This is a genomic window from Clostridium fessum, from assembly GCF_027698965.1.
Lineage (GTDB): Bacteria > Bacillota > Clostridia > Lachnospirales > Lachnospiraceae > Otoolea > Otoolea fessa.
Genome location: NZ_JAQEQF010000006.1, coordinates 115344 through 173014, shown reverse-complemented (window position 1 = coordinate 173014; position 57671 = coordinate 115344). Strand labels below are relative to the sequence as shown.

At 50.3% G+C, this 57671-nt stretch carries 56 protein-coding genes, 1 tRNA gene and 1 riboswitch (1 of these 58 only partly in view); of the genes, 7 read left to right on the top strand and 50 right to left on the bottom strand.

What is annotated here, in order from left to right; all coding sequences use genetic code 11:
* Positions 1-7 precede the first annotated feature (7 nt).
* A tRNA-Met gene (locus PG862_RS09575) sits at positions 8-81 on the top strand.
* A gap of 236 nt (positions 82-317) precedes the next feature.
* Positions 318-983, top strand: coding sequence for a phosphatase PAP2 family protein (locus tag PG862_RS09570; protein ID WP_270707235.1), 666 nt, complete (start codon positions 318-320; stop codon positions 981-983).
* 288 nt (positions 984-1271) lie between these two features.
* On the opposite strand, the gene PG862_RS09565 is transcribed toward PG862_RS09570, so the two are convergent.
* The 14 genes from PG862_RS09565 to PG862_RS09500 all read right to left on the bottom strand — a co-directional run bounded on the left by PG862_RS09565 (position 1272) and on the right by PG862_RS09500 (position 13226).
* Positions 1272-2291, bottom strand: coding sequence for a glycosyltransferase family 2 protein (locus tag PG862_RS09565; RefSeq protein ID WP_107000480.1), 1020 nt, complete (start codon positions 2289-2291; stop codon positions 1272-1274).
* A gap of 14 nt (positions 2292-2305) precedes the next feature.
* Positions 2306-2899 carry a hypothetical protein gene (locus tag PG862_RS09560; protein ID WP_022359370.1) on the bottom strand — a complete coding sequence of 198 codons (594 nt, stop codon included), beginning with the start codon at positions 2897-2899 and terminating at the stop codon, positions 2306-2308.
* 171 nt (positions 2900-3070) lie between these two features.
* Complete coding sequence (locus PG862_RS09555; RefSeq protein WP_270707233.1) at positions 3071-4351, bottom strand: D-alanyl-D-alanine carboxypeptidase family protein; 1281 nt, start codon at positions 4349-4351, stop codon at positions 3071-3073.
* A gap of 69 nt (positions 4352-4420) precedes the next feature.
* Positions 4421-6493 (bottom strand): aminopeptidase, encoded by a 2073-nt coding sequence (locus PG862_RS09550; protein ID WP_270707231.1) that lies wholly within the window; start codon positions 6491-6493, stop codon positions 4421-4423.
* 127 nt (positions 6494-6620) lie between these two features.
* Positions 6621-6947: a hypothetical protein gene (locus tag PG862_RS09545; RefSeq protein ID WP_107000483.1), complete on the bottom strand. Its 327-nt coding sequence runs from the start codon at positions 6945-6947 to the stop codon at positions 6621-6623.
* Positions 6928-7395, bottom strand: coding sequence for a VanZ family protein (locus tag PG862_RS09540; RefSeq protein WP_107000974.1), 468 nt, complete (start codon positions 7393-7395; stop codon positions 6928-6930). The genes PG862_RS09545 and PG862_RS09540 overlap by 20 nt, the downstream gene beginning before the upstream one ends.
* 106 nt (positions 7396-7501) lie before the next feature.
* Positions 7502-7651, bottom strand: coding sequence for a hypothetical protein (locus tag PG862_RS09535; protein WP_022359365.1), 150 nt, complete (start codon positions 7649-7651; stop codon positions 7502-7504).
* A 74-nt stretch (positions 7652-7725) separates the two neighbouring features.
* The gene (gene pyrE, locus PG862_RS09530; protein ID WP_107000484.1) at positions 7726-8400 is read right to left on the bottom strand and encodes an orotate phosphoribosyltransferase; all 675 of its coding nucleotides are present in this window, start codon (positions 8398-8400) and stop codon (positions 7726-7728) included.
* A 14-nt stretch (positions 8401-8414) separates the two neighbouring features.
* Positions 8415-9320, bottom strand: a complete 906-nt coding sequence (locus tag PG862_RS09525) for a dihydroorotate dehydrogenase (RefSeq protein WP_118293471.1) — start codon at positions 9318-9320, stop codon at positions 8415-8417.
* Entirely contained in the window at positions 9317-10081 is a 765-nt protein-coding gene (locus tag PG862_RS09520) for a dihydroorotate dehydrogenase electron transfer subunit (RefSeq protein WP_118293472.1), read from the bottom strand. Before PG862_RS09520 ends, PG862_RS09525 begins: the two co-directional genes overlap by 4 nt.
* A gap of 10 nt (positions 10082-10091) precedes the next feature.
* Positions 10092-11009: an orotidine-5'-phosphate decarboxylase gene (gene pyrF / locus PG862_RS09515; RefSeq protein ID WP_022359361.1), complete on the bottom strand. Its 918-nt coding sequence runs from the start codon at positions 11007-11009 to the stop codon at positions 10092-10094.
* Positions 11010-11285: 276 nt separating this feature from the next.
* Complete coding sequence (locus PG862_RS09510) at positions 11286-12050, bottom strand: nitroreductase family protein (protein ID WP_333489839.1); 765 nt, start codon at positions 12048-12050, stop codon at positions 11286-11288.
* Positions 12051-12171: 121 nt separating this feature from the next.
* Positions 12172-12864 (bottom strand): LrgB family protein, encoded by a 693-nt coding sequence (locus PG862_RS09505; RefSeq protein WP_107000487.1) that lies wholly within the window; start codon positions 12862-12864, stop codon positions 12172-12174.
* Positions 12861-13226, bottom strand: a complete 366-nt coding sequence (locus PG862_RS09500; protein WP_107000488.1) for a CidA/LrgA family protein — start codon at positions 13224-13226, stop codon at positions 12861-12863. The genes PG862_RS09505 and PG862_RS09500 overlap by 4 nt, the downstream gene beginning before the upstream one ends.
* A gap of 280 nt (positions 13227-13506) precedes the next feature.
* Here PG862_RS09500 and PG862_RS09495 point away from each other — a divergent pair, with 280 nt between their 5' ends.
* Positions 13507-14388: a GNAT family N-acetyltransferase gene (locus PG862_RS09495; RefSeq protein WP_022359357.1), complete on the top strand. Its 882-nt coding sequence runs from the start codon at positions 13507-13509 to the stop codon at positions 14386-14388.
* 129 nt (positions 14389-14517) lie between these two features.
* Here the strand turns inward: PG862_RS09495 and PG862_RS09490 are convergent, their stop codons facing one another.
* The 10 genes from PG862_RS09490 to PG862_RS09445 form a co-directional block, all read right to left on the bottom strand.
* Entirely contained in the window at positions 14518-15231 is a 714-nt protein-coding gene (locus PG862_RS09490) for a GTP pyrophosphokinase (protein ID WP_107000490.1), read from the bottom strand.
* A gap of 37 nt (positions 15232-15268) precedes the next feature.
* The gene (locus PG862_RS09485; RefSeq protein WP_118293474.1) at positions 15269-16096 is read right to left on the bottom strand and encodes an Mrp/NBP35 family ATP-binding protein; all 828 of its coding nucleotides are present in this window, start codon (positions 16094-16096) and stop codon (positions 15269-15271) included.
* Between the two features lie 312 nt (positions 16097-16408).
* A complete protein-coding gene (locus PG862_RS09480) occupies positions 16409-16993 on the bottom strand; it encodes a biotin transporter BioY (protein WP_118293491.1) in 585 nt (194 codons plus the stop codon).
* Between the two features lie 127 nt (positions 16994-17120).
* Positions 17121-17684 carry a folate family ECF transporter S component gene (locus tag PG862_RS09475; RefSeq protein WP_022359353.1) on the bottom strand — a complete coding sequence of 188 codons (564 nt, stop codon included), beginning with the start codon at positions 17682-17684 and terminating at the stop codon, positions 17121-17123.
* 63 nt (positions 17685-17747) lie between these two features.
* Positions 17748-17852, bottom strand: a riboswitch (THF riboswitch).
* 88 nt (positions 17853-17940) lie between these two features.
* A complete protein-coding gene (locus tag PG862_RS09470) occupies positions 17941-18375 on the bottom strand; it encodes an acyl-CoA thioesterase (RefSeq protein ID WP_107000491.1) in 435 nt (144 codons plus the stop codon).
* A 128-nt stretch (positions 18376-18503) separates the two neighbouring features.
* Positions 18504-18779 (bottom strand): HPr family phosphocarrier protein, encoded by a 276-nt coding sequence (locus PG862_RS09465; RefSeq protein ID WP_022359351.1) that lies wholly within the window; start codon positions 18777-18779, stop codon positions 18504-18506.
* Between the two features lie 73 nt (positions 18780-18852).
* Entirely contained in the window at positions 18853-21330 is a 2478-nt protein-coding gene (locus PG862_RS09460; protein WP_270707223.1) for a homocysteine S-methyltransferase family protein, read from the bottom strand.
* Positions 21331-21361: 31 nt separating this feature from the next.
* A complete protein-coding gene (locus PG862_RS09455; protein ID WP_107000493.1) occupies positions 21362-22015 on the bottom strand; it encodes a vitamin B12 dependent-methionine synthase activation domain-containing protein in 654 nt (217 codons plus the stop codon).
* Entirely contained in the window at positions 22015-22875 is an 861-nt protein-coding gene (gene metF / locus PG862_RS09450) for a methylenetetrahydrofolate reductase [NAD(P)H] (RefSeq protein ID WP_022359348.1), read from the bottom strand. Before metF ends, PG862_RS09455 begins: the two co-directional genes overlap by 1 nt.
* A gap of 166 nt (positions 22876-23041) precedes the next feature.
* Complete coding sequence (locus PG862_RS09445) at positions 23042-23512, bottom strand: hypothetical protein (RefSeq protein WP_118293476.1); 471 nt, start codon at positions 23510-23512, stop codon at positions 23042-23044.
* A 236-nt stretch (positions 23513-23748) separates the two neighbouring features.
* Here PG862_RS09445 and PG862_RS09440 point away from each other — a divergent pair, with 236 nt between their 5' ends.
* Positions 23749-24771, top strand: a complete 1023-nt coding sequence (locus tag PG862_RS09440; RefSeq protein ID WP_022359346.1) for a PTS transporter subunit IIC — start codon at positions 23749-23751, stop codon at positions 24769-24771.
* Between the two features lie 106 nt (positions 24772-24877).
* On the opposite strand, the gene PG862_RS09435 is transcribed toward PG862_RS09440, so the two are convergent.
* The 3 genes from PG862_RS09435 to PG862_RS09425 form a co-directional block, all read right to left on the bottom strand.
* On the bottom strand, positions 24878-25732 hold the full coding sequence (locus PG862_RS09435) for a RelA/SpoT domain-containing protein (protein ID WP_333493377.1): 855 nt from the start codon (positions 25730-25732) through the stop codon (positions 24878-24880).
* Positions 25733-25742: 10 nt separating this feature from the next.
* A complete protein-coding gene (gene galT / locus PG862_RS09430) occupies positions 25743-27248 on the bottom strand; it encodes a UDP-glucose--hexose-1-phosphate uridylyltransferase (RefSeq protein WP_118293477.1) in 1506 nt (501 codons plus the stop codon).
* A 313-nt stretch (positions 27249-27561) separates the two neighbouring features.
* The gene (locus PG862_RS09425) at positions 27562-28095 is read right to left on the bottom strand and encodes a Gx transporter family protein (RefSeq protein ID WP_107000497.1); all 534 of its coding nucleotides are present in this window, start codon (positions 28093-28095) and stop codon (positions 27562-27564) included.
* A gap of 287 nt (positions 28096-28382) precedes the next feature.
* Here PG862_RS09425 and PG862_RS09420 point away from each other — a divergent pair, with 287 nt between their 5' ends.
* Both PG862_RS09420 and PG862_RS09415 read left to right on the top strand, forming a co-directional pair.
* Positions 28383-29408 carry an FAD:protein FMN transferase gene (locus tag PG862_RS09420; RefSeq protein ID WP_107000498.1) on the top strand — a complete coding sequence of 342 codons (1026 nt, stop codon included), beginning with the start codon at positions 28383-28385 and terminating at the stop codon, positions 29406-29408.
* Positions 29389-29733, top strand: coding sequence for a NusG domain II-containing protein (locus PG862_RS09415; RefSeq protein WP_181357182.1), 345 nt, complete (start codon positions 29389-29391; stop codon positions 29731-29733). Before PG862_RS09420 ends, PG862_RS09415 begins: the two co-directional genes overlap by 20 nt.
* Before the next feature lie 72 nt (positions 29734-29805).
* On the opposite strand, the gene PG862_RS09410 is transcribed toward PG862_RS09415, so the two are convergent.
* The 21 genes from PG862_RS09410 to PG862_RS09310 form a co-directional block, all read right to left on the bottom strand.
* On the bottom strand, positions 29806-30801 hold the full coding sequence (locus tag PG862_RS09410; protein WP_107000500.1) for an aldo/keto reductase: 996 nt from the start codon (positions 30799-30801) through the stop codon (positions 29806-29808).
* A 15-nt stretch (positions 30802-30816) separates the two neighbouring features.
* Complete coding sequence (locus PG862_RS09405) at positions 30817-31677, bottom strand: SseB family protein (RefSeq protein WP_022359338.1); 861 nt, start codon at positions 31675-31677, stop codon at positions 30817-30819.
* 16 nt (positions 31678-31693) lie between these two features.
* Positions 31694-32323: a DUF3877 family protein gene (locus tag PG862_RS09400; protein ID WP_181986221.1), complete on the bottom strand. Its 630-nt coding sequence runs from the start codon at positions 32321-32323 to the stop codon at positions 31694-31696.
* Between the two features lie 134 nt (positions 32324-32457).
* On the bottom strand, positions 32458-32955 hold the full coding sequence (locus PG862_RS09395) for a YfcE family phosphodiesterase (protein WP_117796169.1): 498 nt from the start codon (positions 32953-32955) through the stop codon (positions 32458-32460).
* Positions 32955-33554 carry an RdgB/HAM1 family non-canonical purine NTP pyrophosphatase gene (gene rdgB / locus PG862_RS09390; RefSeq protein WP_117796170.1) on the bottom strand — a complete coding sequence of 200 codons (600 nt, stop codon included), beginning with the start codon at positions 33552-33554 and terminating at the stop codon, positions 32955-32957. Before rdgB ends, PG862_RS09395 begins: the two co-directional genes overlap by 1 nt.
* A gap of 109 nt (positions 33555-33663) precedes the next feature.
* A complete protein-coding gene (locus tag PG862_RS09385) occupies positions 33664-35379 on the bottom strand; it encodes a lectin like domain-containing protein (RefSeq protein WP_117796171.1) in 1716 nt (571 codons plus the stop codon).
* Positions 35369-36535, bottom strand: coding sequence for a THUMP domain-containing class I SAM-dependent RNA methyltransferase (locus PG862_RS09380; protein ID WP_107000505.1), 1167 nt, complete (start codon positions 36533-36535; stop codon positions 35369-35371). Before PG862_RS09380 ends, PG862_RS09385 begins: the two co-directional genes overlap by 11 nt.
* A 141-nt stretch (positions 36536-36676) precedes the next feature.
* The gene (locus PG862_RS09375) at positions 36677-36988 is read right to left on the bottom strand and encodes a rhodanese-like domain-containing protein (RefSeq protein WP_022359332.1); all 312 of its coding nucleotides are present in this window, start codon (positions 36986-36988) and stop codon (positions 36677-36679) included.
* A 226-nt stretch (positions 36989-37214) separates the two neighbouring features.
* Positions 37215-37415: a hypothetical protein gene (locus tag PG862_RS09370; RefSeq protein ID WP_107000506.1), complete on the bottom strand. Its 201-nt coding sequence runs from the start codon at positions 37413-37415 to the stop codon at positions 37215-37217.
* Between the two features lie 264 nt (positions 37416-37679).
* Positions 37680-38399 carry a C40 family peptidase gene (locus PG862_RS09365; RefSeq protein ID WP_022359330.1) on the bottom strand — a complete coding sequence of 240 codons (720 nt, stop codon included), beginning with the start codon at positions 38397-38399 and terminating at the stop codon, positions 37680-37682.
* 384 nt (positions 38400-38783) lie between these two features.
* Positions 38784-40553: a sensor histidine kinase gene (locus tag PG862_RS09360; RefSeq protein WP_118293479.1), complete on the bottom strand. Its 1770-nt coding sequence runs from the start codon at positions 40551-40553 to the stop codon at positions 38784-38786.
* Entirely contained in the window at positions 40550-41227 is a 678-nt protein-coding gene (locus tag PG862_RS09355) for a response regulator transcription factor (protein WP_022359328.1), read from the bottom strand. The genes PG862_RS09360 and PG862_RS09355 overlap by 4 nt, the downstream gene beginning before the upstream one ends.
* 358 nt (positions 41228-41585) lie before the next feature.
* Entirely contained in the window at positions 41586-43394 is a 1809-nt protein-coding gene (aspS, locus tag PG862_RS09350; RefSeq protein ID WP_107000508.1) for an aspartate--tRNA ligase, read from the bottom strand.
* A gap of 53 nt (positions 43395-43447) precedes the next feature.
* Positions 43448-44710 (bottom strand): histidine--tRNA ligase, encoded by a 1263-nt coding sequence (gene hisS, locus PG862_RS09345; RefSeq protein WP_107000509.1) that lies wholly within the window; start codon positions 44708-44710, stop codon positions 43448-43450.
* A gap of 43 nt (positions 44711-44753) precedes the next feature.
* Complete coding sequence (gene hemZ / locus PG862_RS09340) at positions 44754-46205, bottom strand: coproporphyrinogen dehydrogenase HemZ (protein WP_107000510.1); 1452 nt, start codon at positions 46203-46205, stop codon at positions 44754-44756.
* Positions 46202-46846: an MBL fold metallo-hydrolase gene (locus PG862_RS09335; RefSeq protein ID WP_022359324.1), complete on the bottom strand. Its 645-nt coding sequence runs from the start codon at positions 46844-46846 to the stop codon at positions 46202-46204. The genes hemZ and PG862_RS09335 overlap by 4 nt, the downstream gene beginning before the upstream one ends.
* 68 nt (positions 46847-46914) lie before the next feature.
* On the bottom strand, positions 46915-49200 hold the full coding sequence (locus PG862_RS09330) for a RelA/SpoT family protein (protein WP_270707215.1): 2286 nt from the start codon (positions 49198-49200) through the stop codon (positions 46915-46917).
* Positions 49201-49477: 277 nt separating this feature from the next.
* Entirely contained in the window at positions 49478-50002 is a 525-nt protein-coding gene (locus PG862_RS09325) for an adenine phosphoribosyltransferase (protein WP_107000977.1), read from the bottom strand.
* Positions 50003-50084: 82 nt separating this feature from the next.
* A complete protein-coding gene (locus tag PG862_RS09320; RefSeq protein WP_107000511.1) occupies positions 50085-52889 on the bottom strand; it encodes a YfhO family protein in 2805 nt (934 codons plus the stop codon).
* Positions 52890-52994: 105 nt separating this feature from the next.
* Complete coding sequence (locus tag PG862_RS09315; protein WP_107000978.1) at positions 52995-53432, bottom strand: GtrA family protein; 438 nt, start codon at positions 53430-53432, stop codon at positions 52995-52997.
* A 149-nt stretch (positions 53433-53581) separates the two neighbouring features.
* Positions 53582-54868: an aminotransferase class I/II-fold pyridoxal phosphate-dependent enzyme gene (locus PG862_RS09310; protein ID WP_022358449.1), complete on the bottom strand. Its 1287-nt coding sequence runs from the start codon at positions 54866-54868 to the stop codon at positions 53582-53584.
* Positions 54869-55164: 296 nt separating this feature from the next.
* Between PG862_RS09310 and PG862_RS09305 the strand changes: the two genes are divergently transcribed.
* Positions 55165-56058, top strand: a complete 894-nt coding sequence (locus PG862_RS09305) for a polysaccharide deacetylase family protein (protein ID WP_270707213.1) — start codon at positions 55165-55167, stop codon at positions 56056-56058.
* 2 nt (positions 56059-56060) lie between these two features.
* Here PG862_RS09305 and PG862_RS09300 read toward each other — a convergent pair whose 3' ends face one another.
* Both PG862_RS09300 and PG862_RS09295 read right to left on the bottom strand, forming a co-directional pair.
* Positions 56061-57161 (bottom strand): zinc ribbon domain-containing protein, encoded by a 1101-nt coding sequence (locus PG862_RS09300; RefSeq protein WP_107000513.1) that lies wholly within the window; start codon positions 57159-57161, stop codon positions 56061-56063.
* Between the two features lie 107 nt (positions 57162-57268).
* On the bottom strand, positions 57269-57671 hold the end of the coding sequence (locus PG862_RS09295; RefSeq protein WP_270707212.1) for a TrmH family RNA methyltransferase. Its footprint extends 431 nt past the window's final position; the window shows 403 of its 834 coding nt (coding positions 432-834); its start codon lies off the right edge, out of view; it ends in the stop codon at positions 57269-57271.

The following is a 57671-nucleotide window of genomic DNA, read 5'->3' as shown; positions in this document are numbered from 1 at the left end:
TTAATATGGCGAGATAGCTCAGTTGGCTAGAGCACGCGGTTCATACCCGCGGTGTCGAGGGTTCGAATCCCCCTCTCGCTATTGATGAAGCAGCTTGCAGTTGAGCAAGCTGTTTTTATTTTACTTAAAGTCCCTGTCCATCCATAAAATTTTTGTTTAACAAATTTCACATTCCATAACCTTTTTCTTAATATTTATAACAATCCCTATTTAGCCTTGAAGTTGGCGGGTGAGTGTGCTATAATCAGACGAACTTGGAGAGATGTTAAAATAATGTTAATTTATTTATGATAAAAAGAAAATCGAGGTTGATTGATATGAAACATTTTCTGAAGGAACTCCTGAAGAAATACGGGCATATATGGATTCTGGGATACGGATTTATCTATCTTCCGTGGTTTATGCATCTGGAAAAAACCGTGACCTCCAATTACCATATCATGCACTCATCGCTGGATGATATGATTCCGTTTAATGAATACTTCGTCATCCCATATTTACTGTGGTTCGCCTACGTGACCGCTGCGATTGCATACCTGTTCTTCAAGAACAAGGAAGAATATTACCGGTTATGTGCATTTTTATTTACCGGCATGACGCTGTCACTCTTAATCTGCACCCTGTTCCCGAATGGAACTGACCTGCGGACCGCCGTAGACCCGGACAAGAACCTCTGTTCCCGTCTGGTCTATATGCTCCACCAGGCTGACACGAACACGAATGTATTTCCAAGCATCCACGTGTACAATTCCATCGGAACCCACATCGCGGTCATGAAGAGTGAGTCTCTGAAAAAGCACAAAGTAATCCGGATTCTTTCCGGTATCCTGATGGCCGCTATCTGCATGGCAACTGTCTCGCTGAAGCAGCACTCGATTCTGGATGTCGCAGGCGCGATTCTTTTAAGCGCAGCTATCTATCCGTTAGTATATGCGGGAAGCACGCAGGAAGAGACAGAGAACGAACCGGAATATATTCGATAAAGGATTTCTCAAGACAAGTAAACATAAGCTGGCGCCAAAGTATGACAGGTGCCAGCTTTTTATCTGCGATAAATCCCCCTGCCGCAGCCATTACGAAAACTAGGTCTCTAACATTCATCACGTGGTAATCCCTTATCGAATCATATCTAAGTGATTGACATAGAATCAGAAAATCCGACCATCTGGAAACACTCGACTTTCCAGACGATCGGATCTTTTAATTTCACTTTTATGATAGATTTGATTTCGTTTTCTAATCCATATTATTTCAATTTTTATAATGAATTTCTAGTTAAACCCATAAAACTTCTGCGAAATCTTATAGCAGGCGATCGACACCTTCCGTCCGCCTTTTCCCGGCAGGTTTACGCCCTGTCCGAGGAAGCCCCAGCGCAGGCGCATATACAGCGTGAAATTCTGCTGTTTCAGATACTGCCACAGTTCTTTTTTCTTCTTCAGATTCTCCTCTGTCTCCGAGCGAATCGCCAGAATTGAAGTAACTGTCATCATGATCTCCAGATAGCGGACCATGTAGTGGCGCAGCTTTGGATTCTTGATCTTGGTCACATCGTAATATCCCAGCATCAGCTTCGTGACGAGTATCTGCTGATCAATACGGCTGATCATGACTTTTTCATTGACCGACTGATCGTCGCGTCCGATGAAATAGCGGTAGAAATTCACATCCAGGTAGTACATGGATTTTACGTGTGGAAGCGGCTGATATACAAAAATATTATCCACGTAGAACGTATGCTTTGGCAGTTCCAAGCCGCAGTTCCGAAGCATTTCCACACGGTAAATGACCGAGTGCATCAGGATATACTGTCCCAGGCGGAAGCCTCTTGCACCGTTCCAGTCGATGAGCTGGCGTTTTGGGAGCGCCATGTTGTAGTTCATGACCTTTTTGTGTTTTGCGCCCTGTTTTTCATAAACGAAGTTGGTAATCAGCATATCCAGCGTCACATTGTCATGGACAAATTTGCGCAGCGTATCCAGAACCTCCATATATGCCTCTTCGTTGACCCAGTCATCGCTGTCCACGACCTTATAATAGACGCCCGTCGCATTGCGCAGTCCCGCATTGACGGCCTCGCCGTGACCACCGTTTTCCTGATGAATCGCCCGGCAAATTCCCGGATAGTTTCTCTCATACTCATCGGCAATCTCCGCCGTATTATCTTTTGTGGAACCGTCATCCACGATCAGGATCTCCACCTCATCGCCGCCCGGCAGCAGGGATTCGATGCAGTTACGCATATATGCCGCCGAATTGTAGCACGGAATCGCTACCGACAACAGTTTCATTGGTTTATTTTCTCTCAAAACTCCAGTTCCTCCATCTCTTTGTTGACCCGATCCTCACAGGAGCGCATGGCAAGAATCGTCTGTTCCATCAGTTTGTCTAATTCCCAGCCAAGCTGATCAGCCCCGCGTCGGATCACGTCTCTGGAACATCCAGCTGCAAATTTCTTGTCCTTAAATTTCTTCTTAAGACTTGAAAGCTCCATGTCCTTGGTGCTCTTGGACGGGCGCATCTTCGCCGCCGCCCAGATAAGCCCTGTCAGCTCATCGGCTGCAAACAACACCTTTTCCATCTCATGTTCCGGAGCCACATCCACCCGTATGCCGTAGCCGTGGCTGACAACCGCATGGACTAAATCTTCCTCTGCGCCTCCGTCGCGCAGAAGCTCCGGTGCCCGCTCGCAGTGTTCTTCCGGATAAAGTTCAAAATCAATGTCATGCAGCAGTCCTGCCATGCCCCAGAATGCTTTTTCGTCCCCGTATCCCAGCTGCTCGGCATACCACTCCATGACGCCCTCCACGGTCAGTCCATGTAAAATATGAAATGGTTCTTTATTATACTTGCGAAGGAGCGCAAGCCCCTGTTCCCTGCTCAGTGATGTCTGTTTCATCCTCCGTGCCTCTCTTTCTCTTTCCACGTTTCCGTGTCCGGATCCTTGATTCTCAGTAATTCACACTATCTATAGTTATAACAAAATTAACCAGCAAAATAAAGCAGATTTTTGTAAAAGTATTGTGAACAAGTCGTTGCTGTTCACGCATACGTGCCCAGTAATAACAACTCAAACTCCCCATGTCTGCCACATTGACTGAAATTCTCTTTCAAAATAAGTTACGCATCGTCTTAAACACCACCCATAATCAATCTTCTCCACTGTTTCTGCCGCATAGATCGGATAAGCAGCCACCTGCTCGTCATTAATATAATAGGATGCCTGCCCGACCTCCTGTCCTTCATGAACCGGTGCTTCCAGCTCGGTCGGGTACTCATAACGGATGTCTGGCTTCTCGTCCGCGCGCAGAAGCATCAGAAACGTCTGTTTTTCCGATGGCAGATTCAGTGTGAGCGCCGTCGTTCCTTTCACGCCCCGCCTCACCTCCACCTCCGGAAATGTTTTCTCCCGGTCAAATATATCATACCAGTTATATGTATCAAATGCATACTGATCGAGTTTCCGCATATCCGCCCATTTGTACGTCTTGTGCGGCGGCCACCCGCAGCCGAGAAGCGCCACCGTAAATGCTTTTCCCTCTTTTTTTAACGCCGCCACATAACAGTACCCGGCTTTCCCGGTAAATCCTGTCTTGCCCGACAGCACCTCCGCGCACTGGCTTAAAAGCGCGTTGTGGTTTGCCAGGTAAAATGAACGGTTTCCCGACTCATCCTGAATCGTCCGTGATGCCGTACGGGTAATTTCCAGAAATGTTTCGCGGCACGGCGACTGGAACGCGCAGTAGCGCATGATCCGCGCCATATCCGCCGCCGAAGCGCTGTGTTCGTTTCCATCCGCATCCGCAACGTCCAGACCGTTCGGTGTCACGAAACAAACATTCTTACATCCTATCTCCCGCGCTTTCCGGTTCATTTTCTCCGCAAATCCTTCCACACTTCCCCCGATGTGCTCCGCCACCGCCACGGCGCTGTCGTTGTGGGATTCCAGCATCAGGGAATAGAGTAGATCCGATAGGTGGTACCGCTCCCCCGCTCGCATATTGAGCTGGACATCCGGCATGGAGGCCGCTTTCTCTGATACCCCGACCCAGTCATCGGGATTTCCCTGTTCCAGTGCGAGAATGCAGGTCAGAATCTTCGTCGTGCTTGCCATCGGATAAGCGGTATCCGCATCTTTCTCCGCCAGAATACGCCCACTGTCCGCATCCATGAGAACCCAGGCGCGGGCGTGAAGGGTCTGTTGTAGAGAAGTCTCTTTCTCTCCCAGAATCTCTTTATTTTCTATGTTTTCACGAACAAAAACCGCCCCGCCGACCGGAACCAACTGAATCATCGCCAGTATACTTCCTGCCAGCAGAACGGCTATCCATTTTCTGATTCTATCTCCCATCCGGCTGCTCCGGAATCCCTTTTCAGGAGATTATATGAGAATAAACCTGTTTTCTATGACTTTTTCTTTTTATTTTTCCAGCGGCTCATTCAGCTTCTCCGTCCCCGACAGCGCAAACCGTCCGCCCGCGATGATCTTTACACTCGTTCCATCTGGATGAATCGCCTCGATCGTATCCAGCTCGGAGTACGGGATTGTAATGTCCGTATGGCAGCCAAAATATGCCTCCTGCGGGTTTTCTTTGCGTTTTGCTGAAATCTCATTCTCACGCGCCACCATCTCGCGTCCATCCGGGTTGAAGACCGGGCAGTCCTCCATCCAGCTGTAGCAGGTATCGCCTACCGCAAAGTGCGGTCCCATCTTCTCGGCAATCAGAATCGGGAATTTGTCGAGAATGCCGTAGCGCAGCGCTACCTCATACGCAGTTGTGTTGGTGCCAATCGCAAACTCGCCCATCGGCAGCGTCTCATGGTTTTTGAGGATCATCTGTTTCACTAACGCCTTATTTTCCTCTTCCGTCTCAAAGTTTTTGCAGGTATAGGAGACAGCGATACCATTTTCAAACCGGATTTCCAGATCTTTGAACTGAAATTCCCCGATATAGACGCTGCCGACATGCAGAAGCCCGTTTGTCCCAGCAAGCTGCGGGGAGGTAAAGACTTCTCCAACCGGAATATTTACATCCGCCACGCAGTTTTCGAAATTCGACTGTTTCGTCGGCTCAGCAAGCGTGTGAAGCTGTACGGTCAGATCGGTGCGGTTGCCGCCGCGTCCGCTGATGTGGACTTGCGATGCCTGATCCAGTTCGTTGATCATGATCTGCTGGATGTCGCGGTACAGCTCATAGTCCAGCGTATTGATGCGGATCGTCTCCTTAAAAATCGCCTCAAACTCCGCTCCGATCTCCGGAAGCGGGAATGCAATGATTGTGAAGCTCGTCTCCGTTCCCGGAATATACGCGTCCACAATCTGCATCGCCTCATTGCTGTAGGATAACAGCAGTTTCTCCTGTTTTTCACTTAAAGAAAAGGCTGCTGCTGCATTGACCGGCTCAAATCCGGCCTCGCCGAAGGTTTCCACAACTGCCGGACCGGCATATACCGACGCCAGATCCTTGTATGTCTCATATGCCACCTTCAAAATAGACAGTTTCCGCTCACGAAAGGCCTTGTCCAGGTAAACCGCATTGTCGTAGCGGTGATCATACTCGTACTGGCGGTTCGCCGGTGTGCCATAGTAACCGTTCGTGCGCGCCGCCATCCGGTTCACCGTGCCGATGGAGGCGCGGGCAATGATCGGCTCCAGACCGAGTTCGCGGAAATTTTCCACTGCCATCCGGATCATGCGCTCAAATCCGATGTGGTAACGGATCTGCACCGTTTTCTTGCCCTCATAGCTGCGTCCGGTCGCCGCAAATCCCTTGCGGTAGCCTTCTGTGTAGGTATCTGCCATCCGGCGTACCGTCTCCTCCGGCAGCTCATTCATAAAACGTGCCGTCGCAAGCTCTGTCTCCGAGATATATTCGCCAAACCGGTACAGATAACGCAGATCGTTTAAATCACTGTCCATGATGATCGATTTTCCGAAATCCAGCGACGGATCCAGCGTCTCACGCACCCGCCACGGAAGCATCCTGTCACAATAATCACTGACAAAATAGTAGAGCGGCTCGCGAAGCTCCGCCACCTCCGGCGTCCCGTCCTCAAACAGGTTGTAAACCTCAATAAACAGTTCCTCCAACACCGTCACATCCACCAGACGGCTCTCATAGGCGTAAACGATCGCGCTGCGGATCTCCGTATAGAGAAATGACAGCCACGGACCATAGTCCTCTCCCAGCTCTTTTGCCGCATAGTCCGGGTTCGCAAAGCTCTTTCCATACGCCCCAGGAAGTATATCCGCATAAAGCGTCCGGTTAAATTCTGTTGCCTCTTTCTGGCTCATCGCCGCCAGCGTCCCATCCATCTGTTTCTGGAAGGTTTCTTCTATCAGCTCGATAAACTGGACGGTGCGCTCAAAAAATGCCCGGTATGGCTCGCCAACCGTCGCTTCTTCTTTCATATGGCCGATGCGCTCCATCGCGAGCTCATGGCGCTCCGCAACCGCCTCATTTTCTTCTTTCAAAAGTTCCCAATATTTCATGTTCAGATATTTCCCTCCTTCTGCCATCGCCAAATTTCACTTTCAAACCACGCCCGCCGCAAAGGCTCTTACCGGCGTTCCATTGGTCCGGCATTCCAGGCAAGCCACGCATAAAAACCATTCATTCTTAGCCCCGGATGCCAATCAAAATCGTCACAATCCACCAGATGACCAGAAGCCCCGACAAAATCGTACCAATTTTCGCGAATATATAATTTTTTTCTTCTTCTTTAAAAGATTTCCATCCGTACATCAGCGACGCCACGGAAAATAATATGCTCGAAAAGCACATCGACAGCGCACCGACCGGCGTATTGCCCTGGCTGCGGACACTGAATGCCATCCCTGCCACGCACAGCAGCAGACCGACTCCCGCCAGTCCCAGACAGAGATAGCCGTGTTCCGCCATCGGCTTGCGGATATAAGAAATCCGGTTATCTGTTTGACGTCCCATGCAGACACCTCCCAATTGCACGTGTAATCCACTGGCAGAGGTAGCCAGCAATTCCACCTAACGTATTTAAAAACATATCATCCACATCAAAACTTCCCACCTTGAATACGAGCTGAATCGTCTCGATGCTCAAAGTCAGAAGGAAGCTCAGAATCAACATCAGGTACCATTTTCCAAATCTCGGACTGATGATCGGCAGGAAAAATCCAAACGGCATGAAGCACACCACGTTGCCAGCCGTATTTAACAGGAACGCTTCCGTCCCCACTATATCACGATAAATATAAAACCGTTTGATTTCCTTAAATAAAACGAGATTATAGGCATACTCCACATGCGGCGCGCGCCCGAATCCGTCCGAAAAAAACATAAAATATATAAGAAGCACCAGGTATGCGACAAAGAATATCCAGCACACCTTCTGATGCGTTTTTGTCCGTTTCCACATAATTCCCCACATAAACTGCCAGAAATGAGAAAAACCGTACACCGTCCCCGGTCATACGGTTTTTCTCTTTCGACTGGGCATATCTGCCCTGTTTCAAATCCAATTTTTAGAATGTAATATCTGATTTGCGTTTCAGTAAAAACGCACCGCTGACGATCGCCATCACACCGGCTGCCAACCCTACCGTGATGATCACGCTTCCAATCACGATATTAATCACACCGGTTCCCTGCATCGTTTTGTAGATCTTTTCCATATCGATCCGCTCCTTCTTACACTCCGTCGCATGGCATTTCCCATTTCAAGCATGCCGCTCCGTGAACCAAATCTCTATTTTGCACCGTACTGCTCATAGTATGCGTCGATCGCTGCTTTCAGTGTATCATCGATCACGACCTTGCCCTGGCACTCCTTGTTGTACAGGCACTCTACGACATCTGACATCGATACGATCGCTGCGGTTGGGAAGCCGTACAGTTCCTTGATCTCATCCAGCGCACACTTTTCTCCCTTGCCGCGCTCCATACGGTTTAAAGATACCATCAGGCCTTTGATCTCCACATCTGCCTGGGATTTGAGGATCGGGAAAGTCTCCTCGATGGATTTACCGGAAGTGGTTACATCCTCGATGATAACGACGCGGTCGCCGTCCTTTAACTTGCTTCCCAGAAGGATGCCGGTATCGCCGTGATCCTTGACCTCTTTCCGGTTGGAGCAGTAACGTACTTCTTTGCCGTACAGCTCACTGATCGCCATCGAGGTGGCAACTGCCAGCGGGATTCCCTTGTAAGCCGGTCCAAACAGGACATCGAAATCCAGACCATAGTTGTCATGAATCGCCTTTGCGTAATACTCGCCCAGACGGCGCAGCTGCGTACCGGTTACATATGCACCCGCGTTCATGAAGAACGGAGATTTACGTCCGCTCTTTAAGGTAAATTCGCCAAACTTGAGCACTTCGCTCTCTACCATGAAATTGATAAATTCCTGCTTATACTGTTCCATCATACTCTCCTATCTTACCGAACCGCACCAATCAGTTCATGTATATCTTCAATGCCATATTTTGCCATATAGGCGTCGATGCCCTTCACGATCTCCTCCGTCGCATACGGATTATGGAAATTCGCCGTACCGACTGCCACCGCGCTTGCGCCTGCCAGAATAAATTCGATCGCATCGTCCGCATTCATGATACCGCCCATGCCGATGATCGGAAGCTTGACCGCCTGCGCCACCTGGTAAACCATGCGGACTGCCACTGGTTTCACTGCCGGGCCGGACAGACCGCCGGTACGGTTGGCTACCGCAAAAGTTCTCCGGTTAATATCGATCTTCATGCCAGTCAGTGTGTTGATCAGGGACAGCACATCCGCACCGCCTGCCTCGGCTGCCTTCGCCATCTCCGTGATGTCGGTAACATTCGGACTGAGCTTCATGATAATCGGCTGTTTCGCATGGCGTTTTACCTCGCGGGTGATCGCCTCCACTGCTTTCGGATCCTGTCCAAATGCGATGCCGCCCTCCTTGACGTTCGGGCAGGAAATGTTGATCTCCAGCATATCGACCGGCTGGCTCGCCAGTTTTTCCACTACATCGACGTAATCTTCCGTCGTTTTTCCACATACATTGACGATAATCTTCGTATCATACTGACGTAAAAACGGGATATCCCTCGATGCAAATAAATCATACCCCGGATTCTGTAAGCCGATCGCGTTGATCATGCCGCCGTACACCTCCGCAATACGCGGGGTCGGATTGCCTGGCCACGGCACATTTGCCACACCCTTGGTCACAACCGCGCCGAGCTTGTTCAGATCGACCATCTCGCCGTACTCTGCCCCTGAACCAAAGGTTCCGGATGCCGTCATGACCGGGTTTTTAAGCTCTACACCCGCAAGATTGACTGCCATCTGTCTCATAATTCTACCTCCTCGGCTAAAAATACGGGACCATCCTTGCAGATCCGCTTGTTGTGTACATTGCTGTGGTGGTCTACATTCTTCGACTGGCAGACACATGCCAGACAGGCGCCGATTCCACATGCCATCTTCTCCTCCAGGGAAATATAGCACTTGATTCCCTTTTCTGCCGCATACTCCTTGATGGCGCGCAGCATCGGGGTCGGTCCGCAGGCGTAGATCACATCCGCCGTCAGGTTCTGCTCCCGGATCGCGTCCAGGACATTGCCCTTCGTGCCGGCGCTTCCGTCCTCGGTCGCCACAAAGACTTCTCCATATGCCTCAAATTCATCCCGGAGGAAGAGATTTTCATCCCGGTATCCTAAAATGATCTGTTTTTCGCAGTTTAACTGTTTCGCCATCTCAAGCATCGGCGGAACACCGATACCGCCGCCGATCAGAAATACATTTTCGCCCTCCTGCGGGAAACCATTTCCCAGAGGTCCCATGATGTCGATCGAGTCTCCGGAAACATATTTGGAAAATTCATCCGTTCCTTTACCGGCAATCCGGTATACGATCCGCAGGCGTCCTTCATCCGGATCTGCCTCGCAGATACTGATCGGGCGCGGAAGAAGTCTGGAACCGTCCTGGCTGTAGACCGAGATAAACTGTCCCGGTCTTGCCTCATCCGCTATGTCCGTCACGATCCACATACTGAAAATGCCAGGTGCCAGTTCTTCCTGACTATATACAACTGCTGTCTCTTTCTTCTGTGCCATGAGCTCCTCCTTACAGTACGCGTCCAATGTCCGCAATCATATCGATGACAGCCTGTCTCGATGCGTCCGCAAAATGCTCCGGACCGAATTTGGCGTATGCGTCTTTCTTGTATGCTGCGATGATACCGCGGGAAGAATTGACGATCGCGCCCAGTCCATCCTCGTTGAAGCAGTATTTTAAGTCTTCTGCCGTACCGCCCTGTGCGCCATAACCCGGAACCAGAAAGTAAGTCTTCGGCATCAGCTTACGCAGAATCTTGCTCATCTCCGGGTAAGTTGCGCCCACAACTGCGCCTACATTACTATAGTCGCCATCCATGGAAGCCTCCCCCCACTCAACGACCTTCTCCGCTACCAGCTCATAAAGCGGGCGGCCGTCCACCAGACGATCCTGGAACTCGCCGCTGGATGGGTTAGAAGTCTTTACCAGTACAAAGATACCGCGGTCGGATGCGTTGCACTCGTCCACAAATGGTTTCACGCCGTCGGTTCCCAGATACGGATTGACCGTCACATACTCGGTATTGAACGCGGAACAGGTCGTATTTCCAACCTTCACGCTGCCGAGATGACCGGTTGCGTAGGCAGCCGATGTGGAACCGATGTCGCCGCGCTTGATGTCTCCGATGACAATTAAGCCCTTCTGCTGGCAGTATTTGACAGTCCGGTCATACGCTTTCAGGCCTTCGATGCCAAACTGCTCATACATCGCAATCTGCGGTTTGACCGCCGGAATCAGATCAGCCGTCGCATCCACGATCGCACAGTTAAACTGCCAGATCGCCTCTGCCGCTCCTTCCAGGGTCTCTCCGAACTCCGCAAATGCTTTTTCCTTCACGTGCTCCGGAATATATCCAAGCATCGGATCCAGTCCTACACAGATCGGTGCCTTTGTCTTCTGAATCTTCTCAATCAATTTACTAACCATCACGTTCTCCTCCAGAGTATCTCTCATAAATAATCAACTTATTTTATCATAAGTGGAGGGCGCTTTCAAGGGCACGGAGCAAGGAAAAAAGGGTTTTTGCTTATGCCCTTTTGATTGCCCCGAAAGAAGCGCGCCAGCTGTCACGACATCGGACGGCTGGCGCGCTTCTCTCTTGAGTGTATCGTTTCTTTGAATAATTGGTTTTAAAATTACAAAATTAGTTTTTCTTGCTTAAATATAAACTATTTCAACATTTAACACAATGAATCAATGCATCTAATGCAGCGTCAACGTCGCCACATAATCTCCATTTTTGTAACTTTTAGCCGCAAAATGTTCCTCCGTCTCCGTCTGAAGTTCCATCCAGAGTTCTTCGGCGGCGAGCATAATGTGGGAGAGCATAATGCCGATGCTGAATTCGCGCATCGCATGGAAGCTTTTGCCCGGAAAGCGGGTTTTTAGGGCGAACACATAGATTCGGTCGGAATAGACGATGAAGCGCCACGGCTGGGTGTTCATCGCGGACGGTGCGAGACGCGCCGCACGGAGAATCGTCTTCATCTGCTCTCCGGCTTCTTCCTTGAAAATACAGAGTTCATTGAGCGGGAGGCGCTTTGCCAGCGGGCTTTCACGGTAGAGCTTGCCCTCCGGGTAGCCGAATGCGACCATCATCAGGCAGCGTTTGCCGCCGCGCACCTTCTGCGCCGGCTGCACGCTGCCCAAATAGCAGGTTCCAAGCCCTTTTGCCGTCATATAGAGCACCATCTGCTCCATCAGATAACCGGCATTGCGCTCGCAGCCTTCCTCCTGGTCCGAATAGATCGCCAGATAGTAGGGAGCATCCACCTTCCAGAGTCCGTGGACATCGGCTTTTTTCTTTGTATTGTCGAATATCACTGCCTCAACCCGGATCCGGTCATTTAACCGGGAGGTCTTATCAAAATAGGACAGGATCTGCCCACGCAGCTTCTCCGTGACCTCCCGATCGGTGTATTTTCGAACTGAATGGCGACATCCTATCGCCTCATACAAATTCATCATACCTGCTCCCCTCCTATCTTTTTGCTGCCGTTATCATGCGCATGACCCGCAGTATCTTTTTCTCTGCCTCTCTATGTGCATTCCAATTTCTATACAAATTCCGACCGTTTCAGCACCACCTTTAAATCAGTCCCGACATCAGTGGTACTACCACTACGGTCAAAAGACCGGCGACCGCAATTGACAAGCTGCTCATCGCACCCTCGATCTCGCCTAATTCCAGCGCCTTTGCCGTTCCAATCGCATGGGCTGCTGTTCCAAGTGCCAGACCCTTCGCGATTGGCTCTTCAATTTTAAATATCTGAAACAGCCAGTCGGCTATAATATTTCCCAAAATTCCTGTAATTATAATGCTGATAACCGTCAGCGTCACGATACCTCCCGCTTCCTCGCTGACGCCCATGCCAATCGCCGTCGTAATGGACTTCGGAAGCAATGTCACATAGTGCGTATGCTCCAGTTGAAAGAAACGGCACATCACATAGATACTGCCGACACTTCCCGCTACCCCTGCCACAATTGCAGAAGCAACCGCAATCAGGTGCTGACGCAAAAGCTCCAGCTGCTTATACAGCGGAATCGCCAGACAGACCGTTGCCGGTGTCAGGAAATAGCCCAGATACACCGCACCGCGGTTATACTCCTTATATTCTATATGAAAAACAGATAAAAATGCAATCACAACTATAATTGCAACCAGCAGCGGATTTAAAATCGCCCAGCCGGTCTTCTTTTTCAGCCAGACGCCCAACATATACGCGCCAACGCTGACCAGCATTCCAAAATAAAGAGAAGAATGAATCAGTCCATTCATGCTTTCGCACCTCCTTTATTCTTTCTGCGGATGATGCTCTGCGCCACGCACCCGGTCGCAACCATAACAAATACCGTCGAAATCACGGTAATCACTGTCAGCGGCACCAGGATGGACTCCGCCTCCTGCACGCTGTCAAGCAGACCTACACCTGCCGGTATAAACATAATCGGCATCGTATCCAGGAAGAAATCTCCCACTTCCGCCACATCTTCTGTATGTAATGCACCTGTGCAAAGCAGAAGCAGAAGAATGAACAATCCGTATACGCCGGACGGAACCGGAAACGGAAGCAGATAGTTCAAAAACTCTCCCAGCATTGTGATGCCAAAAATAATTGTCACTTCTTTCAAGTACTTCATGATGTCTTCACCTTTCGTATTTAATGCCTCTATTCTATCACTCCCAAATTTATAGGACAATATGAAAATTAGCATAAATTCTGTCAATTTCCTTGAATTTTTTGCGTCTTTTTTATACGATACAGGTAAGCTTTTCCGATTCGTAAAATCCAGACATTTTCGATCCAAAAAACGTGAAGTTTTTATCCGCAAATACGTTTATCTTTATGAAAGACTTATCTTCTCAGCTGCTTTTGTAGCTGGTACACTTTGTATTGCAAGAAAGAAAGGATTAGAAGTTATGAATTTAATTCAGACAAACTCTCTCTCTGCCAGACAGGCAGAACAGATCCTGGCACTGTTGAATGAATGCCAGAAGACGCAGCCGATCCACATTTCTTTTCCATTTGAAGACGGAAATTGTTTCCTGCTTCTTCTGGATGAATCAGAGACACTTGCAGCCATCATGGGAATGATCCTTCCACCGGATGGCTCTTCGGACGAGGAACCCGTCGAATGCATCGCCTTCACCCGCCCTTCCCTGCGCCGACGCGGATATTTTGCCGCACTCTTAGAAAAAGCCTGCGACATCTCCGGTGAGCACGATATTCTATTTCCGGTTGACCCGGAATCTGCTGATACGGCTGCCACGATGAAAGCCATTCACGCTGACCGCGTTGATCAGGAATATCAGATGAAATGGGACTTTGACCCGGCGGCCGAACGCTTTGACTCTCCCATGGTTGAAAAACGCCCGCTTACCTTTACCTGCACTTCTGCACCGGAAGGTGACGTCAACGAAAGTGTTGATCCCGACAGTTGCTGGGACTGCTTCCACAGCGCCGATGATCCAGATCCGGCCGTTACAATTCTGACCTATGAATTTTTAGAGACTCCGCCGGATCCGATGTGCTCTCCGGCTGCCGTGTGCATGGCGCGTATGCAGCCCGTCCCGGACGTTCCCGGCACATTTCATGCCTGTTTCTACGGTTTCCGGGTCCATGACCTCTGCCGCGGACTAGGAATCGGTGAAGCTGCTTTCTGTCTGGTCTTAAACGATCTGATCGCGCGCGGCTGCACCCGGATTGTTCTTCACGTCAGCAGTGACAATTATCCGGCACTCTCGATCTATAAAAAAGCAGGGTTCCGAATTACCGAAACCCTGTCCTATTTTATGTATTAAAGGTAACGTTTCAGTAGATCTGCGCATTTACTGCGCTGACCGTACGAAAACATGAGCCAGCAGGCAAAAATCCCGTTGCCGCAGGCAATTTTTAATGGATGATACATGGTCTATTCGTTTACATCACGACTATTCTTCCTGCGTCGGATGTTTTTCCTCAATCTTCTGACGGATGCTTAACATCTTGCAATCCGTCTCCGCGATGACATCCGCGCACTTTTTCAGCTCCGCACCGATCTCTGCGGCTTCCTGGGCATCCAGCTGCTTTTTATACTTGAGCTGGTGATCCAGACTCGCCCAGAAATCCATGGCGATCGTGCGGATCTGGACTTCCACACGGATATTTTTCTTACTGCTTGAAAAGAATACCGGTACTTCCACGATCATGTGGTAGCTGCGGTAGCCGTTTTCCTTCGGCGCCTTGATATAATCCTTGATCGCAATGATGGTCACATCATCCTGGCGTTCCAGCATCCGGCTGATCTCGTAAATATCGTCCACAAACGAACATATCACACGGACACCCGCTATATCATCCAGGTTGGACTCCATCGATTCGATCGAAAGCGGAAGTCCGCGCCGCTGCAGTTTTTCTACAATACTCTTCGGCTTCTTCACTCTCGCCTTGATCATCTCGATCGGGTTTCTTGCATTCCGCATGGAAAGCTCATCGTTGAGCACTTCCAGCTTCGTCTTAAACTCTCGAATCGCGCAGCTGTACTGCATCATCGCTTCCTGAAACTGCCTTGCCGTCTCCCGGAATGTCTCAGGAATCTCAAACACCTGAGGCGTATTGACCGCGAAATGGCTCAGCTCGCTGTTGGGATTCTGAGCAATATTCATTTGTATTCTTCCACCTCTTCTATATATCTATATTCTTTTATGCCTTCTCCACTGCGTCAGCCGCCGCATCCAGCCATGGGGATTCCACATACTCAACCAGCCCCTCGTCCACCTTGGACGCAATCGACGGATCGATCGGAATCTTCGCAAGCACCGGAATCTCATACTCGTCTGCCGTCTCCTCGATATGGCTTTCACCGAACACAGAAATCTTCTTTCCGCAGTCCGGACATTCCAGATAACTCATGTTTTCAACCAGTCCCAGAATCGGGATATCCATCTTCTTCGCCATGTTGACCGCTTTTGCCACGATCATCGAAACCAGCTCCTGCGGGGAAGTCACAATGATAATACCTGCCAGCGGCAGGGACTGAAATACAGTCAGCGGCACATCGCCGGTTCCCGGAGGCATATCGACAAACATATAATCAATGTCCTTCCAGAGTGCCTCGCTCCAGAACTGCTTAATCACGCCGCCCACAACCGGTCCACGCCAAATTACCGGATCCGTCTCATGCTCCAGAATCAGGTTCGAAGAAAGAATCTCTATCCCCGTCGAGGTCGTGCGCGGCAGCATCAGCTGATCCGCTGTCACACCTACCATGCCGTGAATGCCAAATGCCTTCGGGATCGACGGTCCTGTAATATCTGCATCAAGAATGCCAACGCGGTTGTTTCTCGCACGCATCTTACATGCCATCAGGGATGTCACCAGGGATTTTCCGACGCCGCCCTTGCCGCTGACTACACCAATTACTTTTTTAACTGAACTCTGTGGATTTAACGACACCCGGAAACTCTCCATCGTCCGGCTGGCACACGTTTCGCCGCAGCTTGAACAATTATGACTGCAATTCTCACTCATACATACTTCTCCTTTTTATCAGGTTGGATTCTGATCGTTCGCTGGTTTTCGTTTTTGCATCCTCTTCAGACGTTTTCCAAGACCAAAAACCTGTAACGCCCAAATCCTCCCCTGTCGTAATCTCCGTACATTTTACCATATTTTCTGCAAAAATGATAGGGGGCAAACACAACTGGCAGCGTTACAAAAGAATGTGCCGTTACTGTACACGTATGCGTGAACAGTAACGTTTTCTATGAGACAAAAACAGACAGCCCGTTTGCTGCACTGCATTCAGACTGTCTGTCTTTTTTATATCCTATTCATTTTTCTCTACAGATACGCCTGTACCATCGGGCGCAGCCGTCTTGCCATGATCGCCGCCAGAATGCAGAGAATATAATCCGCCGGCATCTCCGGCAGGCAGTAAACCAGCACAATCGCTTTCCAGCCGATCGGCTGCAGGGTTACGAGATGGGTAATCAGATAGAAATAAACCATTCCCATTCCATAATATACCACATATCCAGCCGTCGCCGCCATCATCAGCGCTCCCATTTTCCAGGAATTCAAACATTCACAGACCTTTCCCATGACCCACGCCGCAAGGAGAAATCCCAGCAGAAAACCAAAGGTCGGGCGCAGCAGATACGCCGGACCGCCGCCGCGTGCAAAGATCGGGACGCCCGCAAGTCCAATCAGCAAATAGACACCCACACTGGTAAATGCCCGTCTGGAGCCCAGCAGAAATGCTGCCAGCATCACGAAAAACCACTGCAAGGTGAAGTTCATGGTATCTGCGCCGGTCGGAATGACAACCTTGATAAATGCCCCCACGGCGACCAGCGCCGCAAACAGACCGCAAAGCGCCACATCCTTCGAATGTTCCCGGCTCCGCGAAACTGCTTTTTCTCTCATCTGTTTTCCTCCATCATGCATGATGCATTTTTTCATAAACGGTTCCTTTCATGGCATGCAGCCACCGTGCCCGCAGACTTTCGCTGTCCATGTATGTTTCCTTTTGCTCAAAACGAATCCTCCAGCATCACTCCGCCTGGAATTTACGGATCATCCGCACAAGCCCAAGACTCTCCATCCGTTTTGCAATCAGGTAAAAGAGTGCTGCATCCACCGGCCACTTGATGAGATTCTTAAGCACACGCATCGGCAGAAGCACCATCATTGCTTTTCCAGACATCATGCTAAGCCAGAGTGTGTTCAAAAATATGTTGCAGATCAGCGCCACCACCAGATCCGCCCAGAGCGCCCGGCGGAAGGTAAGCGGTTTCCGATACAGAATTGTGCCATATAGCACGCCGCCCAGCATCGCATTCAGCGTAAATCCCGGAAAAAATGCCCCCGTCGGCTTTACGACATATTTGACCAGGTCCAAGACTCCGCCATAGACCGCTCCAGCCACCGGACCGAAGAGGTAGTAGACAAACTGGTTGACTACACCGCCGAATCCGATTTTCAAATACGGACCAGCCTCAATCGTGAAGTATCCCAGAACAACGGAGACAGCCATCAGCATGGCGGCAGTCGTGAGTGTTTTCACGTGTTTCAGTTCCTGAAAGGATGCCTGATAACATACTGCAAATTTTTTCATAAAAAAATACCTCCTTTTCTGCAGATCTCTCGAACCACATCAGGAGATAGATTGTATCAACGATGCAGCGGGATGCGGAATACTGACCGCGAAACCCCGGAGGGTCTCTTCGTCCGGCTGACAACTCCCTGTTCAACCGGCACTTAACGCCTGTATTCCTACTCTGCGTTTTTTTTTATCTTTTACATCATACCACAATTTTCCCGCTTTTCAAGCACTTTATAAGCGCATCTGTCATTTTCGAACCAGTCAGCATTTACTCTTCTTTTTGGCTCTGTTCGCTGTATTCCCTAAATGCACGATCCATCTCGATATAGTTGCGTTTCAGGGAAACCGGCTTTCCGTCGCGGGTCAGGAAACAATGGCGGCTCTCGCCCACGCAGCGGATTGCGCCCGTTTCCTTGTCAAAAACCGTGTATTCCAGCGTCATGCGGATGCCGTTGTATTCCTTCATCTGAACCAGCACCTGCACCGTCTCGCCAAACCGCGCCATGCTCTTATAATCGCAGTGAACCGACAGCACCGGGCTTATGATCCCCTGTTTTTCCATGATGTCATATCCCATTCCCATCTGCTCCATCATGTCGATCCGCGCTTCCTCAAACCAGTGCAGGTAATTTGCATGGTGAATGATTCCCATCTGGTCGGTTTCATAATACTGCGCTTTGTGTTCGTAAATTTTCAGTTCCATAAAAACCCCTCTTTTCCATCTAAAAAGGGATACCTGCACAACTGCAATTTCTGCCGTTCTGCAATATCCCCCTCTGGTTCTGATATGTGTGTCACCGCCCGCACACTGTGCAGGAGATGGCTGATATCTTACTGTTCCAGTTCTTCTCCGAGTCCGCTCTCGATCGCCTCGGTAATCGTCTTCAGTGCTTCTTCCTCATCCGGTCCGTCGCAGGCAACCGTGATCTCGGTGCCGCACTTGATACCCGCTGCCATCACGTTCAGCACGCTCTTTGCCACAATATGTTTCTCCCCGCACTCAATCAGAGTCCGGCTCTTAAATTTCATCGCGGTCTGCGAAAGCACGCCAGCCGGCCGCAGGTGAAGTCCCGATGGATTAACCACTTTCACTTTCTTCGATACCATAGCTGTCCCTCCCTCGTCAATTCTTAGTTTTAATTACTCTAATTTTAGTCTAAGTAGGGCAGACTGTCAAGCGTTAGACCAGCACCTGCTGCGCGTAATTAACAGACGCCATCGCATCGCGGCAATACGCATCCGCTCCTATCATATCCGCGTATTCCTGGGTCAGAACCGCGCCGCCGACCATGACTTTCGCCCACGGTGCTTCCTTGCGGAGCTGCTTGATCGTCTCCTCCATGCTCGGCACGGTGGTCGTCATCAGGGCGGACAGACCGACCAGTCTTACATGGTTCTTGATCGTCTCTTCCACGATCTCCTCCGGAGCTACGTCCTTACCTAAATCCAGCACATCATAGCTGTAATTCTCCAATAATACTTTTACGATATTTTTTCCAATGTCATGAATATCGCCCTTGACGGTCGCCAGCACGATCTTGTCCTTCTTCTCTCCTGCTTCCCCGGAGGACTCCATCTGGTTTTTGATGACCTCAAACGCCGATTTTGCCGCCTCCGCACTCATCAGAAGCTGCGGCAAAAAGACGGTGCCTGCCTCAAAACCCTTTCCGACCTTATCGAGTGCCGGGATCATGCAGGAATTGATGACGGTCAAGGAATCCATGGTCTTTAAGAGTTCCCCGGCTGCCGATGCCGCCTGCTCTTTTAAACCTCTCTCCACACTGACCGTAAGCTGATGCTCCGGACCGGATGCCTGGCTGCCAGTGTCCGCACTGCCGGAAGCTCCAGCTGCACCTGCCGCCGGGGCACCCGAACCTGCGCTGCCTGCTGCACCTGCGCCGGAAGCTCCGCCCGCACCTGCCTTTGGAATCGCCAGCCGCGCTGCCTGCTCAATATAATCGCCGCAGTGTTCATCCAGTGCTGCCAGGGCCCGGTAGCTATAATAAGAACGCATCATTGCCGCCGAATTTGGATTGATGATCGCCGCGGTCAGACCGCTCTGCATCGCCATCGTAAAGAAATTGGAGTTGACAATCTCACGCTGCGGTAATCCGAAGGAAATATTGGAAACACCGAGAATCGTATTGCAGCCAAGTTCCTGACGGACACGGCGCACCGTCTCCAGCGTCACCAGCGCGCCGGTCGGCTCGGAGCTGATCGTCATACAGAGCGCATCGATCACGATGTCTTTTTTCTGGATGCCATACTTTTCCGCCTCCGCACAGATTTTCCGCGCGATCGCCATACGTCCGTCCGCCGTCGCCGGAATGCCTTCCTCGTCGATCGTCAGCGCAACCACCGTGCCGCCGTAATGTTTTACCAGCGGAAATACAGCGTCCATGACCTCCTGTTTGCCATTGACAGAGTTAATCAGTGCCTTTCCATTATAAATACGCAGCGCCTGTTCCATCGCCTCTGTGTCAGTCGTATCAATCTGCAGCGGAAGCTCGGTCACCGCCTGCAATTCCTGTACGACCTCGCGCATCATCGCCACTTCATCGATCTCCGGCAGTCCCACGTTGACGTCAAGCACCGCAGCGCCATTTTCCTGCTGGGTGATCGCCTCGCGCAGGATATATTCCAGGTTGTGATCGCGCAGCGCCTGTTTGAATTTTGATTTTCCGGTCGGATTGATGCGCTCGCCAATAATGACCGGATCGGTTCCCATCTCAACTACCGACGCGTAGGAAGTGATGAGAGTGTCATTTTTCGGCTCGATCGGCTTTCTCGTTCTGCCCTTACACATCTCTGCCAGCAGACGGATGTGCTCCGGGGTCGTACCACAGCAGCCCCCGACTGCCGAAACGCCCATCTCCAGCATTCCTTTCATTTCCTCGACAAATTCTGGCGGATCAATATCATATACGGTCTTTCCTCCCTCGCTTCGCGGAAGTCCCGCATTTGGATTGACAACCACCGGGATCGACGCATACCGAAGCAGTTCTTCCACAATCGGCTTCATCTGAACCGGACCTAATCCACAATTGATTCCGAGCGCATCCACGCCCAGACCTTCCAAAAGTGCCACAACGGACTTCGGTGTTCCGCCGGTTAAAAGTTTGCCTTTTCCATCGAAAATTGTGGTTGCAAAGATTGGAAGATCGGAATTTTCCTTTGCCGCCAGAACCGCTGCCTTGAGTTCATACGTGTCGCTCATCGTCTCGATCAGAATCAGATCCGCGCCGCCTCGCACGCCTGCCTTTACCACCTCGGTATAGATGGAGACCGCCTCCTCAAAGTCCAGATCACCCATTGGCTTTAAAAGGCGTCCGGTCGGTCCCAGATCCAGCGCTACATAACCACGGCCGCAGTGTTCTACCGCTGTCCGGGCATTTTTCATCGCCGCATCCACGATCTCATCCAGATTAAACTCGGCTGCCTCATTGTATTTCAGGCGGTTCGCGCCGAATGTATTCGATAAAATAATATTCGCGCCCGCGTTCAGATAATCCTCATGGATCTTTACCAGAACCTCCGGATGCTTGATATTCCAGGTTTCCGGCAGTTCGCCCGGTTTCAGCCCGGCTCCCTGCAGAAGACTTCCCATTCCTCCGTCAAATACCAGTATTTTATCGTTCCAATCTTCCCGTATACCCATGTCAGCTTCCTCTCTGTTTTTTGTTTCTTACTTATTTATCTCTCCGGTACAGGCAGTTTTTGTTTGAACAGACCTCACAGCCCTCTTTCACACAGCCCGCCGCTATCTTCGATACTCCGATGACCGCCGTCACCGACTTGGACGGCATCATCAAAAAACTTTCCGTCAATGTAATCCCCACCGTCTTTTCCGCTTCCAGTACCCGGCAGAAATCCGGCTGGCACGAAAGCGGCAGATCTCCATAACCTGGCGAAAAGCGGGGACGCAGATAGAGTCCTTCTTCTGCTGCCTCCGCTTTTAATTTGTCATTGATTTCATTGCAGTAACTCTCAATCCGTGCCGCCGCGCACGCCTGCAAGACAACCGCCCGGCTCATCGAAAGACGGCTGTATCGGCGCAGAAGCAGATCCACACCAGCACCCAGCGTCGCCGCAAAAAGGATGACCTCCTGGCAGTCCTTTAAATTGCGGCTGAGCGCCCGGCTTTTTACTTTAAAACACGTAAAATCAAGTTCTGAATCTGGCAGCAGCGTCAGCGGATAGCGTCTGTAAAAGCTCCGGCAGTTGACGGACCGCTCTAATTCTCCCAGACAGTCCTCCACCAGATCTTTCGTCTGCGGATCCGGCTCCTGCTGCCCTTTAATTCCTAAATACCGATATATTTCTCTCCGATTGACTTCCGCCATTACAGAATCTCCGACAGGTTGTTCTTAATCTGCGCCGCTACATCCGGTTTATTCATTGAATATACATGGATTCCATTTACATGGTTTGCAATCAGATCGATGATCTGCTCAGTTGCATAGGCGATACCTGCCTGCTTCATCGCTGCCGGGTTATCACCAAAACGATCTACGATCGCCTTGAAGCGTGCCGGAAGGTAGGTGCCGGACATGCTGCAGATGCGCTTAATCTGACTTATGTTTGTCACCGGCATGATGCCTGCGACAACCGGAACCGTGATTCCTTTTTCTCGGATACGGTACAGGTAATTATAAAGGATATTATTATCAAAGAACATCTGGGTCGTCACAAAATCACAGCCCGCTTCCACTTTTTCTTTCAGATGCCCGATATCCACCGTCTTGTTGACCGATTCCACATGTCCCTCCGGATAGCAGGCTGCGCCGATGCACAGATCCGGGCAGGTCTCACGGATCTCGCGGATCAGCTGGGATGCATACTGATAATCTTTTTCTACCTTGCCGTCTTTCGGAATATCGCCGCGAAGTGCCAGGACATTCTCAATTCCGTGTGCCTGAATCTCGCGCAGGACACTGTGCACCTTCTCACGGGTCGAGGAGACGCAGGTCAGATGTGACAGCGCCGGCACCTGGCAGGTGCTCTGGATATCCGATGCGATCTGGACCGTATACTGGCTTGTGCCGCCGCCTGCTCCGTAGGTCACGCTCATAAATGATGGATTTAACTTTGCAATCTCAAGCGCCGCTTTCTCAACGGAAGCGAAGTTGCTCTCCTCCTTCGGCGGGAACACTTCAAACGAAAGCGTCGGCTGTCCTTTGGCTAAAATATCCTTAATCTTCATCGTATTTATCTCCTGTTCTCATCATTTCGTCCGGTTCTGCCCCGGACCTCTATTGCCTATGTATTCTATATGATTTTTGCTCAGTATACCATATTTCCCCAATGAACGCCAGACTTCCGACAGCTATCTTCTGGATTGATTTTCTATATCTTGCCATAGGAAAAATCTATAGGAACCAAATAAAATACATAAACATACGATACAGATAATTAATTCCAGACAAAGCAAACAAAATCAGCAAAATCACCAGCACAAGGCTCATTTTCCCCTTCTTTTTCTGATTTTTTCCTTGCTGCACCGCGCTTCGTCTCTGCGTTGTCTGATACGACATACTGTTCTGGTTCTGTGTCCGGACGGATGCCTGTCTGCCTGCGCCTGCTGCTTTCTGCGTCTGGGAATATGCCTTCGCCCGGTCCGCAAGCGTGCGGATGGCATCTGTTCCTGCCCTTGCACTCGTTTCCCACGAGGCAGATCCCGCATTGTGATACTCACAGTCCGTCTCATGCGCCGGGTGACGCTCATTCAGATAATAAGTTGCATTGACATAGTTAGGATTCCGGATCCACTGTTTACAAAAAGAACAATAATGACCATACTTGATCGGATGGTCGCAAATCGGACAAATTCGTCTCTGCATGAAATACCTCCCCTCGAATCGAACATACTTTTTCGAAAACACCTCGTCAATTATTTTTTATTGTATCATAACTTTTTTACTTTTTTCTATATTTTCTCTTGTATTTTCTCCATTTCGTGTTAAAATACAAACGTCCATTACACCTGTCAAGACAGGTGTAAGCCATTTATTTGACCGGAATGGCTGAAACGATTCATTCCGTTCACAATTATTTTACTCTGGGAGGTTCTATCAACATGGAACGTGTGAAAGCTTTTCTGAAACGGAAGCAGGTTGTCATCTCCGTTCAGACGTATCTCATCGATGCGCTGGGCGCGATGGCATTTGGTCTGTTTGCTTCTCTTCTGATCGGTACCATTTTCGGCACGCTGGGGGAAAAAACAGGCGTTGTAATTTTTACTACGATCGCAGGCTACGCCAAGAGCGCGACCGGTGCGGCGCTCGGCGTCTCGATTGCCTACGCCTTAAAGGCACCGACGCTCGTCCTTTTCTCCGCCGCTACCGTCGGCATCGCGGGCAATGAACTCGGCGGTCCGGTCGGCGCGCTCGTTGCCACCATCATCGCAGCCGAGCTTGGAAAAATCGTCTCCAAAGAGACACCAGTTGATATTCTCGTCACCCCGGGCGTCACCATCATCTCCGGTATCCTGGCCGCACAGTTTGTCGGTCCGGGCGTCTCTGCATTCATGACCGCTTTCGGAAATCTGGTGAAGACAGCGACCGTTATGCAGCCGCTTTTCATGGGTATTCTGGTTTCTGCCCTGATCGGCATCGCCCTGACGCTTCCGATCAGCAGTGCGGCAATCTGCATCATGTTAAGCCTCGACGGTCTGGCAGGCGGTGCCGCCACCGCAGGCTGCTGCGCGCAGATGGTCGGATTTGCCGTTTTAAGCTTCTGTGAAAATAAATGGGGTGGTCTTCTGGCACAGGGACTCGGAACCTCGATGCTCCAGATGGGAAATATCGTCCGGAACCCGAAAATCTGGATTCCACCGACACTCGCCTCGATGGTCACCGGTCCGCTCTCCACGATGGTCTTCCATCTGGAAAATATTCCAGCCGGTTCCGGCATGGGAACCTGCGGTCTCGTCGGACCGATCGGCATCTACACCGCCATGCAGGGAAGTGGAAATTCGATGATGTGGCCGGGCATCCTGCTCATCTGCTTCGTGCTTCCGGCTGTTTTGACCCTGTTCTTCGGCGCACTTTGCCGGAAAGCTGGATGGATCAAGGAAGGCGATTTGAAACTGGATCTATAATTATAGCTCCATAAAACAGGCATTGAAATGCTCTTCATCCACCACTGTGTGGATAGCAAGCATTCCAATGCCCGTTTTTTTGATCCAGTTATCTTTTCCCTATTCCTTATCGTTCTTCTTTCCCCAGCAGCTCCCGCATACTTGCGAGCAGCTTCGCCTCTTTGTCTTCCTTATATTCTCCGAGCAGGACCTCTTCAAACTCCTTCTCCACCTTCATCCGGCGGAAATACGAGCTCATTTCATCCGCCATGCCGGAGAGCCGGTTTAACAGACGGGAGAAATCGCGCAGCATCACGTCGTCCTTGTGGTACGGATAAACAATGTCGTGGTCAACCTCACTCCACCCCTCCTCGAACAGCGTTCTCGCCTGAATCTCGACGTAGTAACCGCGGTATTTGATGATGTAGTGAAGGGAACGGTAGATACCGCCTGACTTGATTTCGATCACATTTTCATCGTAGATCCGGCTGTCCCCGTTTCGGCGGTATACCTTCGGACGCTCTGCAATGTAGCAGTGTGTCTCATCGTTGTCAAAATCGCGCTCACGGTCTTTTACATACTGCTCCGGGGCATTTTCAAACGCCGATGTGATGTATTCATGGAAATGACGCCAATCCTCACGGTACAGGAAGAATACACGGATACCGATAAGGTCCGTCACGTATTTCCAGTAATTATCAACTCCCAGCTGGGCAAATTTCTCCGGCTGCTCTTTTTTCTTGCGGATGATCTTCTCCAGCAGATGCCCCTGTGCCTTGGTACGGTAACGGTAGGAATGGATCCCCGCTTTTTCAATATCATACAGATACTTATCTACAAAATCCTTGCCAATCTCCCGCAGCTTTCCCTCGATCGTCGCATAATGATCCGCGATCGCAGTCAATTCCTCCCAGGAAACGCCCGCCGCGTCAAAGTCTTCCTGTTCGATCCGATATTTTCTTAAAAATAAATCTCTCTCCATTATCTCCTCTTTATCGGAAGCCCACTGAGCGCAGGAACCGGGCAAATGCCTCCCTGCCTTCCGGCGTACACTTATATACGCCCGCGTCTTCCAGTACCTGCTCAAAGACAAGACCTACCTCTTTTTGCAGGATTTCGTTTATATTTTCACTTGTTATATGCTCATACTTCGGCAGGAACTCATCCACCCAGTCCGCATGCTTTTCAAGCTCTGGATTGGAACGGATATCGCCTCCGGAAAGGATCGCCTCCGCCAGATCGGCAAGCTCCTGTTTCAATCTGGACGGGAGCACCGCCAGACCCATGACCTCGATCAGACCGATATTTTCTTTCTTGATGTGATGCAGCTTCGCGTGCGGATGGTAAACACCAAGCGGATACTCATCCGTCGTGATGTTATTGCGGAGCACCAGATCCAGCTCATAGAAATCGCCATTCTTTCTGGCAATCGGCGTGATCGTGTTGTGCGGTTCTCCGTCCGTCTCAGCATAAATAAAGGCATCCTCATCCGTATAGCTGCGCCATGCACACAGCACTTTTTCGCCAAGAGCAATCAGGCGGTCCGGATTCTTGGAACGGGTCCGCAGAACTGACATCGGCCATTTAACGATTCCAGCTTCCACATCCTCGAAGCCTTCCATCTCAAATTTCTGTTCAATCGGCGCTTTTGCCATCGCAAACGTGTAATGTCCGCCCTGGAAATGGTCGTGACTTAAAATCGAACCGCCGACGATCGGCAGATCCGCATTGGACCCCAGGAAATAGTGCGGGAACAATTTCACAAAATCAAACAATTTGACAAACGTTGCCCGTTCGATCTTCATCGGCGTGTGCACACCGTTGAACACGATGCAGTGCTCATTGTAATACACATACGGCGAATACTGAAAGCCCCACTGGCTGTCATTGACCGTGATCGGAATAATGCGGTGGTTATTGCGCGCCGGATGGTTGACACGTCCGGCATAGCCTTCATTTTCCTTGCATAAGAGGCATTTCGGATAACCGCTCTGCTTTGCCAGTTTGGCTGCCGCGATTGCCTTCGGATCTTTCTCCGGCTTGGATAAATTAACCGTAATGTCCAGCTCCCCGTATTTTGTATCCGTTTTCCATTTCATATCCTTGGAAACACGGTAACGGCGGATGTAATTGGAATCCTGGCTCAATTTGTAATAATAATTGGTTGCCGCCTCCGGCGATTCCTCATACAATTTCCAGAAATGTCCAATCACCTCGCTCGGGCGCGGCATCAGGCAGTTCATCAGCTTCGTGTCGAACAGATCGCGGTACACCACGCCGTTCTCCTTCAAAACGCCCGTCTCATGTGCATAATCAAGCAGGGCATTCAACGTCTCTTCCAGTGAAATCTCCCTGCATGCGCCCTGTGGTTCTTCATATTCATCCAGTCCCAGAACCTCGAGAATCTGATTCGTCACGTAAATGCGATCCGACTCCTGAAGAAGCCCCGTATTGACTCCGTACTGTACTAAATTTCTGATTGCTTCATATACTGCCATACCCCATCCTCCTGACTGAAAAACAACCTTGCTGTTTCATTCTTATCCTTTTATCATTATAACTTTATCGTTACTGTTCACGCATACGTGCCCAGTAACGGAATTTGCCGTGGCTTCGCATTTAAATACGGCAAATTCCTGCTGCCACCACGTTTTCTTACGGCACTTTCGGTTCCAAAAGTGCCTACCTGTGAACAGTAACACTTTATCTGCCCATCTACCACTGCGCCACCTTATCTCATGGCATTTTCGGTTCCAAAAATGCCTGCATATGAACAGTCACTGTACATCCTCTTACTCTTGTGGCTTCCATTTACATAAATTTTGTCAAATCCAGACATTTTAAGCGGTTTACCAGGATTCCTCCGAGAAGCCCAATCAGCGCCCCCGCTGCCGTTCCGGCTGCCAGAAGCACCGGAAGATAGTAGAACAGACTCGCATTTTCCACCACCAGCGCCGCCACGATAAGCTGCCCGATGTTGTGTCCCGCACCACCCAGGATGCTGACACCGGTCACGCCGAACCAGTCCAACCGGCGGAACACCACCATCAGAAGAAGGCTGACCGCAGCACCTGCCAGACTATACAGCATCATCGACAGGTTTCCAAACGTAAATCCTACCAGCACGATACGCACCAATGCAATCGCCGCTGCCGCACCGGCTCCCAGCAGATACAGGCTCACGATCGACGCCAGATTCGCCAATCCCAGCTTGATCCCCGGAACGCCCAGGTTGAGCGGTATCAGGGTCTCGACATAGCTCAGCAGAAATGCCAGCGCTGTCATCATTCCATATAAAGCGATTTTTCCGGCTCTGGATGTGCCTGCTCGTCCTTTTTTCTGCATTTCTTCCTCCTCTGTATACCTCTATAAATATATTAGTAAAAATTTTTAGTTTTGTAAAGCGCGTAACTGTTCACAGATAGGAATTTTCTGAACTAAAAATTCCGTACGATACAGTTCTGGCGTTACTGTTCACGCATACGTGCCCAGTAACGTTCTGGCTGCCGGTGCATTTAGTTTCTGGGCCGTAATCTTGACTTTCCTATCAACCTTTGTTAGAGTAGTTGCAGACATTTTTGCAAACATAGTTTCAAACCGAATTTTCGATATTTTTAAGAATGGAGCTCTTTATGAAAAAAAAGGATTTATCCGCGCTTCTGACACTTCTTGCCGTCGTATTTTTTGGCTGCGGCGCGGCGCTTCTTTTCAGCAAATCCCGCCGGGAGCCGATCAGCCGTTCCGCGTTTCTGCTGAATACATTTGTCAACATCACACTCTATGATTCGCAGGATGAAGCGATCCTTGACCACTGTGTGGACATGTGCCAGGAGTACGAAAACCGTTTCAGCAAGACGATCGAGGGCAGCGAGCTTTACAAGTTAAACCACCGCAGCGCCGACGAGACGACTTTTACCGTCTCCGACGATATGGCGGCGATGATTTCTGAAGGACTGCATTACAGTGAGGTTTCCCATGGTGCCTACGACCTGACGATCGAACCGCTCAGTTCTCTCTGGAATTTTACCAGCGACGAGCACGTGATCCCGGCGGAGGATGACATAACAGCGGCGGCAGAACGCGTCAACTGGAAAAATGTGAAACTTGACGGAAATACTTTAACCTTCCTCTCCCCGGACACGACGATTGACCTCGGCTCCATCGCCAAGGGCTACATTGCCGACCGCATGAAAGACTATCTGACCGAATCCGGCGTCGAAAGCGCCATCATCAACCTGGGCGGCAACGTACTCTGTGTCGGTGAGCGCACAAACCACCAGCCGTTCCGCATCGGGCTGCAGAAACCGTTTGCCGACTATGCAACGGTCTTTGCCGATCTGAATATTGATGACATGTCCGTTGTCTCCTCCGGCGTCTATGAGCGCCATTTTGAAAAAAACGGTGTCAATTACCATCACCTGTTAAACCCGAAAACAGGCTATCCGTACCAGAACGGACTGGTTTCCGTGACGATCGTCTCCCCGCGTTCGGTGGACGGCGATGTACTCAGCACGACCTGTTTCTCGATGGGACTGGATAAGGGCCTGGAACTCATCAATTCAATGGATGGCATTTATGCTTATTTTATCACGGATGATTATAAACTGATTTACTCGGATGGAGCGGAGGCATTTATTGATGAAATCAAAGAAAAATAGAAATGATTTTGTTTTGATTCTGGTTCTTCTAGCCGTCATACTCATCGGTTTTCTGGTTGTGCGCTTGCAGCGCCAGAAGGATGCTTTTACCGTTGATGTCAGTGTCAATGGAACAACCGTCGCCACCTACCGGCTGGATGAGGAGATAGACACCTGGATCGATGGGTATCAGGGGGGACAAAATCATCTGGTGATTCAAGATGGATGTGCCCGGATCGAAGAGGCAGACTGCCCGGACAAGCTCTGTGTGAAGCAGGGAACCGTTTCAGAGAGTGGGGAATCGCTGGTTTGCCTGCCGAATAGGGTGGTTGTGGCGGTTAAATAGATATGGTTTGCCAACACGGACGGAAGAAACGCCCAGCGGGTACGCATAATTGCGCCGCTGGGCGTTTTCTGTTTATTTTATTCCACAAATTTGATCGATTTTAAGCAGCTCTTCCTCGCTCAACGGTGCCCCATCCAACATTTTCAGATTATCTAATATCTGCTCCGGTTTGGACGCACCGATGAGAACGCTGGTTACCACAGGATCCTTCATGACCCATTTGAGCGCCATCTGGGAGAGTTTTTCGCCTCTCTGTCCGGCCATCTCGTTGAGGGCGCGGATCTGGCTGATTTTTTCTTCGGTGAGCTGGTCTTTTTTGAGAAATCTGCCGTCGGTCATGACGCGGCTGTCGGCTGGGATACCGTACAGATAACGGTCGGTTAAAGTTCCCTGTGCAAGCGGGCTGAATGCAATCAGACCTTTCTTTTCTTTGACAGCGGCTTCTTTTAAGCCGTTGTTTTCGATCGTGCGGTCAAAGATGCTGTAGCGGTTCTGATTGATGACGAACGGGCATTTCAGATCACGCAGGATCGCAGCGGCTTCCTGCATTTTTTGTCCATTGTAGTTGGAAAGTCCTGCATAGAGAGCTTTTCCGCTCTTAACTGCCTGATCGAGTGCTCCCATCGTCTCCTCAAGCGGCGTCTCCGGGTCCATCCGGTGATGGTAGAAAATGTCTACATACGGAAGTCCCAGGCGTGTAAGGCTCTGATCGAGGCTTGCAAGCAGGTATTTACGGCTGCCCCAGTTTCCATAAGGGCCGTTCCACATCTCGTATCCGGCTTTCGTGCTGATGATCAGCTCGTCTCGATATGGCATGAAATTTTCCTTTACAATCCGTCCCAGATTTTCCTCAGCACTTCCCGGCTCCGGTCCATAATTGTTGGCAAGGTCAAAGTGCGTGACGCCATTGTCAAAAGCGGTAAAACACAGCTTCCGCATTGTCTCATAGACGCCGGTGCTGCCAAAATTATGCCAGAATCCCAGCGAAACTGCCGGGAGTCTGAGTCCGCTGCTGCCGCAGCGGTTGTAGGTCATTCCATCATATCTTGCGTCTGCTGCCTGATACATATACTCTTTCCTTTCCTACTCCCGTCCAGCCTCTGCCTGAACCTCGCGGATAGCTGCGTCGATCTGTGCCTCTACGGATACCGGCTTCTGGACCGGTGCTTCCGGCTGCTTCTTTACTTTCTGTACGGTCAGCGGCATATTAACGCCCAGCGGATTGAGAACGATGCCCTTTGCCTCCTCCGGGAGTACCTGAGCCAGCTTGAGCGCATCTACGACAACCGGGCGGAATTTCTTCTCACGGTTGAAACGCTGGAACTCGATCACATCCGTAAAGATCGGCTGGAAAATATCTCCGCTCTTTAATTTAACCAGCGGAATGCCATTTCCTTCCTCTGGAAGCGGCACGATATAGCGGCCCTTCGTGAAGTGCGCGCCGATCTCCTCCTGTAAATCGTTTAATTCCGGCGTAATCTCCTGATTTGGCTGACGGCGCAGATCCTGCATATAGTAAAGCATCGTCAGGTGCAGCTCCGGGTTCTCCACCCAGACTTTTCCATTCTTGCTCTCCTCCGGGTCTTTGCGTCTTACAAACTCGGTCAGCTGAATCATCTTCTGCTCCTCGCCCACGTGTACCTGGATAGCATTGACACCCATCGTGTAAAGGCTGGTATAGAAAAGCAGAAGGCTCTTTCTGTCTACCTTCGCGATTCCTACCGGAATCTGCTGCTCTGCCAGCTTCTGTGCGCCTGCCTTTGCGCCCTCTTCGTCCGTAAACAGCAGGATGGCATCATCCATTGTTTCCGGATCACAGTATACATACGGCTCTTTCGTACATCCGGAAAGAATGGCATATAAGGAATCTGCCTCTCTTAACTTCTGTGCGAAGATATCCGGCTCCTGTTCATTCGTATTTGTCTGCTTTGTCTCGTTTTCCATCCGTCTAATCTCCTTTTTATTGAATCGTCATCAATGCCTCAAAATCAGCCCGTGCAAATCGGTGGTAAATCGTGTGCCCCATCTCCTCACGGATGCAGTAATCATATGCATCGATGCTGCTGTCTGTAAAATAAATGACATAATCAAAATCCATGCCGTCCGGCATCTGCCGACACTCATACGCACCGAATTTTTCAAACACAGCGGTAATCTCTTCCTTTGTGCAGGCGTGCTTTTCCCGAAACAACTGGATCAGCTCCTTTAAAAACGGCGGTTCCGGAACCTGCTCATGGACATACTCCACAAAATCCGGCGGGATCGTAAAGACGATCCGATCGGCGTGGATCCGAATCTGGGTATCTCCCATTTTCTCCTTCTTCGCCTCCAGCTCATGCCGTATCTTCTTCGCCAGCTCCCGGATATCCGTCTCCTGTATCTCCAGCATCGCATTCAGGGAAGAAAGCGGATAATAAAGGCGCATCGTCTCCCTGGCATAACCAAGTTTTAGCTGCGCCTCTTTGATCTGATCCGTCATATTTTGAATTAAAGCTTCCAGTCTCATGTCATACTCCTGCCTCGGAAACGAAACCTCCGTCCCCGGCATCTTTATTGGGTCGATTGAATCATTGATAAGTACCTTTTTCACAATCTCTCTCATTATAACAATTTACCGAAAATGCGTCAATATGCGGATATTTGCTTTTTCGGTTTCTGTACACGCATAGTTACTGGGCACATATGCGTGTACAGTGACACACATATGTGCCCAGTAACAGACCTCTACAAATAGCAGGTCGTAAAATGCGCCTCGCCCTCGTCATCCAGATCCATGAGCATGTAGCTCGGGCGTCTGCCCTCCTGGCGCGGAAACGAAAGACTGCCCGGATTCAACACAGTCAGATCCCCGCGCCGCTCCAGATACGGCTTGTGGGTATGTCCAAACATCGCAATCTGCACGCCGCGATCCTGTGCCTCATCGATCAGGCGCTCCGTCCCAACCGATACGCTATAAAAATGACCGTGGGTTAGAAATGTGCGGTATTTTCCAATCGAAATCTCCTTCTCACGGTCCAGATGGGAGAAAAAATCATTATTTCCCAGCACCATATAGACCTCGCAGTCCGGGTTCTGCTCCTTACACCACGACGTAATCATGTCCTCACTTCCCTCGGCGTCACCCAGATGAATGAACATGTCAAACGGTGCTTCATTCTGGATGACTTCCAGCAGATTACCATCCCGACGGTGGGTGTCGCTTGTAATTAATATTTTTTTCATCACTCGCCAAGCGCCTCCTTCAGCGCATCTTTCATCCGCTCCAGCGCCTTGCCCCGGTGGCTGATACGGTTTTTTTCCTCCATCGTGAGCTCTGCTGACGTTTTGCCGTACTCCGGCAGCCAGAGAATCGGATCATATCCAAATCCGCCGTTTCCAGCCGCTTCCTTTGCAATCTCGCCCTCCATCGCCGCTTCTGTGTGAAGCACTCTGCCATCCGGCAGCACTGCCGCGATATTGCACATAAAACGGGCGCTCCGCTCTTTTCCTTTTGCATCCTTCACGCGCTCAATCAAAATCCGGTTCTTTTCCTCATACGGTGTGTCCCCTAAATACCGCGCTGAATAAACGCCCGGCTCGCCGTTTAAATAATCTATCACCAGTCCGGAATCATCTGCCAGCACAATGCCGCCCGTCTTCTCCCAGACTGCCTTCGCCTTGATCTCTGCATTCTCGCGGAAGGTGGTTCCATTTTCCTCGATCTCGCCTTCAAATCCAGCCTCGCGCATCGTAACAATCTCACGGTTTAAATCCTTTAAAATCTCACGGATCTCTTTCAGCTTTCCCGCATTTCCCGTCGCAAATATAATTTTCTCGCTCACTTTTCCTCGCTCCTTTATCCTCAAACAGCATGGCTTTTCATATCCCGACATTCCGAATCACCGTTCTTCAAAAACGGCTTCCGCCATACCTTCACATCCGTACCAGCAATCAATTCCAGGAATCCACATTTCTCGTATACGCTTTCAAACACACATTGCAGTTTTGCTCCGCCTCCACGCGCTCCCAGGAGGAACCGCGGTAACTGATATAGCCTTCACCGTCGCTTAAATCGACCGTCAGTCCCTTATCCGGCGAACTGTACTCGATCGCCACCGGATGAATCGCTCCCGGCGTCGTGATCTCGACAATCACGGCAAACCGTTCGCCTGCCTCCAGCGTCACCGTCTTATCCAGCAAAACCGTATAATATCCGGCGTTCGCAACCTCCCCGGAAGCCACCTTTCTGCGCCGCCCGAACTGGGAGCTGCCCTCGGCGTCCGTCACGGTATATACCTGATACGATGTATTTTCCCCGGTTGCATAGAAGCCGACTGCCTCCAGCTCTTCTTTCTCCTCTGCCGTATAAATATTGGCAAAAAATGCCGATTCTTTTCCGTAACCGAGCTGCCCGACCCAGCCGCACAGATCTGCCTGGTAAATGTGGTCGTAATTATCTGCCGACTCGATACCGGAATAGAGAATGTTGTGGATCCCAATATTTGTATCATAGTAGGATACGTAAAAATACCCATCGTCCCCAAATTCGCCGCCCCAGCTGTTGGCGCAGATAAACGCGCCATCCCCCTCCGGAGGCTGGTTAAAATTGTCTCTCGAATAGTGGTCATCCCAGCCGATGATCACAACGTCATGATTTGGCTTCTCATCGCCATTATACCAGTACGCCCCTGTCTCTTTCCGGTAATAATGCGTATCGTCGCGGTCACTGACCATCGCCGTATACAGGGAGCTCTGAACGCCTCCGTACAGATAAACCGCCCGTTTAACCGCCTCATAATCCTTCTCCGGCAACACCTGTATCTCCTGCACATGACAAGCAGGGCTTAAACCGTCAGGCGAATAGCCGTCGCCGTATGGATCCTGTTCTTCCAGCACCGGCCCCTGCCACGCCAGCAGATACGCCATCGACATCGTATACTCACCCCCGGCATTCTGTGAAAAATGGAAGCTGTTCCGGAGGGACATATGATCCTCCGAAAAGCTGACATTCCACTCCGGCCGGACACGACTTTCCAGCGCCATCACCGATGCAAACGCCCAGCACGTTCCGAGACTCCCCTGGTTTTTAACCGCCGGTGCCCGGCCAGCCTTCCGGTAATCATAGGATTCCGGCAAAAACGTGGCTGGATCCTCTGACCCGGTCAGTTCCATTTTCCGGTTCTCTGCATCCCAATTTTCTTCATAGGAAAATACCTCCGTCACCGCCTCAAGCGGCACATACAGGATTCCATTTTCCCACTCTGGGGGTGCTGCAATCGTCTGGCTCTCCTCCCCAAGCAAAAGTTCCGGGCTTCCGACCGTCATCTCCGCATGAGTATTGCCGCGCTCCATCACAAGCCGGTTTCCATCGTAGAGAAGCGCCGCACAGGAAAGCGCGTCCGGCAGCATCCCATACGGTATCATAAACTGCCCGTCCTGCGACATTCTCAAGCTTCCAAGCTGCGGATCGACCATTGTTCCATCGACTTCCAGCGTGATCGGGCTGTCATTAATCTCCTCGGCCATCTGCTCATACCACTCCGGCTGCCACTCGGCGCTCTCCTCCGTCTTTTCCACCTGCTTCGGAATATGAATCAGACGGTTCTCGCGTACCAGAAATCCCAGCAGAAGCACCAGAAGCGCCCCATAGAAAACATTACGCTTCAACCTGATCCCCCGTTTTTCTTCTCGGCGGCTTCGGACCCATAAACTGATAATAATACGTCTTCATCATACCATTGTAGATTTTCCGGTTCTTGTCCGCTTTCCTGCCAATATAGCGCTCTGCGTCCTCATACGCGGTAATCAGGTACATCGACCAGGAATCCAGCGCCTTAAACCGTTCACCGATCGTCTTATAGAGCGCTGGAAGGTTCTTTTTCTCCTCGATACGCTCGCCGTAAGGCGGGTTTGTGATAATAAAGCCATATTTCTTCGGATGGCTCAGCTGCGCCACCGGGCGCTCCTGGAAATGAATCATGTGATCCACTCCGGCTCTCTCCGCATTTTCCCGCGCCGCCTTGATTACCTCTCCGTCAATATCGTAGCCCTGAATGTCTACCTTTACGGTATCATCCACCATCTCGGTCGCTTCATCGATCGCGTCGTACCAGCATTTCTTCGGAATCAGGTTTGTCCAGCTCTCCGACAGGAAGGAACGGTTCATGCCCGGTGCCATATTTGCCGCGATCATCGCCGCCTCGATTGGGAAAGTACCGCTTCCGCAGAACGGATCGACCAGAATCCGGTCCGCTTTCCACGGAGTCAGAAGAATCAGCGCCGCTGCCAGTGTTTCCGTGATCGGCGCCTTACTCGTCATCTGACGGTAACCGCGCTTGTGCAGCGACTCGCCGCTCGTATCGATACCGACTGTCACCTGATCCTTATAGAAAAAGACGCGCAGCGGATATTCATTGCCCGTCTCCGGCATCCGGTCCAGATCGTAATATTCCTGCATATGACGGGCAATCGCCTTTTTCATAATTCTCTGGATATCTGACGGGCTGAACAGCTTACTCGAAATAGACGACGCCTTTTTAACCCAGCATTTACCGTCCTTCGGAAGATATTTCTCCCACGGAATCGCACGGGTCGCCTCAAACAGCTCGTCAAAGGTCACTGCCTTGAAGCTTCCCACTTTTAAAAGGACGCGCTCCGCCGTCCGCAGAAAAATATTCGCACGGCAGATCGCCTCCGCATCGCCGATAAAGGTTACGCGGCCATTTTCCACCTCGGTAACCTCATAGCCCAGATCCACTACCTCTTTTTTTAACACTGCTTCCAGTCCAAAATGACAGGGAGCAATCAGTTCATATCGTTCCAATCTTTTTTCCTCTTATCTCTCTGTGGATTCATTGCCAAATCATTTCATGCAAAGAATCCTTTTATTTTCATTACAGTCTTCACCATTTTTATTCTAGTTGACTGGTCTGCATCTGTCAATGAAAAGCCGCGGCAAAAGTGTCTATCTCAGGCTGCACTGATACTTCCCCTGATAAAAGCGGTAACCGCCGCCCAGATTATAAACCTCATATCCCATCCGGTCATACCAGCCGCACACCAGAAGGCTTTCACTCCCCCGCGCACAGTAAAACAGAAGCGGACGTTCACCTGTAAGTGTCTGCCGGTTATCCTGAAGCCATAAAAATGGAATATTTTCCGCCTCGCAGAGGTGAGACACATTATATTCTTCCGGCGTCCGAAGGTCAATCAGCCGTCCCGTGTACCCTTGCTCCAGCCACGCGTCCAGATACCGCACCGGTATGGTCTGATACATCCGTCATCCCTCCTCATTTTATACAAAAACGGTTTCTGACAGAACCCGATTTCTTTTTTACCTCTATGTAATATTAATATATGCTTTGTCCGGCGGACAGGTGTCAGAGGAGATGCGGCAGCCTCTTCCATTGGCACGAAAGTACAAAAGACGAACAAATGCCGGGAAACGGTGGATATTCCGCATTCCCGGCATTCACTATTTTTTCTCTTATCTGCCTGTCTCATCAGTCACAATCGCTGTAATCATCCTCTGTCTTGTCCTGATACTGGTTTTTAGAGCTATTTCTGGAACGGTTCTGGCTCTGGTTCTGCATGCGGTTCTGGCTCTGGTTGGAACCATAATTAGAGCTGTTCTTGGATGCATTTTTGGTGCTGTTTTTCTCGGCACTGTTATCATAGTTGCTGTAACTGTTTTTGCTTGACATAAGTCATTCCTCCTAAATTCCTGCCCTGTCAGGTTTTCTACGTGTCGGTTCCGGCTTCCTGTGAACAGCCGCTTAACCGTCACTTTCTTGTTACAGGTCTTAGTATGGAATTTTACTGCGAAAGTATGCAGGGTAATTCTTACTTTTTATGCCAGTAATATTTTTTTGTTTCATCGGACGCAATTTCCTATGAAATCAAAAAACATCTGCATCCAACCCTTTTTTCATGAAAAGGTTCAATGCAGATGTTTCGTAAATTCATTCTTAACCCAGCACGTTCACAATCTTAACCGGTGTGCGGTAGTTCCATGGGGAAGTCTTGATGCCGGTCCTTTCAGTTGAAGCATGTACCACTTTGCCGTCGCCGATATACATCGCTACATGGTTGATACCTCTTCCGCTTCCGTAGAAAATCAGGTCGCCCGGCTGCATCTGGTCAGCACTGATTGCTGTACCCTGCTTGGACTGGGAAGTTGAAGAACGGTTCAGGCTCACACCGGCACCGTGCTGCATCACATATTTCGTAAAACCAGAACAGTCAACCCCTGTGTGCGGGTCGCTGCCGCCAAATTTATAACGTCCACCTACAAACTGCAGTGCATAATTGACTAACTGCTCTCTGGTCGAGAGATTGCTCTGCTCTGCGACAAATGCATCTGCGACTGCAGCTGCTTCCTCTGCCTTGCTGAGCATAACGCTACTCTGAACCTTCAAATAGCCTTCCATCTCACCGGCCGCTACCTTGATCCAGCTGTCATCTGCCTTTCCAACTACGTCATAGGACTCGCCCTTTTCAGCCATCGCTACTACTTCTGAGTTTTCATCCTCATCCGCATAGATCGAAAGGTCTGCTGCCACGGTTGCCACCATGTCGCTCTCATAACCTGTAGACGGCCCCGCAAAAGCTGCCTGCGCGCTGCCAATGGTCAGCATTGAGCACACGCATACCATACTGAAAAGTTTCTTTGTTCTATTTAAATTCATGCTTCAAAACTCCTTAATTAGATTTTGTGATTCCCGCAGATATTGCTGAAACAAAAGAATCGAGTCCCAATCGCTGTGGTGTTATCTATCGGTCGAAATGTTACATAATTATTAAATCTTGTTACGTTGTTATTATATTTTCTTTTCTTTTCGTTGTCAAGGAAATGACGGATCTTTTATATTTATTTAAGATTTTAATTTCGGACAAAAAAACGCAAAAATACAGGGAATTTCAACCATATTGGGACAAAATATTTTTGCCCCAGGCTGCCGAAATTCCCTGTATTTTCAAGTGTTTTTTATATCATCTCATATATAATGCAAATCACGATTCTGAAACATATTTCATAATTCTAAGATTCTGTCTCTGGCAAAATTTTATTTTCATTTTTCACCAGCCGTGTCCAGCGTAAACCAGAACTCCACACCGTTCTCATGTTTCTTCACACCGCACGCCTTATGGTGCATCTCCATGATCGCCTTGACGATCGAAAGCCCGATGCCGCTGCCGCCATATTCCCGCGTTCTCGCTTTATCTACCTTGTAAAACTTCGTCCAGAGGTTCGGAAGTGCTTCGTCCGGGATCGGATTTCCCGTGTTAAACACTTCCACGCAGACCTCTTTTCCATCGCGCCGGTGGTCAATCCGGATCTGAATCTTCTTCTCCCCGCCGCCCACATGATGAATCGCGTTCGTCAGATAATTGGTGATGACTTCCTCTATTTTAAATTCATCGCCCATGACGTAGACTGGTTCCTTCCCGTCAAAATCCACAGTCAGCTCATTCTGCTTAAGCAGCACACCGGAAGAAGAAATCACACTGGCAATCAGCTCCGTCAGGTCAAACCGCTCCACAGACAGCCGTTCTCCCCCAAATTCCAGCGCCGTCAAGGTCAGAAGCTGGCGCACCATCCGATTCATTTTCCCAGCCTCGTCCATGATAACGCCGCAGTAATAATCGCGGTTCTCCTTGTCCTCCGCCATGCCCTCGACGAGTCCTTCCGCATAGCCCTGAATCAGCGCGATCGGCGTCTTTAACTCATGCGACACATTCGCAATGAACTCCTTCCGCATCTCATCGATCTGCACTTTCTCGTCAATATCCTTTTTAAGCTGTGCATTCGCCTCTTTCAGTTCCCCGATCGTTGTCTTGAGGCGCTCCGAAAGCACATTCATGCTGTTTCCAAGCGTATCAATTTCCTCCGTCGAGCGGCGGCTTGTCTCATAGCGGGCATCAAAATCCAGGTTCGACATCTTTTCCGACAGCTCCGACAGCCGTTTGATCGGCATCGTAATGTGCCGGGTAATAAAATAAATCAGAATACTTCCCGCCAGAATTACCACGATTCCAACAAACATCAGAAACCGGTTTGAGATAGCCGCGCTCTCATGGATGCTCTCCATCGGCATCGTCATGATGAAAATGGTCGCATTATCCGAGAAAAATCCCCAGCTTTCCAGATAAAACGTCTTGCTGAGCGGGTCAAACGTCTTCTGAATCATGTAGTTGTCATATTCCCGCAATACATCCCGCTTCGCCCCCGCATGACCGACGATATAGCGCCGCACCCGGTCACGCATGACTTCCACATCCCGCGCCGAGGAGACGAGTGTCTGGTCACTCTCGCTGTCATATAAAAGCAGGGAAATATTCGACCGGTCACGCAGCTCGCGGATCACATTTGCCAGCCGGACACCGCCGCTCGAAGCTTCCTCCCCATCCAGTGCATCCGCCGATGCATCCGCCGATGCATCCTCCGAGTCATCCTCCAGCACCACCGTGTCACCTTCCGCATATTCACCCAACGCATCCTGTGTCTCATCGCCAGCCCTATCACCGGTTCCATTTTTACCAGACTGAGCCGAACCGCCATCCGCACTGTCCATATCAGAACTTCCATCTTTCGACTTCTGGTACTCTTTCCAACCCGAATTCAGCTCCGCCTGTGCGTCCTCCAGCGAACTCTCGCCATTCCGGACCTCATCCTGGATAATCGCGTCAATCGCCCGATATCCCTTTTCCAGCGTATGAATCTTATAATTCTGGTAATATCCGGACAGAAACCAGTTATTGATACACCAGATAAGCGCGATTGCAACCGTCATCAACCCGGCAAATATGATTGTAAATTTCCATCGGACCGAACGTTTCATTCGCTTACCTCAAATTTGTAGCCCATGCCCCAGATCGTCTTGATGTACTCGCCTTTCTCGCCCAGCTTACTCCGAAGCTTCTTCACATGCGTATCTATCGTCCGCGCATCGCCGAAATAATCATAATTCCATACATTATTCAGAATTTTTTCTCTCGAAAGCGCAATTCCCTGATTCTCTGCAAAATACGTCATCAGCTCAAATTCCTTGTAGCTTAAATCCACCGGTTTTCCATCCACGCTGACCTGATGTGCCGTCTTATCAATGTGGATGCCGCCCACATCGATCACATCCTGGCTGCCGCCGTTGCTGCGGCGCAGGATCGCCTCCACACGTGCGACCAGGATCTTCGGACTGAACGGTTTGGAAATATACTCATCCACGCCCAGATTAAAGCCCTGCAGCTCGTCGCTCTCCTCGCCTCTCGCCGTCAGCATGATGATCGGCACCTGCGAATACTTGCGGATCGTCTTCACAACCTCCCAGCCGTCCATCTTCGGCATCATCACATCCAGAAGAATCAGCGCAATGTCCTTCTGCTGGAAAAACAGATCCACCGCCTCCTCGCCGTCCCCGGCTTCCAGCACCTGATACCCTTTAATCGAAAGGAAGTCCTTCACCAGCTTCCGCATCCTCGCCTCATCGTCCACGACCAGTATTTTAATCTTATCCATAAAATCTTCACCTCATTTATTTTACTCTGCCGTGTATGACAGAACCTTTTTCCACGCTGTCATATCCTGATTACATTCTCAATCTGTCTGTATTTTAGCAGATTCGGGTGGGAGATTCCATAGGTTCACAAAAGATTCATAGTTTCTGCCACATATAGAAAAGAGAGTCCTTTTCCATCCTCCTGAGTTCCCCAATGCAAGCAATTTATATATTCAGTTGCCAAGGACAAATGGAACTTTTTCATCTCACACGCAAAACAGGACTGTCCGACAAAATCCAGTATTTCCCTGCATTTCTCATCCAGCCCTGTTTGCTTTCTATTTCACAGTCTTCCCAGGCTGTTCCATATCTTATATTTTATTCTTCGGTCTTCTCCGCTTCATCGCTCTCGACCACACCAATGGAAAGATCTTCAAGCTGTTTCGGATCAACCTGAGACGGTGCTTCCATCATCAGGCAGGAAGCATCTTTTACCTTCGGGAATGCGATGACGTCGCGGATGCTGTCTGCGCCGACCATCAGCATAACCATACGGTCCATACCGTAAGCCAGACCAGCGTGCGGCGGTACTCCGTATTTGAATGCGTCTAACAGGAAGCCGAACTGCTCCTGTGCTTTCTCCTTCGTGAATCCAAGAACCTCAAACATCTTCTCCTGGATGTCTGCCTGATGGATACGGACAGAACCGCCGCCCATCTCGGTACCGTTCAGGACGATATCGTATGCTTTTGCACGTACCTTGCCCGGATCAGTATCAATCAGCGGAAGATCCTCTTCCATCGGCATGGTAAATGGATGGTGCATAGCTACGTAGCGATCCTCTTCCTCTGAATATTCAAGCAGCGGGAACTCGGTTACCCACAGGAACTTGAAATCATCCTTCTTTAAGAGGTCAAGCTGTCTAGCGATCTCCAGACGTAAGTTTCCAAGTACATCAAATACAACTTTATCCTTGTCAGCTGCGAACAGAAGCAGATCGCCCGGCTTACCGCCCATAGCAGCCACCAGTGCATCCAGCTCTTCCGGCTTCATGAACTTGGAGAAGGAGCACTTGTAGGTACCGTCCTCATGGATTGCCAGATATGCAAGACCTTTTGCACCAAAGCCTTTTGCGTACTCAACCAGCGCATCGATCTTCTTTCTCGGCATAGCGCCCTGTCCTTCTGCGTTGATACCGCGGACAGAGCCGCCATTTTCCAGTGCACTCTTAAATACAACGAACTCGCAGTCTTTTACTACATCCGATACGTTTTTCAACTCCATGCCGAAACGCAGATCCGGCTTATCGGAACCGAAACGATCCATTGCCTCGCGCCAGGTCATACGCTGGATCGGAAGCTGCAGATCGTAATTGCAGATCTCCTTGAAGAGCTTCTTTAACAGACGCTCATTGACATCCAGAACGTCCTCAACGTCAACGAAGGAAAGCTCCATATCGATCTGGGTAAACTCAGGCTGACGATCGGCTCTTAAGTCCTCGTCACGATAGCAGCGTGCCAGCTGGAAGTAGCGGTCATATCCAGAACACATCAGAAGCTGTTTTAACAGCTGCGGAGACTGCGGCAGTGCATAGAAGCTGCCCGGATGTACACGGCTCGGTACCAGATAGTCTCTCGCGCCCTCCGGAGTACTTTTAATCAGAGTCGGAGTCTCAATCTCAAGGAAGCCTTCCTCTGCTAAGAATGCACGGGTCAGGATAGCCACGCGGCTTCTTGTCATCAGGTTTCTCTGGATATCCGGACGTCTCAGATCCAGGTAACGGTATTTCAGGCGAAGATCCTCTTTGGTTTTGGAGTTCTCCTCGATCGGGAACGGCGGTGTCTCAGACTCTGCCAAAATGCGGAGGTAATCCGCGCGGATCTCAATCGCACCTGTCTTTAAGTTTTCATTTACTGCACCGGAACGTGCCTCTACGCGTCCGGTTACGGCGATAACGAACTCGCTTCTCAGCTTTTCTGCCTTTGCAAAGCTCTCAGCGCCACAGTCAGCTTCCTCGAAGATCAGCTGCAGGATACCAGAACGATCCCGCAGATCCACGAAAATAATGCCGCCTTTATTTCTGCTCTTCTGAACCCAGCCCATAACGGTTACTTTCTCACCGATATTGGCAGTTCCCAGCTCGGTACAGCGATGGGAACGTTTCAGTCCTGCCATAGATTCTGCCATGATAGTATTTCCTCCGTTTATTATAGTTTTATCTGAAAAATTCAAAAACTGAATCACTTCAAACTGTCTTTGTAAAATTCCACGATCTCCTCGTAGCCGTCCTTCGCCAGCTGCTCCTTCTGGAATTTCTTGTTCTTGTTCATCTGTGCGACTGCCACGCGGGTGCCGTTAGCGCGCTCTTCCTGTGCTTTCTTTAAGACGGCACGGAACTGCTCGCCGCTTAAACCTTTCTCATACAGGAATGCTTTCTTGCCGGCTGCCTCCGGTACTTTGAAACCGGAATCCATCAGGATCGTGATGATACGCTCAAAACCGATGGAGAATCCGCACGCCGGTGTATCGACGCCGGTAAATTTGCCGATCAGCTTGTCGTAACGTCCGCCGCCTGCAACGGAGCCGCCGAAGCCTTCCATGGAAACCTCAAAAATCGTTCCGGTATAGTAGCCCATGCCGCGCACCAGCGTCGGGTCAAATTCAAGACCGAATTCGATGTCTGCAACCGCTTTAACTGTCTCCATGATCGTTGCCAGATTCTCTGCCTTTGCCGGATCCATCACGCCGGAGAGCTTCTCGCCCAGCGCGCGGACGCCTGCCGCATCGTTCTGAATCTCTGCCAGAAGTCCGGTGTATTTCTCAACCGCCTCTGGCGCATAACCTTCTGCAAGCAGCTCTTCGCGGACACCGTCCAGACCGATCTTATCCATCTTATCGAGAATGATAAATACCTTATCGGTCTCATTTTCCGGAAATCCGCTGTAATCTGCCATGCCCTTTAAGATCGCACGGTCATTGACGCGGACAGTGTATGCCTTGTCCGGGCAGATGCGCTTCAGCGCCTTGGTAAGCGCCAGAATCTCCTCGATCTCAGCCAGGTTTGTCGCATCACCTAAAATATCGATATCACACTGTACAAACTGACGGAAACGTCCCTTCTGCGGACGATCGGCACGCCATACGCTTCCGACCTGCAGCGCCTTGAACGGCGCTGATAAATTAGCAGAATTGTTTGCATAATAACGGCTGAGCGGCAGAGTTAAGTCATAGCGGAGACCACCGTCTACGACATCTGCCTCTGTCTGTGCTGCCTCGACGTTCAGCTTCTCGCCTCTCTTTAAAATCTTGAAGATCAGCTTCTCATTGTCGCCGCCCTGCTTGCTGGTCAGGTTCTCAATGTGCTCCACGCACGGAGTCTCGATCGCCGAGAAGCCGTATCCGCGGTAGGTATCTTTGATGATATTCAGCACATAATCCCGGATCTCCATCTCGCCCGGAAGAATGTCCTTCATGCCTGTAACTGGTTTTTTCTTTAAAGCCATGTGTCAAACTCCTTCTATAGTCTTTGTGAGTATCTGTAAATTTTTACTTTTTTCCGCCAAGCAGCTTCTCTTTCCGCCCGATCATCTCATCGATCCGGTCGATATACTGCTCAACTTCCTTGACGTTCTCCGCCCTCTCAATCCGGTTTTCTGCCGGGAAATAAACCTTGGTGGTCGTTCCCGCACCGCAGGCGGCGATCGTCTGTTTTTCTTCCATAATCAATATATTATAGAGACATTCCTTGCCCGGAACCGCATAACCGACATTTTCAAAATTGCCCGCCATATTTTTCTGGCGGTAGAGATAGTACGGTTTCAGTCCCATCTCCTCGGCATACTGCGCGGTCAGGTCAATCATCTCCTGTGTATTGACAATCTTCAGATTTCCGTAGCGCTCCTTATAGATATTCAGGCGCGCCGCGCGCTTGATCGCCAGCGAATGCACCGTCACGCTGTCCGGTCTGAGTGCCTTGATCTCCTCCATTGTCTGGCGGACATCGTCGATCGTCTCCTCCGGCAGACCCACGATCAGGTCCATATTGATATTGTCAAATCCCAGCTCCCGCGCCAGCAGGAATTTTTCCTTCACATCCTCCACCGTATGACGGCGTCCGATGAGGTCAAGCGTCGCCTGCTTCATCGTCTGCGGATTGATGGAAATACGGGAAATGCCGTGATTCCGGAGCACCTGCAGCTTTTCGCGCGTGATGCTGTCCGGACGTCCCGACTCAACGGTAAATTCAACTGCCTGTTCCACCGGGAATAATTCTTCCACCTTTGTCAGGATCTCATCCAGATCCTGCGGATTTAACGAGGTCGGTGTGCCGCCTCCAAAATAGATGGTCGAAAGCGGGCGATCCTTCATCTGCTCCGCCACATATTCCATTTCCTTAAAAAGCGCCTCTTTGTAGAGGTCCATCCGTTTTTCCCATTTCACAATCGGAAACGACGTAAACGAACAGTACAGGCAGGTCGTCGGACAGAACGGGATTCCCACATACAGGCTATACCCATTCTCATAATCGATCGTGGACAGCAGGCGTCTCTCGCGCTCCGCCACGTCGATGCTCAGATCGATCTTTTCCTTGCTGGTAAAATACGTCTCGCGCATATAGGTCTCGATCTGCTCGTCCGTCCATCCATCATACAGCTTCGTGAGCGCAATCTTCGTCGGACGGATACCGGTAAGCGTTCCCCACGGAAGCTCTCTGCCGGTCTGGGCACTCAAAAGACGGTATAACGTCTGTTTGATCTCATTTTTCGTCTCAAAACGGTTGGAAAAATCCGGATAAATCAAAGCAAAGTGAACAGCTTCTTTCTTCACCGGCGTCACATCCAGGGAAAACGAGTTTCCGTCCCGGACTCCCCGCACAATCAGATCCGCCTCCCCGGCTTCCTCCTCCTTGTGCGTAAATGTCTCGCCCGGATAAAATGCCATCAGGAGTTCACGGATATCCTGTTCAAAGGACGCGTCATTTAACAAAATCGCTATCATGCTTCGCGCCCCCTGTATCCCGCCAGCGGATTGTACTGTTTTTCGTCGGCGATCGTCGTATATCCCATATGTCCCGGATATACATTCGTATCATCCGGCAGGTTCAGAAGGATATCTGCCACCGAATGAATCATCTGACGTCCGCTTCCAGTCGGGAAATCGATGCGTCCGTAAGAACCTTCAAATAAGGTATCTCCCGAAAACAGCACCTTCTCTGATTTTACATAATAACAACAGGAACCTTCTGTATGTCCCGGTGTATGAAGCATCTGGAACGTGTAGCCCGCTGCCTCGAACGTCTCTCCATCCTTCAAAAGCATATCCGCTTTCAGATGCAGACCGCCGCCCTGAAACTGGACGGACAGGTTCTTATCCGGATCCGCCAAGACCGCCTGCTCCTGCTCACAGGCATAGACCGGCACGCCCAGATCCCGTCTCAGCTCTTCCATCGCCGTCACATGGTCAAAATGTCCATGAGTCAGCAGAATCGCCTTTGCCTTCGCTCCGGTCTGCGCCAGTGCATCCTCGATCCGCGCCGCCTCATCGCCCGGATCGACAATCACAGCTTCTTTCGTCTCCGGATGCACCGCAATATAACAGTTCGTCTGGACCATTCCCACGATCAGCCGTTTTATCTCCATCTTTTCCTCCTAATAATATGTGAAACTTTCACAGGGTGTAAGTACCTGTGAAATATAGAGAGAACCGCTTATCCGGCAGTTCTCTCTATATCTAATACTCCTTCAATCTGTCTGAGTTTATCAGATAATTTATTTAATTCCTCAATTCCGTGAATATCGAACGTCATGACGATCGTCGCCTTGCCCTGCTTGCTTGTCCGCACATTCATCGAGGTAATATTGATCTGGCGCTCGGTAAATACCTTGGAAATATCCACAAACATACCGATGCGGTTGTTCGCATAGATCTTGATTTCGGTGGAGTATTTTTCCGTGCCCGTCTGTGCTTCCGGCTGCTGCCACTCGGCTTCAATCAGGCGCTCACGCTCTTCCTGCGGCAGATTCATCACATTGATGCAGTCCGTCCGGTGGATCGAGATACCGCGTCCCCTTGTGACAAATCCGACGATCTCATCGCCCGGAACCGGGCTGCAGCACTTCGAAAAACGAACCGCCAGATCGTGGATTCCCTTGACAACGATACCACTCTTCGACTTCCCGGCTGCGATCACCGGAACCTTGTTTCCATCCGACGCCATGTTATCGAGGATCGTCGTGTCGGTTACTTCTTTCTTTAACTTCTTGTTGCGCTCATCCAGCATCTTGTTGATGACCTGTCCCTCTTTGAGAGCGCCATGTCCGATCGATGCCAGAACGGAATCCCAGTCACGGTACGCATAGCGCTTCATGACCTTTTCCATATATTCCGGTTTATTTAACTCCGAATAATTGATGTCCTTCGCCTTACAATATTTATCCAGAAGCGCACGGCCGCGCAGGATATTGTCCTCTTTCAGCTCGCTCTTGAACCACTGGTTGATCTTATTCTTCGCCTGTGTACTCTTAACCAGTTTCAGCCAGTCGCGGCTCGGTCCCTTGGAATTCTGGGAGGTAATAATCTCGACACGGTCACCATTTTTAATGACATAATCGATGTTGACCAGTTTTCCGTTGACACGGGCACCAACCATCTTGTTGCCGACCGCACTGTGGATCGAATACGCAAAATCGATCGGTGTGGAACCGCTCGGCAGGTTCTTGACATCACCCGTCGGGGTAAAGCAGTATACATCATCCGTAAAGAGGTCCAGATCACTCTTTAAGAGACTTAAGAACTCTTTATTATCGGACATATCCCGCTGCCATTCCAGGATCTCACGCAGCCAGGAAAGCTTTGCCTCGGCGCTGTCGATCGCCGCCTTGCTGCTGCCGCTCTCCTTATATTTCCAGTGTGCCGCGATACCATACTCAGCGGTACGGTGCATCTCATAGGTGCGGATCTGAATCTCAAACGGCTGTCCACTGCTGCCAATCAGAGTCGTATGCAGCGACTGGTACATATTCGGTTTCGGCATGGCAATATAATCTTTAAAACGTCCCGGAATCGGTTTGTACATCTCATGGATGACACCGAGCGCCGCATAACAGTCTTTCACGCTCTCCACGATAATCCGGACCGCAAAAATATCATAGATCTGATCCAGCGTCTTGTCCTGGTTTACCATCTTTTTATAGATGCTGAAGAAATGTTTCACACGGCCGTCTACCTTGGCTTCGATGCCCGCATCGTCCATATGTTTCTTGACTTCATCCATAATCTTATGGATAAACGCCTCCCTGGTGTCCTTACGGAGCGCCAGTTTTTCGGACAATTCTTTGTAAACCTCCGGCTGGAGATATTTGAGAGACAAATCATCCAGCTCGGTCTTGATCTTGGAAATACCGAGACGATCAGCAATAGGCGCGTAGATATCCATCGTTTCACGCGCCTTTTCTTTCTGTTTTTCCGGCTTCATATATTGAAGCGTCCGCATATTGTGCAGACGGTCTGCCAGCTTAATCAGAATAACCCGGATGTCCTTCGCCATCGCTAAGAACATCTTACGCAGGTTTTCCGCCTGAATCTCTACTTTATCGATCGTCCACGAGATCTGGGTCAGCTTGGTAACGCCGTCTACTAAAAGCGCTACCTCCTCGCCAAAGATCGCCGTGATCTCCTCCTCTGTCATGACCGTATCTTCCACGACATCGTGCAGGATACCCGCCACCAGAGTCTCTTTATCCAGCTCCAGATCCGCCAGAATGATCGCCACACAAAGCGGATGAATGATATACGGTTCACCTGATTTACGCCTCTGGTCCTTGTGTGCGTCATACGCGATCTGGTACGCTTTCTCAATCATGCTGATGTCATCCGACGGATGGTACTTGCGAATGGCGGCAATCAACTCATTATACAGTACCTCCGGACTCGTAAAATCCGCCGGCGCTTCAATTTCCTGATCCAGCTTTTTTATTTTATCCAAATTTCCCATATATGCCTCCTGACCCTTCCGTAGATAACTGAAACGCCTGCCGTTCGGAATCCGGAAAGCGGTTCACGCAAATGAAATAAAATATTATATAGAATATCCCTATTATACGAATATTTGACAAAAAATGCAACGGCAAACTATTTTGTTACTGTTCACGCATACGTGCCCAGTAACGGAATTTGCCGTGGCTTCGCATTTTAATACGGCAAATTCCTGCTGCCACCACGTTTTCTTACGGCACTTTCGGTTCCAAAAGTGCCTGCCCGTGAACCGTTACCTATTTTCCCTCATAGGTAATCAGGGCATCTACCGCATATCCGTTCAGTTTTTCGCGTCCCTTTAAGCCTGCCAGCTCCATCACGCAGCAGATTTTTACAACCTCGCCGCCCAGCTTCTCGATGAGCTTGATAATCGCCTCGGTCGTTCCGCCGGTTGCGATCAGGTCGTCAACAATGACTACCTTCTGCCCCGGTTTAATGGCATCCTCATGCATCTCCAGCACCGCGCTGCCATACTCCAGATCGTAACTTACAGATACCGTCTTGCACGGCAGTTTGCCTTTCTTGCGGATCGGCACGAATCCCTTGTGCATCGCATATGCAACCGGCACACCGAAAATAAACCCGCGGGACTCCGGACCAACCACGATATCATAATCCACGCCCTCTAAGGATTTCTGGATTCCGTCGATCGCAAGCTGCAGTCCGTCTGCATCCTGTAAAATCGTAGTAATATCGCGGAAAATAATACCCGGCTCCGGGAAGTCCGGAATGCTTCTTACATATTCTTCCAGCTTTTTCATGATTTTAACCTCTTTTCTATAAATTTTGTATCTCAATTTCTCAGTTTTAAATCGCCATCCGGCTCTTTTTCCACCGTTCTTCTCATTTTGCAGAAGTTTTCCCATGCTTCTTCTTCCTTATATACATAGAAGCCACAATCACCACCAGCACAAACAGCGCACCTCCGCTGATCAGCAGTCCCTCATGCAGTCCCTGCGGATAATACCTGAGTTCCACCGTATGGGTTCCCGCCGTCAGTTCCACGCCGGTAAATGCCTTCCAGACCGGACGCGTGATAGCTTCTTTTCCATCCACCGTGACCGTCCAGCCCTCGTCATACGGGATCGTGAGGAACAGCGTTCCGCCCTCGCCCGCGTCGATCGTGCCCTTCATCGCCTCCTCGCCCAATGTTTCCAGTTCAAATGGATGCTGGTTGAGGCGCTCATAGAGCGCACGCAGCCCGGCTTCGTCAAAGCGGTACGCGCTCGCGTCCATGCTTCCGGCACTGTCATTGCTCTCCAGCAGAATCAATGTGCCTGCCTTCACATATCCGGTTTCCACCAGATACCCGCGTTTCAACGTATCAATGCTGCGGCTCTCCCCGCCGACATCCAGTTTAACCGAATCAATCTGACGGTTTGCGACACTTATATAATACTCCCCATCCTCCGGTGCTGTAAAGGAAAAACGATTCCCCTGCTCCTCCCCGTCCGTGAAAATCAGGCACTCCGGCACGCCCAGCACATCCGATAAATCATTCTGGACATCCGCTGGCGAAGAAAGATCGCGCTTCCAGCCCGTTTCCACTATATCTGGAAGGATAAAGCCGAGCGGCAGCGTCCACGGATTCTCATAGAGGTACGTGTCACCTGAAAATGCATAGAGCGACAGGCGCGGATTGTCCTGCTTGCCCTCATAGAGTGCATATTTGATTGAAAATAACGAATCCACCAGCGGCGTACTTCCCACGATGCTGTATGCGTTCGTCGAACCTTCGCAGCCCATCTGTTTGAAGAAATCCGTCACCCCGGCATTTGCCACCGATGAAAACAGAGATACGGATGGAAAATGCATCCACGCGCCATCATTTTTCGTGCGCGCATTCGTTTTATCAATCCGGTAAAATTCCGTCTTTTTGAGCGGCTCTGTCACCGCTGCAACATCCTGATTGTCTGCCACATAATCAGTCCGGCTCGTCGTCGGAATACTCGTTGCCGCCATATTGGCAAGCGCCTCCACACTTACCAGCGCCATCGCCAGAAGCGCCGCCGTGAACGCGAAATGTTCTTTATTTTGATAGAAATAAAAGACGCCCAGATACAGCAGCAGAAGCACCACTGCCACATACCAGACAACTGGCTCAAACGCATCGTCCGTCACCAGCTTTTCTGCCAGAATCACGTAGCCAATCGCGGCGGATGTCACCCCGGCAAACTGCCGTTTGGATATTTCATCCAGATATAGATACGCCCGGAAACACATCGTCAGCACCAGCACGATATAGATAAACGACTGGCGGCACGGCAGGCTGTTCGGGTAATGGAAGCCATGCCAGATAAAATTCAGCACGTTGAACGAAAAGCTGGCATAGAAAAAGAGCAGCAGCACACCGTACACAACCTTTTCCCGGATCGCAATCCGGCGGTTCAAAAAATACAACCCCATGAAAATGTAGACTGCCACGCCGCAGTAGAGGTTCGGCCAATGGTCGAGTCCCGTCTCCACCTGTACATTTCCGATGTGCCGCGCGATCATGTCAAAGATCGGGAAGTAGATTTCCAGTGTGGTCGGAAAATTAAAATCGCCAGACGCCGTACTCTGCAGCGCCGCAATCTCCGGAAGAAGCACCGCAGCCGCCAGCGCACCCGCCAGAAGCGAATACACACCAAACAGGAAAAAGCTGTGCAGACAATCTTTCCATCCCGGCCGTTTCTCCAGAAACAAGAGCGCCACATAGTAAATCACCATGAAGAGACATATCATAATTGATATATAGTAGTTGGACAGGATTGAAAGTCCCAGCATCAGGCAGTAAAAAAGCCCTTTTTTTTCGCGCACCAGCCGCTCCAGGCCGTGCAGGATCAGCGGCAGCAGCACGATGCAGTCCAGCCACATGATATTCCAGCTATACGCCGCCATATAGCCGGACAGCGCATAGAATACGCCGAAATAGCACGCTCCAAACTTCTGCGAACCCGTGTGCTTTTTCAGATACCACGCCATCGAAAGACCCGCCAGACCGCTCTTGAACACGATCATGTAGGTCATAAATTCGATAATCAGGGACGACGGGCATAACAGCAGCAGCCAGTTGAACGGGCTCGCCAGATAGTACGCATAGAGCGCGGCAAAGTTTACGCCCATGCCGACATCCCAGCTGTAAAGCAGGCTCTCGCCACTTAAAAGCTTATGCCGGAATTCCGAGAAAAATGGCGCATACTGGTGGTACATATCCGTCCGCAGGAAGCTTTCCTGCCCAAAAGGGAAAATACCGCGGTATGCAAAAATCAGGATCAAAATCACCACCGGCAGGAAAAATGCCGCCAGGAGATCATCCGACGGACGGAAAACCGCAGCCAGGCGGCCCATTCCGCGGGGTGATTTCGCTGGTTCATCCCACTCATCTAATTCATCTAATTCTTCCTGCTCCCAGTCATCATCATTCAACTCATTAACGACATCTGCTCTGGACTCTGAAAGTTTAGATTTTCTGGCATCTTCTTCCTGTCTCCAGGCCGGCATTCGTTCAGCGCGTCTCATATCTGTACAGGCGGTCTCCGAATCCACGTCCGCACCTTCCCGCTCGTTCTCATACTCCTCTATTTTCCCCGTTGTCTCCGCTCCCGTAAGCTCCCTGAGTGCTTCTTCCAGTTTACTGGAACTTTCGTCTCGTTCTCTTTGCTCCATCTTCCCTCCATCCAGAATCCTGTTCAGGCGGCGTTTTCTCTACTCTTTCCGGCTTTTCCGGTCTGTCTTCAGCATCCATTTCCGCTGTCATTTCCCCACACAGCCCTATTTCGAGGATTCTTTCTTTTTGAAAATAAATAATTTACTGCAAATATAATTCAGCACCAGCGAGATCGCTGATACCACAATCTTACAGATCATATCCTGTTTGATTCCCATGCCGTCTACCATCACGATCATCGCCACATACGTGAACACCGATGTGAGAATACGGCAGGAGAAAAACGAAGCCATTTCCTTAAGAAGATATACAGGGCGGAAATTGTAGCTTCGGAATACCCAGATCTTGTTTGTCACATATGCAAACAGGATCGCCGCCGCCTGACAGCAGATCGTCGCCATACGGTAGTTCATGCCGTTGTGGCGGAAAACCGCATAGGAAATCCAGTCCACCAGCGTCGTCAGAACGCCGAATATCAGATACGATATCGTCTCCCTGTTTACAAACTTCCCCCAGATCAGGGATAACTTTTCCTTTATCATCACTTTTTCTCCGAAAAAAGAATTGTATGGGCAGCGGTCCTTCGACATCCCCATACAATTCCTGTACTTTCTGTAACGCACCGGACTCTGATCCGGCAGTTTTATGATTGAAACGTAACTGTCTTCTGCATTTACAGTTACTCCTGCTATTACATTTCCTCTAACAGCTTGTTGACACTGACCAGCTTGACGCAGAGTGCAAACAGCTCGGTTGCAGTGATCAGATCCTGCAGTGGCGGATAAGATGGAGCAATACGGATGTTGCGATCCTCCGGATCCTTGCCATATGGATAAGTTGCACCGGCTCCGGTCATGACAACGCCTGCTTTCTTGCACTTCGCAACGATCTCCTTCGCACAGCCGTTTAGTGAATCAAAGGAAATGAAGTAGCCGCCGTGCGGTTTTGTCCAGGTACCGATCTCCAGTCCACCCAGCTCGCGGTCGAGAATGTTCTCAACTGCCTCGAATTTCGGACGCAGGATGTTGGCATGCTTTCTCATGTGCTCTACCATGCCGTGGATATCCTTGAAGAAACGCACGTGGCGGAGCTGATTCACTTTATCATGACCGATAGTCTGAATCTTTAACTGTTTCTTGATATCATCCAGGTTATTGTGGGAGGTTGCGATTGCCGCAATACCGGAACCCGGGAACGTAATCTTGGAGGTTGAAGAGAATTTGTAAACCATATCCGGGTTGCCGGCTTTCTTACATTCTGCCAGAATCTCCAGCACATGATCCTGCTCATCATCGTATAAATGGTGGATGCCATAAGCATTGTCCCAGTAAATACGGAAATCCGGAGCTGCCGGATGCATGCGTGCCAGACGGCGGACAGTCTGATCGGAATAGGAATTACCGGTCGGGTTGGAGTATTTTGGAACACACCAGATTCCCTTTACGGTCGGGTCGGTGGTCACATACTTCTCCACCAGATCCATATCCGGACCATCTGCGGTCATCGGAATGTTGATCATCTCGATACCAAAATATTCAGTAATAGAGAAATGTCTGTCATATCCCGGTACCGGGCACAGGAATTTAACCTTGTCAAGCTTGCACCACGGGGTATTTCCCATAACGCCATGAGTCATAGAACGGGAGATGGTGTCGTACATTACGTTCAGGCTGGAGTTTCCATAGATAATGATATTGTCAGCCGGGACCTCGATCATATCCGCTAACAGCTCCTTCGCCTCGCTGATACCGTCCAGGCCGCCGTAATTGCGGCAGTCTGTCCCATCTTCGCAGGTCAGATCACTGTCGCTGCTCAGTACGTCCATCATTCCCATCGATAAATCAAGCTGCTCTGCACTTGGCTTACCGCGTGACATATCCAGCGTCAGATTCTTGCCCTGAAACTCCCGGTACTGATCGCTCAGATCACGCTTAAGCTCCAGAAGTTCTTCTTTCGTCATCTCGCTATAAGGCTTCATCCTTCAACATCCTCCTTGTTTCTCTTATTTATTTCATCATAATTTCATAATCTGCTTTTCATCCAGCTCCCCTTGTTCAAGGGTTCGGAGCATCTCATCTAAGCATCGTTATAATAATAACATAGGTACAAAGGGCATGACAAGCATTAATTTGTTATGTCAGCACATAAAATTTGTTATATGGTACCGCTTGGTTTTTCCGATTCGGTGCATTTCACGGACACCAAATTATAATAAAAACATGATGTTCCCCCTTCTTTCATATACTTATGAAAATATATCTTTCAGGTCACATCATGTTCATTCATTTTCCCATGCATTTTGTTCCATCACGTTTCCGGCACATCATTTCCCCGCTGCTGGTTCCCGCCCTGTTTGCCGTCTCTTTCTTCGCCGGGCAGACTGCCGCGCATTTCCTGCGCCGTCCATCCGGGCACACGGTTTCAGCGCCTGTTATCGCCTGTGGCTCACTCCCGCCTGCCTTTGATTCCGGCTCGATTCCGGTTTCCGCAGATGGAAACTGGGGACTTGGATTTCCCAGTCCAGGGCAGACACCGGTCGGCAATGCCTCCGCCGACACTTTAAAAAACTTTGACGCTTTCTATGTAGGCGATACCTCCAAGCCCGTCATCTATCTGACCTTCGATGCCGGATATGAAAACGGCTGCACACCTGCCATTCTGGAAGCACTGAAAAAACACCATGTCCCGGCAACCTTTTTCGTCGTCGGCAACTATCTCGAAACCAGTCCTGAACTGGTAAAACAGATGATCGCAGAGGGTCACACCGTCGCCAACCACACGTATCACCATCCCGATATGTCCCGCATTTCCGACAAAGCAGCATTTGAAAAGGAGCTGACTGCCCTGGAAACACTCTACCAGTCCGTCACCGGGCAGACAATGAAAAAATATTACCGTCCGCCGCAGGGCAAATACAGTGAATCGAATCTGCAGATGGCAAAGGAGCTCGGCTACAAGACCTTTTTCTGGAGTCTCGCCTATGTGGACTGGATGCAGGATCAGCAGCCATCCAAAGAAGAAGCATTTTCCAAGCTTCTGACGCGCATCCACCCCGGCGCGATCGTCCTTCTGCACAGCACTTCGCAGACCAACGCTCAGATTCTCGATGAACTTCTGGCAAAATGGGAGGAAATGGGGTATCAGTTCGGGCAATTAGATGAATTATAAAATTATACCAGCAGCATTTTCCGGATAAACGAAAGGATCGCGCCTCCGATACTGCAGAACAGCAGAAATCCGTGGTTTGCATTGATCGCCTCCAGCGCCGCATAGCCGCCGTCCACAATCGGCTGTAAGCTGCCCGCATTCTTCGGCATCAGGTACGCGGCCGGACCGGCTACTAATACCAGAACAAGGATGATTATAAACGGGATAAATCCGCGCCCCGTATCGTATTTTTGCAGCCGTACTTTACCACCCGCGTGCTTGCCTGACAGAATCCACAGGCACCAGATCGCGCCCATCAGTACCAGAAATACGCCAATCCCTACATACAGCCCCAGACCATAATTTTCCTCGGTAATCATAGTTCCGATATAGCCCAGATCGTCGCCGCCATACCGAAATGCCTTCGCATTCGCCCAGGTGATTCCCGCCATCAGAAGAAAGCTGGCTGCCTGCATCACGCGCGCCATCAGCACAACCACGCCGGTTACTCCGGCTGCCGTCACATCCAGCACGGACGGACCGTCATTTGAGTCACTCTGCGTATGCGCCTCACTGCGCTCCGCCGCCCGTCTGGTGCGCTCTGCCTCCCGGGACTGGCGTTCCAGTTCCCGCTGGTGGCTGCGCTCCATCCGGTTTTTCTGACGCTCTGAGCGCTCCCGCTCCGACTCCAGAGCATGAAGGCGTTTTTCCATCTGCTTCTGCTGTTTTGCATCCCGCTTATCCTCTTTCGCGCTGGAAGAAGAACGTCTCGCGTCCTGTCGTCTGCGCGATGCCGCTTCACGGTCACGGCGGGCATCCTCCTGTGCCTGGGATTGGCAGCGTTCATTGTCGCGGCGCTCTTCCTCACGCTTCTGTGCGTCCTGACTCTGGCTGCTCCGCTTTTCCTGACTGTTTCGTTTCGATCCAGAGCCGGATTCCGCCTTTTTCTCATCCGATTCCATCCGAGCTGGATTCCGCTGTTCTGAATCACCGTCGTCATAGCTATTTTCCGGCTTTCTTCCCACCGTTTCCTGTTCTCGGCGTACTGTATCATTTACAAGCGGAGTTCCGCAGTTACTGCAAAAATTTCCAACTGCTTCCTGTCCGCATTTTGGACACTTCATTCTATTTTCTCCTTCCTCCAAACGATTCTTTCCATCCATTTCCGCACTCATTTCTGGCATTTGAAACGCATTTAAACAATGTACATTTTTTTTACACAGCCAGAACTTTATTTCCTGTTTCCCATGCCCAGCTGCCAGAATGCCACTGCACTCGCTGCTGCCACGTTGAGCGAATCCACGCCGTGCGACATCGGGATTTTCACGGTGTAATCGCACGCCGCGATCGTCGATGCCGCCAACCCGTCACCCTCGGTTCCGAGAATGATCGCTAATTTTTCTTCCTGCGAAAGCGCCGGATCCGCGATACTCACGGAACGGTCACTGAGCGCCATCGCCGCCGTGCGAAATCCCAGCTTCTTAAGCGTTTCCATACTGTTCTCCGCCCAGTCGCCCTTCGGAATGTACGTCCACGGCACCTGAAACACTGTTCCCATACTGACACGGCTTGCGCGGCGGTACAGCGGGTCACTGCATCCCGGTGTCAGAAGCACCGCATCCATAAAGAGCGCC

Bases quoted from the DNA above. Each gene is read 5' to 3' on its own strand.
- PG862_RS09555 (WP_270707233.1), bottom strand. From the start codon at position 4,351: ATGGGAGATAGAATCAGAAAATGGATAGCCGTTCTGCTGGCAGGAAGT.
- PG862_RS09335 (WP_022359324.1), bottom strand. From the start codon at position 46,846: ATGGAGATAAAACGGCTGATCGTGGGAATGGTCCAGACGAACTGTTAT.
- PG862_RS09460 (WP_270707223.1), bottom strand. From the start codon at position 21,330: ATGGGTATACGGGAAGATTGGAACGATAAAATACTGGTATTTGACGGA.
- PG862_RS09395 (WP_117796169.1), bottom strand. From the start codon at position 32,955: ATGAAAAAAATATTAATTACAAGCGACACCCACCGTCGGGATGGTAAT.
- PG862_RS09490 (WP_107000490.1), bottom strand. From the start codon at position 15,231: ATGAATATTGCTCAGAATCCCAACAGCGAGCTGAGCCATTTCGCGGTC.
- PG862_RS09540 (WP_107000974.1), bottom strand. From the start codon at position 7,395: ATGTGGAAACGGACAAAAACGCATCAGAAGGTGTGCTGGATATTCTTT.
- PG862_RS09475 (WP_022359353.1), bottom strand. From the start codon at position 17,684: ATGAAAAAATTTGCAGTATGTTATCAGGCATCCTTTCAGGAACTGAAA.
- metF (WP_022359348.1), bottom strand. From the start codon at position 22,875: ATGAAGATTAAGGATATTTTAGCCAAAGGACAGCCGACGCTTTCGTTT.
- PG862_RS09535 (WP_022359365.1), bottom strand. From the start codon at position 7,651: ATGGAAAAGATCTACAAAACGATGCAGGGAACCGGTGTGATTAATATC.
- PG862_RS09560 (WP_022359370.1), bottom strand. From the start codon at position 2,899: ATGAAACAGACATCACTGAGCAGGGAACAGGGGCTTGCGCTCCTTCGC.
- PG862_RS09310 (WP_022358449.1), bottom strand. From the start codon at position 54,868: ATGAAGCCTTATAGCGAGATGACGAAAGAAGAACTTCTGGAGCTTAAG.
- PG862_RS09435 (WP_333493377.1), bottom strand. From the start codon at position 25,732: ATGGAGAGAGATTTATTTTTAAGAAAATATCGGATCGAACAGGAAGAC.
- PG862_RS09415 (WP_181357182.1), top strand. From the start codon at position 29,389: ATGAAATCAAAGAAAAATAGAAATGATTTTGTTTTGATTCTGGTTCTT.
- PG862_RS09405 (WP_022359338.1), bottom strand. From the start codon at position 31,677: ATGGAAAACGAGACAAAGCAGACAAATACGAATGAACAGGAGCCGGAT.
- galT (WP_118293477.1), bottom strand. From the start codon at position 27,248: ATGGCAGTATATGAAGCAATCAGAAATTTAGTACAGTACGGAGTCAAT.
- PG862_RS09465 (WP_022359351.1), bottom strand. From the start codon at position 18,779: ATGGTATCGAAGAAAGTGAAAGTGGTTAATCCATCGGGACTTCACCTG.
- PG862_RS09510 (WP_333489839.1), bottom strand. From the start codon at position 12,050: ATGATGAATTTGTATGAGGCGATAGGATGTCGCCATTCAGTTCGAAAA.
- PG862_RS09305 (WP_270707213.1), top strand. From the start codon at position 55,165: ATGTTCATTCATTTTCCCATGCATTTTGTTCCATCACGTTTCCGGCAC.
- PG862_RS09455 (WP_107000493.1), bottom strand. From the start codon at position 22,015: ATGGCGGAAGTCAATCGGAGAGAAATATATCGGTATTTAGGAATTAAA.
- PG862_RS09420 (WP_107000498.1), top strand. From the start codon at position 28,383: ATGAAAAAAAAGGATTTATCCGCGCTTCTGACACTTCTTGCCGTCGTA.
- PG862_RS09315 (WP_107000978.1), bottom strand. From the start codon at position 53,432: ATGATAAAGGAAAAGTTATCCCTGATCTGGGGGAAGTTTGTAAACAGG.
- PG862_RS09300 (WP_107000513.1), bottom strand. From the start codon at position 57,161: ATGAAGTGTCCAAAATGCGGACAGGAAGCAGTTGGAAATTTTTGCAGT.
- PG862_RS09570 (WP_270707235.1), top strand. From the start codon at position 318: ATGAAACATTTTCTGAAGGAACTCCTGAAGAAATACGGGCATATATGG.
- PG862_RS09495 (WP_022359357.1), top strand. From the start codon at position 13,507: ATGAATTTAATTCAGACAAACTCTCTCTCTGCCAGACAGGCAGAACAG.
- PG862_RS09320 (WP_107000511.1), bottom strand. From the start codon at position 52,889: ATGGAGCAAAGAGAACGAGACGAAAGTTCCAGTAAACTGGAAGAAGCA.
- PG862_RS09470 (WP_107000491.1), bottom strand. From the start codon at position 18,375: ATGGAACTGAAAATTTACGAACACAAAGCGCAGTATTATGAAACCGAC.
- PG862_RS09565 (WP_107000480.1), bottom strand. From the start codon at position 2,291: ATGAAACTGTTGTCGGTAGCGATTCCGTGCTACAATTCGGCGGCATAT.
- PG862_RS09520 (WP_118293472.1), bottom strand. From the start codon at position 10,081: ATGGCACAGAAGAAAGAGACAGCAGTTGTATATAGTCAGGAAGAACTG.
- hisS (WP_107000509.1), bottom strand. From the start codon at position 44,710: ATGGCTTTAAAGAAAAAACCAGTTACAGGCATGAAGGACATTCTTCCG.
- PG862_RS09355 (WP_022359328.1), bottom strand. From the start codon at position 41,227: ATGGATAAGATTAAAATACTGGTCGTGGACGATGAGGCGAGGATGCGG.
- PG862_RS09485 (WP_118293474.1), bottom strand. From the start codon at position 16,096: ATGAGTGAGAATTGCAGTCATAATTGTTCAAGCTGCGGCGAAACGTGT.
- PG862_RS09410 (WP_107000500.1), bottom strand. From the start codon at position 30,801: ATGTATCAGGCAGCAGACGCAAGATATGATGGAATGACCTACAACCGC.
- PG862_RS09500 (WP_107000488.1), bottom strand. From the start codon at position 13,226: ATGAAGTACTTGAAAGAAGTGACAATTATTTTTGGCATCACAATGCTG.
- PG862_RS09545 (WP_107000483.1), bottom strand. From the start codon at position 6,947: ATGGGACGTCAAACAGATAACCGGATTTCTTATATCCGCAAGCCGATG.
- PG862_RS09425 (WP_107000497.1), bottom strand. From the start codon at position 28,095: ATGCAGAAAAAAGGACGAGCAGGCACATCCAGAGCCGGAAAAATCGCT.
- PG862_RS09550 (WP_270707231.1), bottom strand. From the start codon at position 6,493: ATGAAATATTGGGAACTTTTGAAAGAAGAAAATGAGGCGGTTGCGGAG.
- PG862_RS09370 (WP_107000506.1), bottom strand. From the start codon at position 37,415: ATGTCAAGCAAAAACAGTTACAGCAACTATGATAACAGTGCCGAGAAA.
- PG862_RS09480 (WP_118293491.1), bottom strand. From the start codon at position 16,993: ATGAGAGAAAAAGCAGTTTCGCGGAGCCGGGAACATTCGAAGGATGTG.
- pyrE (WP_107000484.1), bottom strand. From the start codon at position 8,400: ATGGAACAGTATAAGCAGGAATTTATCAATTTCATGGTAGAGAGCGAA.
- PG862_RS09445 (WP_118293476.1), bottom strand. From the start codon at position 23,512: ATGCAGAGACGAATTTGTCCGATTTGCGACCATCCGATCAAGTATGGT.
- hemZ (WP_107000510.1), bottom strand. From the start codon at position 46,205: ATGATAGCGATTTTGTTAAATGACGCGTCCTTTGAACAGGATATCCGT.
- PG862_RS09525 (WP_118293471.1), bottom strand. From the start codon at position 9,320: ATGAGACAGATGGCAGTCAATCTTGCGGGTGTAGAGCTTAAAAACCCG.
- PG862_RS09325 (WP_107000977.1), bottom strand. From the start codon at position 50,002: ATGAAAAAGCTGGAAGAATATGTAAGAAGCATTCCGGACTTCCCGGAG.
- PG862_RS09375 (WP_022359332.1), bottom strand. From the start codon at position 36,988: ATGTATCAGACCATACCGGTGCGGTATCTGGACGCGTGGCTGGAGCAA.
- pyrF (WP_022359361.1), bottom strand. From the start codon at position 11,009: ATGGTTAGTAAATTGATTGAGAAGATTCAGAAGACAAAGGCACCGATC.
- PG862_RS09505 (WP_107000487.1), bottom strand. From the start codon at position 12,864: ATGAATGGACTGATTCATTCTTCTCTTTATTTTGGAATGCTGGTCAGC.
- PG862_RS09330 (WP_270707215.1), bottom strand. From the start codon at position 49,200: ATGGGAAATTTGGATAAAATAAAAAAGCTGGATCAGGAAATTGAAGCG.
- PG862_RS09360 (WP_118293479.1), bottom strand. From the start codon at position 40,553: ATGAAACGTTCGGTCCGATGGAAATTTACAATCATATTTGCCGGGTTG.
- aspS (WP_107000508.1), bottom strand. From the start codon at position 43,394: ATGGCAGAATCTATGGCAGGACTGAAACGTTCCCATCGCTGTACCGAG.
- PG862_RS09440 (WP_022359346.1), top strand. From the start codon at position 23,749: ATGGAACGTGTGAAAGCTTTTCTGAAACGGAAGCAGGTTGTCATCTCC.
- PG862_RS09365 (WP_022359330.1), bottom strand. From the start codon at position 38,399: ATGAATTTAAATAGAACAAAGAAACTTTTCAGTATGGTATGCGTGTGC.